Origin of the sequence: Candidatus Nitrotoga fabula, assembly GCF_905221025.1 — a bacterium.
Taxonomy (GTDB): Bacteria; Pseudomonadota; Gammaproteobacteria; order Burkholderiales; family Gallionellaceae; genus Nitrotoga; species Nitrotoga fabula.
The window spans coordinates 1-45,757 of the sequence record NZ_CAJNBL010000042.1 but is presented as its reverse complement, the minus strand read 5'-3'; the positions used below and the strand labels follow the sequence as shown (position 1 = coordinate 45,757).

Annotated in this window: 30 protein-coding genes and 1 pseudogene; 26 read left to right on the top strand and 5 right to left on the bottom strand. The window is 50.4% G+C overall.

All coding sequences use genetic code 11. The features are described 5' to 3' along the window. Nucleotides 1-780 precede the first annotated feature (780 nt). A complete protein-coding gene (locus tag KJA68_RS09850) occupies nt 781-2,385 on the top strand; it encodes a hypothetical protein (RefSeq protein WP_213036765.1) in 1,605 nt (534 codons plus the stop codon). Continuing rightward, complete coding sequence (locus KJA68_RS09845; protein WP_213036764.1) at nt 2,385-4,949, top strand: caspase family protein; 2,565 nt, start codon at nt 2,385-2,387, stop codon at nt 4,947-4,949. Before KJA68_RS09850 ends, KJA68_RS09845 begins: the two co-directional genes overlap by 1 nt. 58 nt (nt 4,950-5,007) lie before the next feature. Here KJA68_RS09845 and KJA68_RS09840 read toward each other — a convergent pair whose 3' ends face one another. Next, entirely contained in the window at nt 5,008-6,051 is a 1,044-nt protein-coding gene (locus KJA68_RS09840) for a cytochrome-c peroxidase (RefSeq protein ID WP_213036763.1), read from the bottom strand. A gap of 660 nt (nt 6,052-6,711) precedes the next feature. On the opposite strand from KJA68_RS09840, the pseudogene KJA68_RS11160 reads away from it, so the two are divergent. Further along, a pseudogene (locus tag KJA68_RS11160) lies at nt 6,712-6,825 on the top strand (integrase core domain-containing protein); the annotation flags it as partial. Between the two features lie 41 nt (nt 6,826-6,866). Then, nucleotides 6,867-7,478: a hypothetical protein gene (locus KJA68_RS09835; RefSeq protein ID WP_213036762.1), complete on the top strand. Its 612-nt coding sequence runs from the start codon at nt 6,867-6,869 to the stop codon at nt 7,476-7,478. 181 nt (nt 7,479-7,659) lie between these two features. On the opposite strand, the gene ilvD is transcribed toward KJA68_RS09835, so the two are convergent. Further along, the gene (ilvD, locus tag KJA68_RS09830) at nt 7,660-9,513 is read right to left on the bottom strand and encodes a dihydroxy-acid dehydratase (protein ID WP_213036769.1); all 1,854 of its coding nucleotides are present in this window, start codon (nt 9,511-9,513) and stop codon (nt 7,660-7,662) included. Nucleotides 9,514-9,948: 435 nt separating this feature from the next. On the opposite strand from ilvD, the gene KJA68_RS09825 reads away from it, so the two are divergent. The 10 genes from KJA68_RS09825 to KJA68_RS09775 all read left to right on the top strand — a co-directional run bounded on the left by KJA68_RS09825 (nt 9,949) and on the right by KJA68_RS09775 (nt 21,652). Continuing rightward, the gene (locus KJA68_RS09825) at nt 9,949-11,778 is read left to right on the top strand and encodes a S8 family serine peptidase (protein WP_213036761.1); all 1,830 of its coding nucleotides are present in this window, start codon (nt 9,949-9,951) and stop codon (nt 11,776-11,778) included. Nucleotides 11,779-11,866: 88 nt separating this feature from the next. Further along, a complete protein-coding gene (locus KJA68_RS09820; RefSeq protein WP_213036760.1) occupies nt 11,867-12,013 on the top strand; it encodes a hypothetical protein in 147 nt (48 codons plus the stop codon). A gap of 364 nt (nt 12,014-12,377) precedes the next feature. Further along, a complete protein-coding gene (locus KJA68_RS11045) occupies nt 12,378-13,238 on the top strand; it encodes a thermonuclease family protein (RefSeq protein WP_320412126.1) in 861 nt (286 codons plus the stop codon). A gap of 353 nt (nt 13,239-13,591) precedes the next feature. Continuing rightward, entirely contained in the window at nt 13,592-13,942 is a 351-nt protein-coding gene (locus tag KJA68_RS09805; protein WP_213036759.1) for a DUF488 domain-containing protein, read from the top strand. Between the two features lie 70 nt (nt 13,943-14,012). After that, nucleotides 14,013-15,335: a pyridoxal-dependent decarboxylase gene (locus KJA68_RS09800; protein WP_213036758.1), complete on the top strand. Its 1,323-nt coding sequence runs from the start codon at nt 14,013-14,015 to the stop codon at nt 15,333-15,335. A gap of 205 nt (nt 15,336-15,540) precedes the next feature. After that, entirely contained in the window at nt 15,541-16,233 is a 693-nt protein-coding gene (locus tag KJA68_RS09795) for an SDR family oxidoreductase (protein ID WP_213036757.1), read from the top strand. Between the two features lie 140 nt (nt 16,234-16,373). Continuing rightward, a complete protein-coding gene (locus KJA68_RS09790; protein ID WP_213036756.1) occupies nt 16,374-18,245 on the top strand; it encodes a potassium transporter Kup in 1,872 nt (623 codons plus the stop codon). Nucleotides 18,246-18,350: 105 nt separating this feature from the next. Beyond that, nucleotides 18,351-18,899, top strand: a complete 549-nt coding sequence (gene thpR, locus KJA68_RS09785) for an RNA 2',3'-cyclic phosphodiesterase (protein WP_213036755.1) — start codon at nt 18,351-18,353, stop codon at nt 18,897-18,899. A 424-nt stretch (nt 18,900-19,323) separates the two neighbouring features. Further along, nucleotides 19,324-20,523 (top strand): cation:proton antiporter, encoded by a 1,200-nt coding sequence (locus KJA68_RS09780; protein WP_213036754.1) that lies wholly within the window; start codon nt 19,324-19,326, stop codon nt 20,521-20,523. Next, entirely contained in the window at nt 20,513-21,652 is a 1,140-nt protein-coding gene (locus KJA68_RS09775; RefSeq protein ID WP_213036753.1) for a YbdK family carboxylate-amine ligase, read from the top strand. Before KJA68_RS09780 ends, KJA68_RS09775 begins: the two co-directional genes overlap by 11 nt. A gap of 131 nt (nt 21,653-21,783) precedes the next feature. Here the strand turns inward: KJA68_RS09775 and recD are convergent, their stop codons facing one another. Genes recD through recC form a run of 3 tightly spaced genes read right to left on the bottom strand, consistent with a single transcriptional unit; the run spans nt 21,784 to nt 31,129 of the window. Further along, nucleotides 21,784-23,859: an exodeoxyribonuclease V subunit alpha gene (recD, locus tag KJA68_RS09770; protein WP_213036752.1), complete on the bottom strand. Its 2,076-nt coding sequence runs from the start codon at nt 23,857-23,859 to the stop codon at nt 21,784-21,786. Then, the gene (recB, locus tag KJA68_RS09765) at nt 23,856-27,596 is read right to left on the bottom strand and encodes an exodeoxyribonuclease V subunit beta (protein ID WP_213036751.1); all 3,741 of its coding nucleotides are present in this window, start codon (nt 27,594-27,596) and stop codon (nt 23,856-23,858) included. The genes recD and recB overlap by 4 nt, the downstream gene beginning before the upstream one ends. Continuing rightward, complete coding sequence (gene recC / locus KJA68_RS09760) at nt 27,593-31,129, bottom strand: exodeoxyribonuclease V subunit gamma (RefSeq protein ID WP_213036750.1); 3,537 nt, start codon at nt 31,127-31,129, stop codon at nt 27,593-27,595. Before recC ends, recB begins: the two co-directional genes overlap by 4 nt. A gap of 534 nt (nt 31,130-31,663) precedes the next feature. On the opposite strand from recC, the gene ndk reads away from it, so the two are divergent. The 12 genes from ndk to KJA68_RS09700 all read left to right on the top strand — a co-directional run bounded on the left by ndk (nt 31,664) and on the right by KJA68_RS09700 (nt 45,608). Next, nucleotides 31,664-32,071, top strand: a complete 408-nt coding sequence (gene ndk / locus KJA68_RS09755; protein WP_213036767.1) for a nucleoside-diphosphate kinase — start codon at nt 31,664-31,666, stop codon at nt 32,069-32,071. Nucleotides 32,072-32,379: 308 nt separating this feature from the next. Next, on the top strand, nt 32,380-33,462 hold the full coding sequence (gene rlmN / locus KJA68_RS09750) for a dual-specificity RNA methyltransferase RlmN (protein ID WP_213036749.1): 1,083 nt from the start codon (nt 32,380-32,382) through the stop codon (nt 33,460-33,462). Nucleotides 33,463-33,682: 220 nt separating this feature from the next. Then, the gene (locus tag KJA68_RS09745) at nt 33,683-34,597 is read left to right on the top strand and encodes a helix-turn-helix domain-containing protein (protein WP_213036748.1); all 915 of its coding nucleotides are present in this window, start codon (nt 33,683-33,685) and stop codon (nt 34,595-34,597) included. A gap of 2 nt (nt 34,598-34,599) precedes the next feature. Beyond that, nucleotides 34,600-35,862: a flavodoxin-dependent (E)-4-hydroxy-3-methylbut-2-enyl-diphosphate synthase gene (gene ispG / locus KJA68_RS09740; protein ID WP_213036747.1), complete on the top strand. Its 1,263-nt coding sequence runs from the start codon at nt 34,600-34,602 to the stop codon at nt 35,860-35,862. Nucleotides 35,863-36,004: 142 nt separating this feature from the next. Then, the gene (gene hisS / locus KJA68_RS09735; protein ID WP_213036746.1) at nt 36,005-37,282 is read left to right on the top strand and encodes a histidine--tRNA ligase; all 1,278 of its coding nucleotides are present in this window, start codon (nt 36,005-36,007) and stop codon (nt 37,280-37,282) included. A gap of 5 nt (nt 37,283-37,287) precedes the next feature. Further along, nucleotides 37,288-37,926 (top strand): tetratricopeptide repeat protein, encoded by a 639-nt coding sequence (locus KJA68_RS09730; RefSeq protein ID WP_213036745.1) that lies wholly within the window; start codon nt 37,288-37,290, stop codon nt 37,924-37,926. After that, a complete protein-coding gene (gene bamB, locus KJA68_RS09725) occupies nt 37,923-39,065 on the top strand; it encodes an outer membrane protein assembly factor BamB (protein ID WP_213036744.1) in 1,143 nt (380 codons plus the stop codon). The genes KJA68_RS09730 and bamB overlap by 4 nt, the downstream gene beginning before the upstream one ends. 25 nt (nt 39,066-39,090) lie before the next feature. Next, a complete protein-coding gene (gene der / locus KJA68_RS09720) occupies nt 39,091-40,491 on the top strand; it encodes a ribosome biogenesis GTPase Der (protein ID WP_213036743.1) in 1,401 nt (466 codons plus the stop codon). A 527-nt stretch (nt 40,492-41,018) separates the two neighbouring features. After that, nucleotides 41,019-43,499 (top strand): TonB-dependent siderophore receptor, encoded by a 2,481-nt coding sequence (locus tag KJA68_RS09715; RefSeq protein WP_246487142.1) that lies wholly within the window; start codon nt 41,019-41,021, stop codon nt 43,497-43,499. Between the two features lie 86 nt (nt 43,500-43,585). Beyond that, entirely contained in the window at nt 43,586-44,299 is a 714-nt protein-coding gene (locus KJA68_RS09710; RefSeq protein WP_213036742.1) for a PepSY-associated TM helix domain-containing protein, read from the top strand. Between the two features lie 231 nt (nt 44,300-44,530). Continuing rightward, nucleotides 44,531-45,019: a hypothetical protein gene (locus KJA68_RS09705; protein ID WP_213036741.1), complete on the top strand. Its 489-nt coding sequence runs from the start codon at nt 44,531-44,533 to the stop codon at nt 45,017-45,019. Between the two features lie 331 nt (nt 45,020-45,350). Further along, complete coding sequence (locus tag KJA68_RS09700) at nt 45,351-45,608, top strand: PepSY domain-containing protein (RefSeq protein WP_213036740.1); 258 nt, start codon at nt 45,351-45,353, stop codon at nt 45,606-45,608. The last annotated feature ends 149 nt before the right edge of the window (nt 45,609-45,757 follow it).

The window sequence follows — 45,757 nt, the reverse complement described above, 5'->3', positions numbered from 1 at the left end:
GGCCGGACACTGGCAAGACAACGTTCGATGACAGAAACTTCATTTTTAACGATCATGCACAGGCCGATCGTACGGCGGGTACGTGTCAATGTATCATCCAGAATATCTTCCTCCTGCGGGGGCATTGATTTGAAAAGTATTTACTATTCAGTTTGATGGTAGGATGTTTGAGGGGTATAGCCTGCTTTTTATGGATCGCTTACCGTGGAATACGCACGTTAGGTTTGGTTGCTATGATATTTTAGCTCATCGGTTATGTACCTTGATGTAACCTGTTTTTTTCAATTTTAGCGGAATAATGAATGTTATTTTTTCTAAGTGTGGCAGTGGTCTGTTGGCGCCGGCTGATTTTGAGCATATAAGTCTATTTGTACCGGTTGAATTTTGACTAGGTAATCCATGTATTTTGCTTAATTTTTAAGCAGAAGCAAATAGGGGTGATTACCATGGCCATTTACGCAAAAAATCAACTGAATTGCCCCGGTTTTCGTGGAGGCTATGTGGTTTATGTTAAGCCCGCAGAATTGCTCTTTTCGGCGAGTTGTTAAACAGCGTTTGATTATTTTCACTTTTAATATTCATTTTTAAAAGATTCAAAATGCAATAGTTAAAATATACAGTCGCATAAAAAATAACACTGGAAAAGTGCAGCGCTGTTTACTGAAAAAAATTCAACGCTGATTAACATTACAATACGCTACTATCCAAAACAGGAAAATTTTGAAGGCAAAGTATCTGTGGAGCCCAGTAGAGTTTAATAGAAGAATAAAGGATAAAGACATGGACAAACTTCACTACATTCACAGCCGCGCAGGCCATATAGACGGGGGTGCGGATACTGCGCCAGGCGACATTGATGCCATTGTGGAAGCGCTTGCTCAAGATCCACGAAAGCATCTGGTGATTCATTTTCACGGCGGTTTGGTCTCAAAGAAGACAGGGCTATCTATTGCTGACCGTTTGCTCAATGAAGATAAAGTATATTCCCCAACGCCAATTACCGGAGGGTATCCTGTATTTTTCGTTTGGGAGTCAGGAGCATGGGAAACGATACGTAATAACCTTACCGAACTTGCGGATGAACCCGTATTCAAGCAATTGCTGCGCAAGCTTGTGCAATATGCGCTCGAACGACTGGGGGCGCAAGACACTTTCGGTCATGCCCGGTCGGTTGGACAGATGTCTTGTGGAGCTTTAACGAGTGAAGTAACAAATGTATTCGATACTTTTTGGACGAAACCAGAAAAATCGACCATTCCGTATCATAAATTTATTCCATTGGTGGCGACTACTCAGGCGCGTTCGGCATCTCTTGGAATCAGCGAGGATGAGATTCAGGCCGATCTGGAACAGGACCCGAAGTTTCTGGAAGCGCTTGCGTCATTACCGGATTTGCCAGCGGCAACTAGAAGTGCTTTTGCGCCACGAGGTATGTTGGAGCATCGTTCTGCGTTCTCCGAACTGGCATCAAGAGAGTTTTCGAAAACATCAGCTACGCGCGGACTGGTTGAGTTATACCAGGTGGTCAAATTTATTACTGCAACTCTTCGGGGAGTTTTACGGCGTTACGCAGATGGGCGAGATCATGGTTTTTACGCAACGTGTGTAGAAGAACTGGTGCGAAACTTTAAGGTTGCAGGTAGCGGGTTGAATGATTGGGGCAAGGCTTTAGAGTGGAACCGCATGAAGCAGGATACTGCAGATGCTTTTGGTCCGGATTCAGAAGTGCATGCCGGCACAGCTTTTCTTGCTCGCCTCAAAAAGGCTTTTTCCAATGGATTGCAGTTAGAGCGGATCACCCTGGTTGGACATAGCACTGGCGCAGTTTACATTGCGCATTGGCTTGAGCATTGTAAGAATTATTTCCCGGAAAGTCTCAAACAAGACATTATTTTTCTTGCCCCTGCGATCACGTATGATTTGTTTTCCCAGACAATTCAGACCTGCGAATCGCGTATTGGCAATTTCCGTATGTTTGCGATGAGAGACGCACTTGAGCGGGATGACCAGGTTTGGGGTCAGGATGACGAGCTGCCTGACGGACAGGACTGGCGTCGTTTCATTTACCCGTCATCCTTGCTGTATCTCGTATCCGGGATACTGGAGTCACGTCTTGATTTCAGTGGCCATTTAAAGGATGAGCCTGATATGCCGGTATTGGGAATGGAGCGGTTTCTGGTGATGAAGGATATCTATGCAGATGCCAGCTTTCCTTCGGTAAAATTTGTTCGCGATTGGTTGCAACAGGTTCCAGGTAGAATGGTCTGGTCGAAATCAACGGACCAGTCAGGTGGCTTTAACAGTGAAAGCATCGACCACGGCGCATTTGATAATGATGCCGCGACCCTGCAAAGCCTGCGTGCCATTGTTGAAACAGGGTTCTGATGTCCAAGCTAGATCATTATGCCATTCTGGTTGCGATTAATCGCTACCCCGGCCTTTCTGATTTGTCCGGTCCAGAGAATGATGCAAACGAATTTTTCAAATGGTTGATTGATCCAGCAGGGGGTGATCTCCAGGATCCAGCAGGAATTCCGCCCGAGCAAAGGCGCGTGGAGATCATTCGATCTTCTGATTATACGGTTGTTACCGACCCATATGAAGCCAATCCAACTGAAACCCATTTTAAGAAGGCCTTAAATCGATGGCTTAAGGCAGACGGAGAGTGGCGCGATCGTGTTGGTGAACGGTTGTATCTTTTTTTTGCAGGTCATGGGTTTACATCAGGGGCGTTAGAGGATCCTGCATTATTTACAGCACAGGCCCAGAACGGGGATACGGCGCATATTGCAGGTTTTCGTTATGCATCCAAGATTCGGAATAGCGGCTTCTTTGATGAAATCGTTCTGATCATGGATTGCTGTCAAGATGTGCTCAAGGCTTCGCCGGTCAGTGACCCTACGTGGAATCCGCCAGATCGGCAGCGATCGAGCCAGGTGAAGTTCATGCAGGCCTATGGCGCTCCGCGCGGGCGCAAAGCCTTTGAGATTGCCAATGCATCGGGAGAAGTGCACGGGTATTTCTCTGCGGTGTTTCTGGATGCAGTGAAGAATGCACAGGCTGACTCAAATAATAACGTATCGGCACGTGCGATAGAGGACAAATTTTGTGAACTATGGGAAGAACGGGGTTACTTGAAATTAATGGGTTATCAACCGCCGTTTAGTGGTACAGGCAAATGGACGTTTTATCATCGCAACCTCATGCCGATTCCAGTTACAGTTGAATGTACGGACGTAGTTCCTGATAAATTATTGGACATGGATGAATTGATGACGGACATGATTAGCTCCAAGCAAATATCGCTGTCTTTGGAATCCAATGGTGTGCCGTCCCGTGTCTTTTCTTTAAGGAAGTATCCGAAGAAGCTCGGGATTCCAGGAATAAACCCGGGCGTTGACCGGTTAATTGAAAAAGCCCTTGAACCGCATTCTCATGAGGGTCGGTTGGTCAAAATAACGGTTGAATTGCATTCCCGTGATCCGGGTGTACGGATTTCTGTAATCGACGCACAAAAAAAATTGATTGTGGAAGATTTGGAGTACGTCAAAACGGCTTTATCTCCGGGGCAATACACTGCCCGGTTTCGATTAGGCGATGCAGTGGCAGAACAAAAATTCAGGTTAAAGGAGAATAGAAAATCGCCACTCAAAATTGTGCAGCCCGATCTCCAGTTTTCCTCCCCCATGCCAATGGAAGGAACGTCAACCAACCATGAATATCATTCCTGTCCGGCTAGAGATATCCTGTCTTACGCTGCTGAGCAGGCGAGCCAGATCGATTCTTCCAGTTCAGTCGCAACGCTGATGGTGTTTGCCAGGGATTCTGCGCATCAGGTGAATACAGCGTGGAGAATGAGCGAAGAGGTACGGCAAGGATTGCGTTTCCGCAGGCTGGATGATGAGACAGGCGAATTTCATTCCGTACCCTGCGAGGTTGCGGTAGATGGTAACTGTGGTTATTCATCGGTTTTGCTCAGTCGTTTGTCTCCTGGTACCTACCTGCTTGGTGTTCGAAGGCTGCAACGGGAGCTTTGGATCTGGCAGGAGATGGTATTGACGGTGGCTCCAGGGTGGCGTACAGAGGTCTATCTGGACAGCGTTGAAGACGATTTCACAGAACGACGATATGATATTGAGTCAGCCAGTGTGTATGTAACTCGTGTAACTGGCCGTAACTCGTTATATGGTTCGGATGCAAAACATACGGAGCAGGTGAGAATCGCACTCATGGAAGGCTCACTTCTGCTGGGAAAAACACATCCGGACGCTTCGTATCCTGGAGATCCCGGTTCATTCGACAGGTATTCCCCGATGTATCATCTGTACCGCGCTTACGCATTGGCTTTTTCAAAGGAACCAGACTGGTCTCATGTTCGCGCGCTTTGTGAGCATCTTCAAGCAACCTGGACAGATCGTTCAGCTGATGTGAAATTACTAGAAGGTTGGTGTGCTTCAGCAGGGGCAAAAAAGAATTTGCCCGAAAAGATAAATTTCAGACCAGACGAGGTGCCCATGATTGCCAGGGGGTGGGAAATCGCTGCAAAACTTGGGCATAGCGGAGCCTTGGCAGAACCGGTGCAGTACAATGTGGGCATGTGGCGGACGTCGAGCAGGCTCTGGACACAGACGCAAGTCCCAGTAGAGGTTGATCCTTGGCGGACGCATGAAGGTGATTCGATTGGATTGTTTTTACATCGCGTGGATGGGGGTATCCATTCAAAACGAATTTCCCCGGATTCGATCCCTTTCAGTCATAGATACAGTCCCCTTCAGCAATCCCTCCGCAGAGCGCTGATTGATGCGCATGAAATGGGTGAAGAAGGACTACTAGATGCCGCCATGGAGAAAATCGCAGTGGCATCCGGGCTTGAGCTGAATATTGTGAAGCATGCAATGAATGAGCTGATAGAGCAGTCATCGGACGGCAGCATGAACAAACCGGATTAACGATTCGCTCAACCTTGCCGCGCCCGGCGCGGGCGCGGAGATTGAAGCTCATTCTGGATCAGTTTCCTGACAGTGGGGAATTTCCCGTGGTGACGGGAAGTCGCGGCAGGGTTTGCTCTGGAAACTCACCCGTCAGCGAGTTGAGAAACGCAACAATATCCTCCACCTGGCTGTCATTCAGTTTTTTATTGAGCTGAGTGCTTGCCATTACCCGTACAGCTTCTTCCAGGGTTGGCACGGAGCCATTGTGGAAGTACGGTGCGGTCAGTGCAATGTTGCGCCAGGTCGGTACACGCCACATATGCTTGTCCTTGGCGTCTCCTGTGACATGGAAGCGACCCATGTCCTGGTCGAGTTTGTAATTTTTTATATAAGGATTGTTCGTAAACATCGGAAATTTCTGATAGAAACCCTGACCCAGCGGCAAGGATGTCGGTCCGTTAAAGTTGATACCGGTGTGACAGCTGGTGCATCCGATATCTGTAACCAGTTTCATGCCACGCTTTGCCTGCTCGGAAAGGATATTTTTTTCTCCTTTCAGGTAGCGGTCAAAGGCACTATTCGGAGTAATCAGGGTGCGCTCATAGGATGCGATCGCTTTGGCGATGTTATCGTAAGTAAGCGGATCGTTTCCGCCAAAAACGGACTTGAATTGTTCCACATAACCGGGGATGGATTTTATGCGGGCTACCGTAAATTCTGCCGATGGCATGGCCATTTCAACAGGATTTAGAATCGGGCCTTTTGCCTGATCTTTCAGAGTGGCGGCGCGACCATCCCAGAACTGGACGGAATGGAACGCCGAATTCCAGACGGTTGGCGCATTTCTTCCGCCTTTTTGCCCGGCTTCACCGATGGATACTGGGCGGTCGTCGGTCCCGCCTGTCATGACGTTGTGGCAGGAATTGCAGGATAGGGAGCCATTCAGGGACAGGCGTGGATCAAAAAACAGCTGTTTTCCCAGTGCAATTTTAGCTTCCGATTGCGGGTTATCTGCAGGTGCAGGCGCCTTGTCGGGCAAAGGTTCAAACGCATGGGCACATGGAACCAATGACAGGAAAGCAACAATAATCGTGCGGGTGAATATAAGCGGGTATCGCATGGTGGGTTCTTTACCGGGATTCTCAAGAAATTGCAGCCTTATAGGCTGTTGTTGAAAAAGTCACAATCTACCTCCCGAAACTGATAGGTAAAATTACTGGGTATCCGTGAGGGGTCTATTTAAATAAGTTGCATCCTTATTGATCAGACATCAACGAATTTGAATCAATTTACTACGAAGCTGATTCTGGTATGCAGGAAATCGGGTTTTCAACCTATAGTATCGACAACATTTGCCAATGCGCATTTTACCATGCGGGTTTTCTGAACGGATTAAGTCGTTTTGTTTGGCAGCGGCGGTAATGCACATGTAAGATGTACTTTATTTTGAATCGCCCCGGATTTTGAGGAGGCTCCAACCATTTGAGAGAATGGAGCCATGAACAAACAAAACAAATTTTCCCTCGAAGTAAAAGAACGCGCTGTACGGTTGATCCAGAAGCATCGTGGCGAGTATCCGGGTTTGAGGGGGATTCTTCTTGCGCCTTGCTTGATTGGGATTGGATTTCTAACCGGCTGCTTGCAACCTGGTACTTGTCCTTCGAAGCGATAGGCATTTCTGGCAGCATCTTGCCGGGCAGTCATTCTTCATTCTCCTGCGGGTGAGCGTTACAACAGGACAGTATGCTAGGAATGACTAGCATACTATCTGTATGACGCAATCGAAGGGGTGCAGGAATTCGCTACCCGATGGCTATGGTCATATAATCATGAACGACCCAATATGGTTATCGGTGGCATTACCTCGAAGCAGAAATTAGCCTGGATCACTTAGTTTCTACTTTTAGCTCTTCTTAAAAATGAGGGGGTTACCTAATGAGCATAAGCAGAATTCATGAGATTTGCGACCAGATATCTGAGCTTGAAAAAAAGCTGGATGCGGCTATTGAGGAACAGAGCGGGCGTCTTCCTTACCAGATTGATGGAAAACGCGTGATATTCAATGCGGATATCGAAGAGTCACATCAGCATGCCAAGATGGGATTGCTGCGCTGGTTTATGACGGTGCGTCCACAAAATTATTTAACCATGCCTTTCATATATGGCATGACGGTTCCTCTTCTGTTTCTGGATCTCTGTGTCAGTTTTTTCCAGTTACTCTGTTTTCCGGTTTACAGAATTCCAAGAATAAAACGTGCGGACTATTTTGTGATGGATCATCGGCATTTGGCTTACCTGAATATGATTGAGAAAATGCATTGCCTGTATTGTTCCTATGTGGTTGGGTTGTTGGCTTACGCAACGGAAATCACGGCACGCACGGAACAATACTTTTGTCCGATCAAGCATGCACGTAAAATTCTGGGTGCACATTCCCGCTATGAAAATTTCCTGGACTATGGCGAAGCGGAGCGTTTTCATGAAAAACTTCAGAAAATTCGCATCAAACTTGCCAATGAAGCGGAGCAGGAGCACAAGCGGAAATAAAATTCTTCCAGAAATGTAGATGATCCGACCAGATAGCCTTCGGATCAATAATGTCCATGTCGCTGGAAACAATGCTCCAGGAAGCTGCTAACAAAGGAACTTAAGGCGATTTCATGCAATTACAGGGGTTGTATGGGCTCAAGCACCTACGGGTTGCGGGTGCTTGAACGATCGGATGTTGTTACGCTTTTTCAACCTGCGACACGTCTCGGATAGCTCCTTTGGAGGCTGAAGTAGTCATGGCTGCATACGCACGCAATGCAGCGGAAACCGTCCTGTCACGATTGACCGGTTTCCATGCAGATGCACCTTTGGCATCCATTATCTTGCGGCGGCTTTGCAAGGTTTCTGCAGACACTGCCAGATGAATCGTCCGGTTGGGAATATCAATTTCAATGGTGTCACCTTCTTCTATCAGGCCGATGGCTCCGCCTTCAGCTGCTTCTGGTGAAGCGTGGCCGATGGAAAGTCCGGATGTGCCACCTGAAAAACGGCCGTCCGTTAATAAAGCGCATACTTTTCCTAAACCTTTTGACTTGAGATAGCTGGTTGGATAAAGCATTTCTTGCATGCCCGGCCCGCCTTTGGGGCCTTCATAACGAATGACAACAATGTCGCCAGCTACGATTTGGTCACTCAAAATGCCCGCAACAGCCGCATCCTGACTTTCAAAGATGCGTGCGCGACCAGTAAACTTCAGCACACTGTCATCCACCCCGGCAGTTTTGACGATGCAGCCTTCGGATGCAATGTTGCCGTACAACACCGCCAGACCGCCATCCTGCGAATAAGCATGCGCCTTGTCGCGGATACAACCGGAGGTGCGGTCATCATCCAGGGTTGGATAGCGCATGGATTGTGAAAAAGCCACGGTAGTGGAAATGCCGCCCGGTGCTGCCCGGTAGAAAGTTTTCACAGCCTCATCCTCAGTGCGCAGGATATCCCACTCATCCAGTGCCGCAGTCATGCTATCGGCATGCACGGTAGGGACTTCGCGATGGATGAGGCCTGCACGATCCAGTTCGCCCAGAATACCCATGACCCCCCCGGCGCGATGTACGTCTTCCATGTGATATTTTTGGGTGGCAGGAGCCACTTTGGATAAACAGGGTACGCGGCGGGAAATGGCATCGATATCCGCCATGCTGAAATTTACGCCGGCTTCGTTAGCTGCTGCTAAAAGGTGCAAAACCGTATTGGTGGAGCCGCCCATGGCCACATCCAGACTCATGGCATTCTGAAATGCCTGAAATGAGGCAATGCTGCGGGGAAGGACAGAGACATCGTCTTGTTCATAGTAACGTTTGGCCAGCTCTACGATGCGACGCCCCGCACGTAAAAATAACTGCTCCCTGTCGGCATGGGTGGCAAGCAGGGAACCATTTCCCGGTAACGATAAACCCAGGGCCTCGGTCAGGCAGTTCATGGAATTGGCGGTAAACATGCCCGAGCAGGAACCGCAGGTCGGGCAGGCGGAGCGCTCAATGGCAGTAACTTGCTCATCGCTGATGTGGTCATCCGCTGCTTCCACCATGGCATCGACCAAATCCAATGCGCGGGCTTGACCGTGCCAATCCACTTTGCCGGCTTCCATCGGGCCGCCAGAAACGAAGATTGCGGGGATGTTCAAGCGTAGTGCAGCCATCAGCATGCCGGGGGTGATTTTGTCGCAATTGGAGATACATACCAATGCATCTGCACAGTGGGCATTAACCATATATTCTACACTGTCGGCAATCAGGTCACGGCTGGGTAGCGAATACAGCATGCCGCTATGCCCCATTGCGATGCCGTCATCTACTGCGATGGTGTTGAATTCCTTAGCCACGCCGCCGGATTTTTCAATTTCGCCCGCTACTAATTGACCCATATCTTTTAAATGCACATGACCGGGTACAAATTGAGTGAACGAATTGGCTATCGCGATGATGGGTTTGTTGAAATCCCCTTCCTTCATGCCAGTGGCACGCCAGAGGGCTCTTGCGCCAGCCATGTTGCGGCCTTGGGTAGTGGTGCGGGAACGATATTGCGGCATGGAATACCTCGATGAAAATAGATACGGAAAGTGTACCATTTTACTTCAATTCTCCGTGAGGCTGTCCGGGAATGCGACATTTGCTCAAGCCAACTACCTGACCTGAGGCCGAAGTTGTTTTTCAGGTCATGAATGGCAAATCAGGATGAATCTGCTGGATTTTCCCTTGGCCTGGGTTGAAGCTGGTTCCGGCCTTTCTGCACTGCGGGTCCGGACATGGCAGGCTGGGGGAGAAATCGATAGATCGAAACTGATTAGATTTAGGGGAGCGTATTACGGTTATTTAACAATAGAGGAATATCGTTAATGGAGAAACTGGCAATTTTTCGGAAATAGATCTGGATATCAGCCATTTGCTCAGGTATTCTTCAATTATGAAGTTGCATTTATAAAATTTACACGAAAAGACCTATAACTTAGGAACTATAAAAAATCATGAAAAAATTAAATTGGTCCGGTTATCTTGTGGCGTTGTCAGCGTTATATTTCCTGTCTGGTACGATTGCCATGGCGGAAGAGAACGTGTCCCGTGTTTGGGTAAAGTATCATTCCGGCCAGGCGGAAAATGCCCACAATGCATTGAATCAGGCGGGTGCAAAAATCCACTTCAAGTTTCCAAACCTCAATGCGATTGCGGCTACACTTCCTACAGTGGTACTGGAGATTTTATCCAAAATGCCAGGTATCGAATTCATTGAAGAAGATGCAAAGCGCTACCCATCTGCCCAAACTGTACCTTATGGAATCAATATGGTTCAGGCTCCCAGTGTATGGGATGCAGACAATAATGGTGAAGTTGATATCGGAGCGCCTGTCGGAGCCGGGGTAAAAGTCTGCATTATCGATTCAGGACTTTATTCAGCACATGAAGACATCCCCCAAACCGATGTAACAGGTGTGAACACTACAGCAGGGAACTGGAACCAGGACGGTTGCGGACACGGGACTCATGTTGCAGGAACGATTGATGCTGTGAACAACACCATTGGAGTGGTCGGTATCTCGCCCGGGAAAATTCCTTTACATATCGTCAGGGTTTTTGGCGATAGTTGCAGCTGGGCATACAGTTCCGATCTGGTCAGTGCTGCGGATGCTTGCAAGGCTGCTGGAGCGAAAGTCATTAGCATGAGTTTGGGAGGAGGTACTCCATCTGCTACGGAGCAAACTGCGTTCCAGAATTTATGGGATCAGGGCATATTGTCGGTTGCCGCAGCGGGGAATGGTGGAAATTCTGCGAAATCCTATCCAGCTTCTTATTCATCGGTTATTTCTGTCGCCGCAGTGGACAGCACAAAGGCCAGGGCAAGCTTTTCCCAGTACAACGCGGAGGTTGACCTGGCTGCACCGGGTGTAGGCGTGTTAAGTACCGTCCCGTGGAACTCCCCAACCCTGAAGGTGGGCACGGATTCATACCTTGCCAGTTCAATAGAGAATTCTGCCGCCACTCAGGCTTCGGGAGCTTTGGTCAATGGAGGCCTATGTGGAACTACAGGCGATTGGAGTGGACAAGTCGTATTGTGTCAACGGGGTACGTATTCATTTTATGATAAGGTCAGCAATGTTCAAAACAGCGGTGGTACCGCAGCTATCATTTATAACAATGTATCCGGCAACTTTACCGGGACACTTGGAAACGGTAATTTTTCCACGATCCCTGCCATTTCCTTGAGTAAAGAAGATGGGGAAGCTGTTCTTGCAAGTTCGTTGGGCCAAGCAGCTACAGTGAACAATATCACTATACAACCTGGAAGCGGCTATGAGGCATGGGATGGCACATCAATGGCCACTCCCCATGTATCAGGAATCGCTGCCCTGATTTGGAGTGCGGATACATCCAGGACCAACAGCCAGGTGCGGGCAGCATTGGAAAATACCGCTCTGGATTTAGGCGTATCCGGTCGGGATGATAGTTTTGGTTATGGATTGGTACAAGCAGCGGGCGCTTTGCAATATTTAACAAGTAATTCGACACCGACCCCACCCAGCCCGCCGACAAACCTTTCTGCAATCGCCAATTCAAAGAGTCAGGTTACTCTTGCCTGGACTGACACGAGCAGTAATGAAACGGGTTTTAAAATCGAGCGTTGTAAAGGGTCGACCTGTACCAATTTTGCTCAGATTGCTACCGTTCCTTCCAACAGCCAACAGTATGTCAATACGGGCCTGGTTAAAAACACCACTTATCGGTACCGGATAAGATCCTATAATTCATCGGGAAATTCTGCTTATGCAGGACCTGTGTCTGTAACAACAAAATCAAGGTAATAGCCGATAAGGCCATCGCGTCATCCGTAAAATTTACGGAGGTGCAGCGTCATGCTTCACTTGTGTGTCGACCGGTAAGGTTAAATGCATGAGGCTTGTGGCATTGCGTGTTCGCACGGCGCATCGTGAGCTGGAATTCCAGAGCATCCGATGCGAGCCGGCTTTCGTGCCCAACGCTTTGAAGCAAGCCTTGCATGCCCGGCAACCGGGAGGAGATGTGGTTGTTCATCCATAATTACTGATTGGAACCTATCCTGGTATATGCCCCGCCGATAGCAGCTGGGACAAAATACGATTGGCAATTCGCCCAATCGGCAGGTGCAATTTAACTTGGCCCAAATAGCACCTGCAAAACCCGGGGTGATTCAAGCCTTTTTCTGATCAATATCTGCGCGAAGCCTTTGCATTGTTTTTAATGTCCATTGTCAATGTTCAATTTTTTCAGGTTGAATTTCTTGTCGCTCGCTGTAGGGTTGTTCATTTCATAACAGGTGCTGTGCTTGTCCGCATCGGATTTTCACAGCATGTCGCATTCCAGAAGATCGAAGATTTCACGTAGTATCATCGCAATACGATTCACCAGAAACGGAGGTTTTTCAATGATGAAGTCCTGGACGGTTAGGTTCCTGATTCTTGCATCTGTGTTGTTGCTTTCCCTGCGCTCGGAAGCGGAGATTCTCCAGGGAAGGGTCATCGGGATTTCGGATGGCGATTCGGTGACGGTTCTGGATGCTTCCAGCATGCAGGTCAAGGTACGACTGATGGGAATGGATGCCCCGGAAAGGAAACAGGCATTCAGCAAACGATCCAGGCAATCTCTTTCTGCACTGCTTTTCGACAGACAGGTGACAGTCGAATCCAGTAAAAAAGATAAATATGGCCGTACGGTCGGAAAGATTCTGATGGATGGGTTGGATGTCAATCTTGAACAGATTAAGACCGGGATGGCATGGCATTACAAACAATATCAGGATGAACAGCCAGATGGAGACAGATTGCTTTATGCGCAGGCAGAAGAGGAGGCCAGGGCAGCCAGGCACGGGTTATGGATGGAGGCAGATCCTGTTCCGCCATGGGAATGGCGCAAGGTCGTTCATCATGGTTCCGACCGTGAATTTCATGGCCATGAAAATCCGGAAATGGGCTCCCCTGTATTGCATTTGGGAAACGGACAGGATAGGGGAGAAACTCAGAATGTGCCGGAACTGCGAGTAGAGATGCTGGAGTCACAGCTGGATCTTGCGCTTCAGGAAAGGCATTCCGGTTTAACCCGGAATGTGGCAGACGTTCAGGCAGTAACGGAAATTCTGGAAGAGAAGACAGCGTTGCAACCGGACGGCAAGCCGTTCAAAAGTTGTGATGAAGCACGCAATGCTGGTGCCGCACCGGTCAGGAAGGGGGAACCTGGGTATGGCCCAAAACTGGATCGCGACGGGGACGGCATAGGCTGTGAATCATAGCGAGGGGGCAGGACGGGTGTTGTGTGTATCAGGTGCGGTCAGCATGGTGTTCACTCTGCGCTGTCAATTTTGTCAGTTATGCTGAATCCGGAAGAATTGTAGGATGGTTGCCGCATTGTCAGCGCACAGATTACGCATAGAATATTAGGTAATTAAAAGGCGTGAATCATGCTGTAACAATGCGGTTCCCTTTTTTAGGCGCTTTCGAGCGCCTTCTTTTTTGCCTTTAGGGCGGAGGGAATGAGAAAAACACCCTGGGCCATGTCCGCTGTACCGGCTCATCCGGTTCCGGATTTCGCGGTAATTACAGGCAGGGTTGGTGTATAGTCAATGAAAAATGCAGGGCAAAACACATGGAAATCAGGATTAAAAGGGTTTACGAACAGCCGGGCCCGGCGGATGGAAGGCGCATTCTCGTGGACCGGCTTTGGCCACGCGGCCTGGCGAAAAAGGAGGCAGGCATTGATTTGTGGCTTAAGGAGATCGCCCCTAGTGCGGAGCTCAGGAAGTGGTTCGGGCACAAGCCGGAAAACTGGGAGGAATTCAGGGAACGGTATTTTGCTGAACTGAAAGAGAATGACGAACCCGTCCGCCGTCTGAAGCAGGAGCTGGACAAAGGCATGGTAACGCTGTTATATGCCGCCAGAGACGAGGAGCGCAATCATGCAGTCGTGATTCGGGAATTTAGTGCATTATTTCGTTAGCGGAAAGCAAAAACACGGAATCTGGGTACTGGAGGTTGCCCTGATTTTCATTTAAGAGGAGACTTGATACATGCATATCACCCGTCGCCGTTTTCTGGCTTTTTCCGGCATCGGCATGGCCACGGCTTTTACGGGTTGTCGCCCGCTGGAAATCCGGGGGGTTTCCCCGGATTCTGCACTGGACGTCATTAATCAGCCCGGCCTGACTGGAAAAGCTTTGCTTGCCGGAAACAAGCACCGGTTTTTGGGATATCCGGTCAACATGACCACGCTTCCGGAGGAGTTTTTCAGCTGGCGCCGGCAATTGCATGCGGCCGGAATCAATCAGTTTGCCTTCAACAATGTCGGCAATCCATTCAAGGAGAGCTCGCTACCTTTTAATACTCATGATTTCGAACGGGAAGTGATCCGACATTTCGCGGGGCTATACGGCTTCCCAGTCCACGATTACTGGGGGTTCCTGTCGAATAGCGGCACCGACAGCAACATGCATGGCATGTACATGGGGCGAACCCTGCTGACTACGCGTACCGGAGTGAGACCCAAAGTATATTTTACCGGGGAGGCGCATTATTCAATCCAGATTCTTGGCGATCTGCTGGGCATGGAAATGGTACAGGTAGCCACGCTGGCCGATGGCGGGATGGACAAGGTCAGCCTTGCCGATCATCTTGCTGACAACAGGGATCATCCGGCACTGGTTGTCGCCACCGTGGGGACGACATTCAAGGGAGCCATCGATCATGTTGACGCCATTCAGAGCGTTCTGCAGGGCGTGGATAGTTATGTGCACCTGGACGCCGCTCTGTTCGGTGGTTATTTGCCCTATACCCCGTTTGTATCCCAGGTGCTGCATCAGAACGGAAATAGAAGGCGTTATGATTCCCTGGCGGTTTCGTGTCACAAGTTTTTTGGTTTTCCATCGCCTGCGGGGTTATTCATTACCCGGGATTCTCTCTACCAGGAATTCAACGAACAATTTTCGCGCATCCATAAACCCGAATACATCCATCATGTTCCCGGCACGATCACTTGCTCCAGGGATGCAGTGAAGCCAGCGGAGTTTTATTTTTTCACTACCGGCTCCGCTTCCGCCCGGCAGGCGGCTGACGCCGGCAGCATATTGCAGCTGACAGCCAGGCTTCATCAGGAAATGCAGTCTCGTATGCCCATGTTGCAGGCCACACGTGCAAACCACCTGTCGAATACGCTGTATTTCAGAAAGCCATCACCTGCGATTATAAAAAAATATTCACTGGCAACCATGAATCTGGCTACTGCAGCGGGAACGGAAGGATACGCGCATGTGGTGATCATGCCGCATGTCACGGACCGGGTGATTGATGAATTTCTCACAGATCTGGAGGTGGACAGAGGAGGAGCCGGCGTTTAATCCTTTTTTGGGAGACAGGGTTGATCACGGTTGTTCCCCGGACATTCAGCCATGCCCGGATGCATACATGACTGTGGATCATCCTGATTCATGCACAGTCCGTTATTCTGGGTGGGTCAATCAAAAGCCACCTGTCCTGGTTGTGGCTTTTTTCTTTTTAAAGCGGATAATCATTTTTGTATCCACATAGCCAGGGCATTACGTTATGAACGTTCATCAATTACTCATTACCGGCGCGAACCGGGGCATCGGTCTGGAGTTTGTCAGACAGTATGCGCAGGACGGCTGGAAGGTGCTTGCCTGCTGCCGCGACCCGCAACATGCGACAGACCTGCTGTCTCTGGCGAATACGCATTCCGGTATCCGGATACTGGAGCTGGATGCTGCGGATTTTGCGCAGATCGAAGCGTTGGCGCTACAGCTGAAGGAAGAAGAAGTCGATTTGCTGATCAACAATGCCGCCATTTATCCCACCGGCAGTCTGGGTAACACGGATACCGGCGACTGGCTGGAGGCGTTCCGGGTTAATTGCATGGCACCCATGAAAATGGCAGAGGCTTTTTTGCCGCAGATTGCGCGCAGCCGGCTCAGGAAAATGGCTACCATTTCCAGCAAAATGGGCAGCCTGGATGACAATACCAGCGGGGGCAGTTATATCTATCGCAGCACCAAAGCTGCGGTAAACATGGTGATGAAAAATCTTTCGATCGATCTGATTCCATTTGGAATTTCCGTGGTAACTCTCCACCCTGGATGGGTGCTGACCCGGATGGGGGGCGCAAATGCCCTGATTGACGCGCACAAGAGTGTTTCCGGGATGCGCAGGGTGATCGGAGACCTGCATCCGGGCAATAGCGGCCAATTTATTGCGTATGACGGCAAGGCAATAAACTGGTAGGCATTCCGTGTGCACCCACGGGAAAAAGGTGATTCCCGCCGGGATGTCAGGATGTGGGTTGTAGCGCCAGAAATTGCATTCAGCCGGATACAGGGGTAAAGTGCCGCGCCATTGTTTTATGGTACAAAGCAGAGCAGATAATGAGTGATCCGCAAGAGAAGAAAAAACTGCCCGCCATGCTCCTGGGGGCGATTGGTGTTGTGTATGGCGATATTGGCACCAGCCCTTTGTATGCTTTGAAAGAAACTTTTGCCGGTCACCATCCTCTCCCTCTGGTCGAAGCCAATGTGCTGGGGGTGCTGTCCGTCATGTTCTGGACGATCATGCTGCTGGTTTCGATCAAGTACGTGATCGTCATCATGCGCGCTGACAACCGGGGAGAGGGAGGCTCGCTTGCCCTGCTGGCCCTGGTCAGCGAAATCATCCAGGATAAACCGAAAACCAGGTGGGTGATTACCGCACTCGGGCTGTTTGCCGCGGCACTGTTTTACGGCGACAGTATGATCACGCCAGCCATTTCCGTGCTTTCGGCTGTGGAGGGATTGAATGTGGTTGCTCCCCAGTTTTCGAATTATATAATCCCGATTACGATTTTCATTCTGACGGTACTGTTTTTTGTCCAGAAACGGGGCACCGGAACTGTCGGCATGGTTTTCGGTCCCATCATGATTGCGTGGTTTTCGTGTCTTGGATTGCTTGGCCTGCTCTCCATCGTGCAAAGTCCGCATGTCATGCTGGCGCTCAATCCGGTTTATGCGTTTGATTTTGTGATGTCCTCGCCGCATACTGCTTTCCTGACCCTTGGTGCAGTCGTGCTGGCGGTAACGGGTGGCGAAGCGCTGTATACCGATATGGGGCACTTCGGCAAGTTGCCCATACGCCTGACATGGTTTGGCTTTGTGCTGCCCGCATTGGTGCTGAACTACTTTGGACAGGGCGCACTGCTTCTGGGCAATCCGCAGGCGATTGAAAGCCCGTTCTATCTGCTTGCTCCCTCTTGGGCGCTGATGCCGATGGTGCTGCTGGCTACGGCGGCGGCAGTCATTGCTTCCCAGGCTGTCATATCCGGCGCATTTTCAGTTGCAAGCCAGTCGGTGCAAATGGGGTTCCTGCCGCGCATGGAGATCCGTCAAACATCCGACAAGGCGCGGGGACAAATTTATGTCCCATTTACCAACTGGACCCTGTATCTTGCGATTATTTTCCTGATTCTCACGTTTCAGAGTTCGAGCAATCTGGCTGCCGCCTATGGTATAGCGGTGACTGGAACCATGATGATCGATACGCTGCTGATCAGTTTTATCATTATCAGTGTGTGGCGCTGGAACCTGCTGTTTGCGCTTCCCCTGATCTGTACTTTCCTGCTGGTGGATGTGGCCTATTTTCTTGCGAATGCCATGAAAATCCCGCAGGGCGGCTGGTTTCCTCTGGGTATTGCCCTGATGTCCTTTACCGTGCTGACTACCTGGAAGCTCGGGAGAAGCCTGTTGTCCGGGGAGATTGCACGGCAGTCGGTGCCGATCCAGGTCATTCTCGATAATGCAGACTCCATACCCCGGATAGAAGGAACAGCTGTTTTTCTGACCACGCTGGGCGAAGGTGCCCCGTCCGCTTTATTGCATAATCTGAAGCATAATCAGGTATTGCATGAACGGAATATTCTGCTCACCCTGATAGTCGGGGACACACCTTATGTTACCAGGGGTAACCGCTTGCAGGTAGATGATATAGGCAAAGGGTTTTACCGGGTAAGAATTTACTACGGTTTCATGCAGAACCCGGATGTGCCGGCTGCCCTTGAGTTGTGCGATAAATGGGATCTGCCTATCGATCTGATGACGACCTCGTTTTTCGTTTCACGCGCGCTGATTGTTTCCAGTCCGAATCCGGGCATGTCGAGATGGCGTGAGCAGCTGTTTCTGGCATTATCCAGAAATGCCATGAATGCGGCAGAATTCTTTAAGATTCCGGCAAATCGCGTTATTGAAATGGGGACACGTATTGAAATCTGATGCCCGGGTTGATGGGCGCGCAATAGAATGCGCATATGGGGTAATGGATATTCAGCACTTCGGCCGGTCGGCTGGTTGCAGGTCGGGCAGGGTTGGTACTCGGGTATGATTTCCACCCGACAGAAAACCCTGCGTCTGTTTTTTGCGCTGTGGCCGAGCGCAGCTGAGCGTGCCGCACTGGCGGCGTGGCAGCTGCCATTGCAGGAAAAGTGTGGCGGAAGAGCCATGCAGCTGGAAACTTTGCATGTCACACTGCTTTTCCTCGGGGCAGTGGCAGAGAGTCGTCTGGAGGCTTTGCAACTGGCTGCGCAAGAGGTGGAATTCGGGCAATTTGACCTGAAGTTGGATCAGGCGCACTATTGGAAACATAACCACCTGGTTTATGCAGCGTCCGGGGTTGTTCCGTTCCAGCTTGCAGGGCTTGTGAATAGTCTGCAGGCTGTTTTGAGCAACCATGATTTCAAATTTGACAGGCGGCCGTACAAACCCCATGTAACGCTGATCCGGAACGCGAAATGGGGTGATGATGTTTTGCCCGGGCAATTCGGGGCATGCTGGCAGATAAAAGATTTTGTGCTGGTGCAATCGCTGGGAGAGGAGGTGGGTGGTTCCCGCTATGAAGTGCTTGCATGGTTCCCGGCCCGTACCGTCTAATTTTCCTGTTCTTGCAGGGTGAAAAATCCCGGTTTCTTGATGGGCCTGGTAGGAGAACTGCCGGAAGTAACCATTCGTGCGCAGGGCTGGATATGGATGCAGCCCGTGGACGGGGTTCGTCTCAGGTCATTATTCATTGATGATATTCTGGTAGAATCCGGGAACAGATTTGTTTCACCGCCTGCCCGATCGCATCCATTTCCAGTTGCCTGATTTTCCCCACGTTTCAGGGTAACGCGACTTTTGTACTGAATTTTTCCGGACTTACATAAGCCGTTTATCCATGCAGACTGGCCGGTCGCAGGAATGAATGCAGGTGCGAGTTCTGCCTGTATGGGTGATGGCATGAAGGAATGCCTTTTGCTCCTGCATTTTGACGGCATAGGCTGTAAGGATGAAAATTCATGAAAACCAATAGATTACGATGATCGATTTAACATTGGTCCTGGCTGACATAAGGTGGCCCATTGCCATCCTGATTGCATGGTTTTTCGGCGAAATCTGGCATATGTGGACCCGGCTTCCGCGTATTTGCGCCTATGCGCTGGCCGGGTTTGTCCTGGCCCCATCGCAGTCCGGATTTTTGCCCCAGTTTCAGTCTGCCACGATGTTGCTGCTGGCAAATATTGCATTTGGCCTGATTCTGTTCGAGTGCGGGTATCGCATCAATTTGCGCTGGATGCGCGCCAATCCATGGATGATTGCGACCAGCCTTGCAGAAGCAATCTTCACATTTGCAGCGGTATATTATTTAATCAGGTGGTTTGCCCTGCCGGTATCGACGGCACTGTTATTGGCCGCATTGTCGATGGCAACTTCTCCAGCTGCCCTGATCCGCGTGGTGAATGAGCAGAACAGTTCCGGGCAGGTTACCGAGCGGGTGTTGCATCTTTCTGCCCTGAACTGTGTGCTGGCCGTGTTTGTTTACAAAATCGTCGTCGGGCTGGTTGTTTTTCGAACCTCTGGAAGCCTGTGGGAAGCAAGCTACAGCAGCTTGTTCGATCTGGCTGCCTCGGTGATGCTGGGGGTCGCTTTTGGTTTCGCTATTCCCGGATTGCTGCGATATAGTAAGCGTACAAGCCAGGACAGCACGCTTGCATTCACGGTTTCTGTCATTTGTGTGGTTGCGCTGGCGCACAGCCTGAAGCTATCCCCGGTGCTTGCTGCGCTGACTTTTGGGCTATTCGCCCGCCATCGCCGCATCGTAATGAGCTCTTCGCAGCGAGGGTTCGGGGCGCTGGGCGACCTGCTATCGGTGCTGCTGTTCGTGTTCATAGCTGCAACGCTGGAATGGAAGCAGGTGCTGGCAGGGATTGGCCTGGGGCTTGGAATCATAGCGGTACGGCAGATCGCAAAAATTGCCGGAAATCTTCTGTTTGCTCGTATCGGAGGTATTTCCTGGCGCAAGGGATTTCTGACCGGACTGGCATCCACTCCGTTTTCTGCTTTTGTGATCCTGGTGATGGAACAGACAAGGTATCTGGGTATTAGCCTGGTCGACCAGTTTGCCCCGCTGGCCGCAGTGGCACTGACACTGGAAATTTTTGCGCCGGTCCTGATTCAGCGTGCATTGATCTGGGCACATGAAGTTCCAGAATCCAGGGAGTACGAACATGCCCCTTGAACCTTTTAAAACCTCGCAGGCTTTGAGTCTTGGAGTAGAGCTGGAATTGCAGCTGGTCAGCCTGAGTGATTTCGATTTGGCTGCAGCCAGTCCGGATATGCTGGAACTGCTGGCGCGCAAGCCCTTCCCTGGCAGTGTTACCCCAGAAGTTACCGAAAGCATGATTGAAATTGCGACCGGTATTCATACCGGGTATGAAACGCTGCTGGCGCAATTGATAGAAATGCGTGATGCACTGGTGCGTGCCGGAGACCGTCTCAATCTCGGGATCTGCGGCGGGGGCACTCACCCTTTTCAGTTATGGTCGGAACGTCGTATTTTCAAAAGGCCCAGATTCAGGGAGGTATCCATGCTGTATGGATATCTGACCAAGCAGTTCACCATTTTTGGGCAACATGTCCACGTCGGTTGCACTAGCGGGGATGAAGCACTTTTTCTGTTGCACGCATTAAATCGTTATGTTCCGCATTTTATTGCGCTGTCGGCATCTTCTCCTTTTGTACAGGGTAATGATACTCTGTTCGAGTCAGCGCGCCTGAATTCGGTATTTGCCTTTCCTCTTAGCGGCCGGGCTCCATTCTTGTTGCGCTGGGAGGATTTTGAGCATCAGTATTTTTCCAAGATGGAGCATACCGGGGTCGTCAGGAGCATGAAGGATTTTTATTGGGATATCCGGCCCAAGCCAGAGTATGGGACGATCGAGTTGCGCGTTTGCGATACGCCGCTATCAGTTGAACATGCGGCTGCCCTGGCATGTTATTTTCAGTCTATTTGCAAGTATCTGCTGGAGCACAATGAACCCGATCCGGCTGAAGATGACTATCTTGTTTACAACTATAACCGCTTTCAGGCTTGCCGTTTCGGCCTGGATGGGACCGTGGTGCACCCAAAATCCTATGAGCAGATACCGTTGCGCGAAGATATCCTGACCACCCTGAGGCGGGTTCAGCCGCAGGCAGATTTTCTGCGTTGTGATGCGGCGCTTGAATGCATCCGCCAGACTGTAGAGAAAGGAAGCGATGCGGGTTATTTGCGGCGGGAGTACCAGGAACGTGGTAGCGTGGAGGGCATGGTGGATTCGGCACTGCAGTTTTTTCGCGGTGGCAAGCCTTCCTGTCCGGTTTTCTGAGCTCTGCGGTTCATCTGATTCACATGTTCATTCAATTTGGATGGTGCGCTCATTTATTTATTCTATGGGCATAGCTTTTATTGCGCAGGCAACGGATGGACCTACCCCAGGAATTTTTTCAGGGCAGCTCTTTAAAGAAACAGCCCGCCGGAACGCTGCACGGTGCGTGTAGCTGCCTCGCTCATGATTCGAGGGTTTCCGGTGCTTACGAAAGTAAACCATTTTTTTGCCCGGGTGATTCCGGTGTAGACAAGTTCACGGGTGATCACTGGGCCGACGCGGGGCGGCAGAAGAAGAACGGCGTGATCGAATTCTGATCCCTGTGATTTGTGGACAGTCATGGCATAGACGGTCTCGACAGATGACAGCCTGCCCGGAAGTACCCAGTGAGTGCCGTTTGTCCCCTCGCTTTTTGGGAACGCCACGCGTGTGACCCAACGGATTTCGCCATTGTTTTTGTCGCGCTGCGGGTAGCGAAGCGTGATGCCGATATCGCCGTTCATCAGCCCGAGCTGGTAATTATTGCGGGTTACCAGAACTGGGCGACCATGGTACCAGTTGGAGGACAGGTTGATCAGCCCGTTTCGTGCAAGCGATTCCTGGATGCGCTGGTTAAGTCCGAACACTCCATATGGCCCGTTGCGAAGTGCGCACAATATCTGAAACCGGCCGTATGCACGGGTCACCCTCCGTGCCCATTCGTCGTATTCGGAAAGATTGGCGTCCATGGCAGGGTGGCTGGTTGACATTACCTGCAGATAATGAGCGTAACCTTGCTGCTGGGCAGTGCTGCTATCTGGCTGAGCGCATCCAAGGATCAATGAATCCAGGGTTGGGTCGAGCAGCGTTTTCAGGTCATGTTTCTGCAGGTCAGGATAACCTGTATCCCAGACATGTTCGATCTGCTTTGGATCACCGGAGTTGACTGCTTCGGCAAGTCGGCCTATGCCGCTCGCGGAGGAGAACCGATGGCTGTGGCGGAGCATTACGGTACTTTGGTTCAGAGGAGTTCCTTCCGGGTCGGAAAGATGGGTGTCGATTTTTTCTCCGGTGACGTTATGCAGCCACGAAAGCGTTGCTTTCGTATAATGACCCTCGTGCGCGTGACGGCACAGTTCACCCAGCATCGAGCCAGCTTCGACGGATGCCAGTTGGTCCTTGTCGCCCAAAAGAACCAGGCGGGCATGGTCGGGCAGAGCTGACATGACTGCTGCCATCATTTCCAGGTCCATCATCGAAGCTTCATCCACGATCAGTACATCCAACGCAAGCGAATTGCGTGCATTGTGGCGGAACATGCGGCTGTCCGGGCGGCTTCCGAGTAGCCGATGCAGTGTGATGACTTTGGACGGGATGGCATCCCGAAGTTCTTGCTGTCCGAACAGGTTGGATGGCAGCTGGTGGATGGCGCTGCTGATGGATTCCCGGAGGCGTGCGGCCGCCTTGCCGGTTGGTGCGGCGAGGCAGATTCTCAGGGGGTGCGAATTGCCATTCGTTTTGGGCGTCACGCTCTGGAGGAGGGCCAGGAGACGGACGACGGTTGTGGTTTTTCCGGTACCTGGGCCGCCGGTAATCATGCTGAAGGCGTTACGCGCGGCAAGTGCACAGGCAATTTTCTGCCAGTCGGTTTTTTCTGGGCCATCGTTGCATTCCGCAGATTGTGGGAAAAGCAGGGAAAGCAATTGTTTCAATTCTTCGGTGGGCAAGCTTTTTTCAATGGCTTCCGTTTGTGCAAGGCGGCGACCGATTTCTGTCTCCAGGCTACGCTCGTATTGCCAGTAGCGTCGCAGATATAGACGTCCGCCGGAAAAGACCAGTGGGGTATTGCCTGCACTTTCCGAAACGAGGGAAGGGTGGCGTAGTTTCTTGCACCAGTGCTGCCAAGTGATGTCCGACAGAATTTCGGAAGGCGTGGTCAGGGTCTCCCATGGCAGGTTGCTATTGTTCTCCGGCGGTAGGGAAAGCGTCATATACGGGTCGTCTAGCAGCTGTTGCAGATCAATGCAGACATGGCCGCGACCGAGTTGATGGCTGGCCAGTGCAGTGCCTAGCAGCAGGAGTGGATCGGCATCAGGAGCCTCATTCCAGAAAAAGCGTGCGAGGGCCAGATCGATTTCGCGCAGCCAATTTTTCTCGACCCAGGATTCCAGCAGTTGCAGCAGATCCTCTGCTGTCAATGGCAAGCCTGAACGTAAGCAGGTGTTCATAATGATGTTCCTCGGTCCGTGACCCCGCGAAACAGCAGGTCAAGTTCGATCATCAGCTGTGCGGGTGGACGTTCGAAATGGATTCCGGCGGAGGGTGCGGAAATTCCCCGCATGAACAGGTAAATGACACCGCCTACATGGCGGTTGTAGTCATAGTCTGGCAGACGGGATTGCAGCAGGCGGTGCAGCGCGAACAAATAGAGGCTGTACTGCAGGTCATAGCGGTGGTCTCGAACCGCTTCGTCCATTGCTTCCACACTATAGGCATCGTTCCTGGTACCAAGCCAGTTTGATTTGTAGTCTGCTATGAAATATTTTCCTTCATGTTCGAACACGAGATCCATGAAGCCCTTGAGTATTCCGTTGATTTTTTCAGGCAGCAGCGCGGGCCGGTTCCGGTTGCCCAGGGTGTAGGTGGTGACTATGCGGTCCAGGTGATTCAGATCAACATTGCGGGTTTCAAACCAGAATTCCATTTCAGTCCGGTAGTTTTTCAGATCACGGAGGCGAAGGTTGCCGGAGCCATGGTGTCCTTGTCTGGTAGTGCTTTCGGGTAGGAGAGGTGTTTCCAGCAAGGCTTTCATCCATTCTTCCAGGGATTGGACCCAGGATTCCCATTTGTGCATTTTGCAGCGGCGGAGGATTGTTTCTTTGAGTGCAGCGGGATTTTCAAGAATTGCAGCGAATCCATACCCTGCCATCCACTCGAGGATTTCATGCAGAAAGGTACCCGGTCCGGCGCCCTTGAAAAATCGGTGCATGGGTTCAGTTCCAAGGATTTCCGGTGAATCTGGTAAGAGAAGATCGGAGAGTTTTTCCATCAGGTTTTCTGTCTGTGCAGAGTCGTCGCTGATCGCTGGCTGGGGATAGGTTGTCAAGGTTTTCCGGGTAATATGCAGTCCTGAATAACTGCTTATCCACCAGTTTTCCTTTGGGGAACGAACGGGTATGCGGGCGACGATGGTGTGACCTGTAGTCGGGACGGATGCAAAACGGATATTGCTGGCTTGAGGTGAAATTTCCAATGCAATGGAGGGGGTGTCCCTTGCAAGATTTTCGACTGCGGCCAGAAGCTCGGATGAGCCGGAGGGGTCGAGTCCCAGCAAGTGTCCGATGGCGCTGGAATGGAGTTGAACGACCGGGGCAAGCCCCATCCAGACGGCATGCCTGGCGCGTGTGATGGCAACATATACCTTGCGCACATCTTCAGCCAGGCGGTTGCGTTCGGCCTGCTCAAGCAATTTTGTATTCGCTTTGAGGGAAATTTGCAGATTGCCATTTTCATCATGCCATTTGAGGGGTGAGTCATCCTGTTTGATGATGCGGGTTGTGCAGATAAATGGCAGGAATACAACCGGGTATTCGAGGCCTTTTGCTTTGTGTATGGTGATGACCTGAACCAGATTGGCGTCACTTTCAAGCCGGACCTTCCTGTTTTCTGCTTCTCCTGCGGGGAAATCGCATTGATCTTCCAGAAATCGGACCAGGGTATGTTCCCCTTCCAGGGTGTGGCTTGCCTGCTGCAATAGTTCAGCCAGATGCAGCAGGTCCGTAAGGATACGCTCGCCATTGATGCCGCTCGGGCTGGTATAATTGTCCAGCAGCCGTTCATTGCAACCGAAATCAAGGAGGATGCGGCGAAGCATGGGCAGCACTCCCTGAAGCTGCCAGATTTTTCGGTAATTCATGAACTGGATGACCCGGTTTTCCCATGCGTTTTCATCCTGATTCAGTTCTTCAATATCGGCAAAAGACAGGCCTAGAGTTTCAGTGGAAAGCGCTGCGCGCAGCAGGCGGTCGTTGTCCGGTTCGGCACAGGCGCTTAACCAGCGATGGATTTCGGTAGCCTGCGGACTTTGATAGACGGAGTCCCTGTCGGAAAGATATACGCTGTGTATCCCCCGTCTTCCCAGGGACTGACGGATTGCCATGGCTTCCTTCCCGTTATTGACAAGGATTGCAATATCCCCTGGACGGAGCGGAATAAATGACCCGGATGTCCCGGAAAATCCGGCTCGGCCGGACTGGGCGAGGTTGAGCCAGTTTACAATCCGTGTGGCGCAAATTTCCGAAAAGGTATCGAGATAGGCTCCGATGGAAGACAGCTGGTTGTCAGCGGGGGAAGGAATTGCTGCGGTCAGTGCCGGGATGACCTGGTTGTTTATCAGAAACCGGTCATCACGTCCTTTTGCCCGGACTGGATGGAATGGAACAGGATTATGCTCACCATCCCGAAAGAGGAAAGCTCCGTTTCCGGTTTCCTGTGATTCGATGAATTCAAAACAGCGGTTGCTTGCGCTGACCATGTCTTTCGTGGAACGGTAATTGGTGCCCAGGCTGTAAAGGCGCTCCTGTACGCTTTTTCTTGCCTTCAGGTAAGTATGGACGTCTGCACCTCGAAAAGCGTAGATTGCCTGTTTCGGGTCCCCGATCAGAATCAGTGCGCAATCACTGCGGTTTTTCGCGATTTCATAAATCTGGTCGAATATCCGGTACTGAACCGGATCGGTATCCTGGAACTCATCGATCAGCGCGACCGGAAACTGTGTGCGGATCATTCTGGCGAGGCGTTCGCCGTTTTCACTTGCCAGTGCAGCATCCAGATCGGTCAGCAGGTCATCAAAACCCATGAGTGCGCGTTTTTTTTGTGTTGCCGAGAAGCGGGATGAAACCCAGTGTGTCGCATGGGTCAGCAGATTTTCGTATGCATCGGGAAGATTATTCAGGGCTTTCTGCAGTCTGGGTAGGTTCTCGAAAGCTGGGTGTACGGGTGGAGGGCCATCTATCCATATTTCCGCCATGCCTTCCGGGGTAAGGCGTTCCCATCCTTTGCCGATGTCCAGGGCTTTCTGTTCTGGAGAGCCGGCCCAGTCCCGAATCTTGGCCAGCCAGGGTTTGTAGTATTGCTCCCTGAATTTTTTGAGATTGATCCGTTTTTTGTCTGTGGCATTTTGAAAGAGTATTTCCAGTTCATCTGTCCAGTTATTCCAGGGTTCCTTTAAGGTTCCAAGGGTGATGGTCATGGATGTTCGCGTTTGTTGCAAAATCTGTTCCGGCGCTTCCGCCGAGGGAAGAAGGTTGACATGTTTCAGCAGGGGGAGGACTTTCTTTTCCAGTGCAGGCGGATCGGGCCAATAGGCGGTTACCTGGGCGATATCCTGGGTACTCAGTGGATAATAATGGTTGCGCCAGTAATCGCGTACCGTTTCTGCGAGAAGCTCGGCCTGATCCGTTTCCATGGATCGGGTAAACAGGCTCTGGCTGTCAAAGGCATGTTCGCGCAGCATGCGGTTGCACCAGCCATGAATGGTGGATACTGCGGATTCATCCATCCATTCGGAAGCGAGCTGCAGCTTGTATGCACAGCCTGCCCAGGAATCCGGTGAAAAGTCGGCGCGAAGGTCATGCAGAAAATCCTGACCCTTCGGGAGATTGGGGGTGTTGTCCGGATTTTTGCGGAAATATTCCGCCGCTTCGGCAAGCCGTGTGCGTATTCGGCTACGCAAATCCCGGGTTGCAGCGTCCGTGAACGTTACCACCAGAATTTCCGGCGGCGTGAGCGGTCGGGCATTTGCAAAGGTTTTTTCTACACCGCTGGCATTGCCGTGACCAAGAACGAGACGGACATACAGGGCCGTGATGGTAAATGTTTTTCCGGTGCCTGCGCTGGCTTCGATCAGATGGCTGCCTGTGAGAGGGAAAGTGAGTGGTTCCAGCGGGGTGATCAATTGAGTCATGGTGGATTTTCGCAAACGTGGATTAATCCACTCATAAGGGAATGAGACCAGCAGGTAAATTCTCCACCTGACCATAGGGTATCAAAAGTAGGATAAGCGCGCTGCAGATAAGGGTTACCCGCGGATTCCCCGGAATTGGTGCTGTTGTGTCCCTCATAAATTCTTCTGACGGTATGGATAAGTGCAGGATTTATGGATCCCGGAATGGGGCTGGAAAACTCTTCACCTTGGTTTTGTAGCCAGGCCAGAGATGTAAGTGGGGCGAACGGAAGCGGGTAGCACAGCCCGGTTGCATAAGCTTCAAGGAGTTGGGTAAAGCTTTTTCTTGCTGCGTCCGGCTTAAGGGGACGGAGCGTTATCCTGCCATTTTTGCCAATCAGCACTGTCGTCAGCGGGCGATCATCCAGATGTCCTGCCAGATGGGCAACCCATGCAGGGATGAGTTTGTCATAACGATATTTCTGATTCATGATCAGATTGCTGCTACTGAGTTGAATGCGGCAGCGGTTTTCAGATGAATTCATTCGGATATGGGTGACCCAGTCACTGAATTCTATGGTCTGGCCGGAAAAAATGTGTTTGAATTCTACGGGCTTGTTCTGTAGCGGGTTTGGCCATCTGTCAAGTTCTTTCTGATACTGGGCAAACATTTCCTCCAGGGGGGCGAGGAACCGGGTTTCCAGCAGTTCGCTAATATTTCCGGGGGGAAGGCAGCCCCTGCGCTTGATCCGACGCAGTTGTGCTTCGATCGCTTTGTCCTGGGGCAGCCCCTGGAACAGGGCATCCTCGCGTGTCCGGATCAGTTCATCCTGAATGCTCCACTCGGCAAGGGCGTCGATTGCAAACGGCTCTTGGTCTTCGCTTGTCAACTTATTCATTTCGTAATAAATGCCCAACCGGTCACGGAAGAAGGTTTTCACCGGATCCTTAAGGAAATGGATCAGTCGGGCAAGAGACACGGGCTCATCGAAAACAGGGAACGGCAGGGGGGGGTGTTCCATGGGGGAGACGGGCTTTTTCTTTTGCCAATCTGGTTCCCATTCCCTGGCGTAGGTGAACAAGGGAGAGTCTCTTTCCTGAATGCCAAAATACTCACTGCTGAATGGTTGCAGCTTGTGCTTGACCGTAAGGCAGTCGATCAGTCTTTTTACGGGGATGGCTTGCTCGTCGACTGTCCAGCAGGCTGCGATGTGGTCACGTAACTGGCTGACAAGTACGGAAGGGGGGCGTTCCGTATTATCATGGATACTATGACCGACCCAACTGATATGCAGACGGTTTCTTGCAGACAGTATGGCTTCCAGGAACAAATAGCGGTCATCCTCGCGCCGGGAGCGGTCACCCGGCCGGTAGTCCTTTGCCATCAGGTCAAAATCCATCGGAACCAGATTCCTCGGGTAGTCGACATCATTCATGCCAAGCAGGCAGACCATCCGGAAGGGTATGGCACGCATGGGCATCAGGGTTGCAAAGGTAAGCTTTCCATCGAAGAAGCGCTGGGATAGTTTTTCCTGGTCAATTTGCGCCAGCCAATGCTCACGAACAATGGACAAAGGCAGCAATTCATTGAAGCATGCGCTCTGGCATGCCTTTACCCAATTATCCAAGGTCGTTTGTAGCTGGAGTAGCAGATAGGCTTCTTCAGTGCTGGAGCAGTCAAAAAAATCGAGCAGCAGGTTTTGCATGCGATCTACCCATACGGGAGCAGTTGCTGGTTCAGAAAAAATCTGAATCAGGGATTCAATGCGGGAAATGAGGCTGACAAGAGAGCCGAGTAATTTTCCATCCAGTCCGGCAATGTCTGTGTATGGTTCGATGTGGTTCCAATCGTTTCGGGTTCGCCCTGTGGGGTCGCCGCCTGCGGCGTAGCCGAGCAGCATGCGTTTAATGCCAAATTTCCATGTATTCTGGTCATAAGCAAACTCAACGCCCAGATTCTGGCGCTGCTGTCCGTCTAACCCCCATCGGATGTTTGCATCACGTATCCATTGATGAAGTTGGGGAAGATCGGTTTCATTGATGCCAAAACGCGTGCGGACGGCAGATACTCCCAGGAAATCCATAATGTCGCTGACCCCGAGTCTGGATTCATTCAGGCCGAGCAAAAACTCCACCGCGTTCAGTAGCGGATTGTGGTGGCGTCTGCCCAGGTCAACGATCGAGAATGGAAGGTGGCGGGTGTCGGATTCCTCGATTTGCCCGAATACAGCCTGAATATGGGGTCCGAAGACATTGATGTCCGGTACCATTACGATAATATCTCTTGGCTTTAGCGAAGGGTCAGCATCGAAGGCGGCAAGCAATTGATCCTGAAGTATCTCGACTTCGCGTTGGGGGCTATGGGCAATATGAAAGAGGATGGACTGATCTTGTAAAGGGTTTACTGCGGGCCACAGTTTCCTTGTTTCAGCAGGGGAACGAAGCTGCAGGATATCGTTTTGCAGCTGATTCAAAAGAGTGGTGTTGCTATGTGGCTCGAACAGGTCGATGCGCTGGCCGGCTTCTTCAAACAGCCGACGGTAGGCACTGGTGTCATCCAGTTTGTCCAGCAGCGAAATGTAATCTTTTCCTTGCCTGCCCCAGGCAGCCAGTAAAGGATGCGCATGCAGATACAGTTCCTCATGCCTCGGTGAGGCGGGCATCCCGGGTTTTTCAGCGTGACGTTTTTTTGCGCTTTGAACCAGTTCCTGTTCGGAAATGATATTGGCCCAGTAGTGCTCACAAGGGTTATGCACAAAAAGCAAGACTTGACTCCAGCGTGAAATGGCGGAAAGCACCTCTAGCGACTGGCTGGGAAGTGAGGAAAGCCCGAAAACGATTATCCGGCGTGGAAGGCTGGCAGGCCGGTCACGCGAAATTCCGTCAGATGCGGCTGCAAGGAAGCGCTGATGAATGGCGGCGCGGCTTGTAATGCCTGACTCACCGATATCATGAATCAGCCTGCGCCATAACAAAGGCTGCCAGGCCTGTTCTTGGGAGATGATGGAAGAGTTCCCACGTTCATTGATGGTGATATTCCCTCCAGAGGCCCAAGCGGCCAGCCAGTCAGCGCGATAAACCTGATACTGGTCAAAGAGGTCGGCGATGCGCTCAGCCAGCTGATAGCGTTTCCTGCAATCCGGATCATCGCTGAGGAAACGGGCGAGCGGACCGAATTCTTTTTCTGGGATCAGTTCTGGCAGTATTCGCATCAGGCGCCAGAGAAGCAGTGGCTTATCATAGGCGGATGAATCAGGGATGCAATCCTTGCCAAGAAGAGCACGATAAGCTTTCCAGACGAAGCGAGAGGGAAGGATAGTCTCCACTGCAGCGGAAATGCCGCATCCTTCGATATTTTGACTGGAGCTGTCGGTGGCGAAGGCTAGTTTCAGCCATTGTGCGATTCCGTTGCTCTGAACAAGAATGGTTTCATTTTCCAGTGGTTCCAGGGGATATGCGCGGATCCAGCTGACAAGAAGCTGGCAAAGGAGTTCGGGTTGATTGCCATGAATGATCATGAACCCCGGCGTGAGTTGATTATTGCTCAGGTGCATTTTATACATCTTAAGTATATGTGAACCGTGTTTCAAGCGAAGGATGAAAACGTGGCAATCCCAATACTGTTGCAGAAGTGCAGTTCTGCATCTGGGCAGAGAGATACCATAAATGCCACCTGGAACGATAGCCGCGCGACCAACAGCTACGAGCCAACTCTCGGTCGATGATGTTGGCGAACTTGCTTTGTGTGTGTCCGGATTTTTTCAAGGCGTATATCTGGTATCGTTCTTTTCGGGTTAGGAATGGTAGTTCATCTTTGTAATTTCGATTGGCTGGTCAAAAAGGCTCAGATGCTACCGCATTCTGCCCACCTGACCTGCGTTGCTCAAAATTGCACTTCAAACTTGAATCTGCCGGGCGTTATTTTAATATTGAAATGTGAAATCGATGTGTTCAACGAGGCCAGAAGAAAATGAACGATCAATGCGGTTGCCTGTATGGCATTCCTATGAGGTCCGGACGAAGCGACATGTAGTGCAAAGCCTGTTAAAATGTTAAATTTAATTGTTAATTACCTCTGGAGAAGTAGCATGGCTGTTGAACGTACTTTATCAATTATCAAGCCCGATGCCGTTGCCAAAAACGTTATTGGTCAGATATACACTCGCTTTGAGAACGCTGGGTTAAAAATTATTGCAGCTCGAATGTTGCAAATGTCCCGTGCGGAAGCAGAAGGTTTTTATGCTGTACATCGCGAACGCCCTTTCTTCAAGGATCTGGTAGATTTCATGATTTCTGGTCCGGTGATGGTACAGGCATTGGAAGGTGAAGACGCAATAGCGAAGAACCGCGAACTAATGGGCGCCACCGATCCGAAAAAGGCAGACAAGGGTACGATCCGTGCAGATTTTGCTGACAGCATCGATGCCAATGCAGTTCACGGTTCAGATTCACCAGAAGCGGCTGCTGCGGAAATCAAGTTTTTTTTCTCGATTTGAACATTTAAAAATGCATCCTGTGCTGCCGGAAAGAAATTTTTACGGTGACAGGATGCACTCCTGATTGAATGATCGGTAGTTTTATAAGTCAAACGTCGGTTGTAGCTAGCCTGAAATAGATTGCTTGTTTATGCTGGACAAAAGCTTTTTCTGTCTGTTCCCGAGTTGACTCCGGCATTATGGGATGCAGGTGGATCCGTCCGGATGACAAACAATTAAATGCTATGTGGCAGTACGTGCCAGCTATCGGTGCTGGTATCATGAAATGATGATTGTACCGGGAGAATTCATATAACAGGGGCGATCTGATGTCCGAAAATTTACTGGATTTTGATGTCGAGCAACTCAACGCATGGTTTGCATCCGTAGGTGAAAAGCCGTTTCGCGCCCGCCAGATGCTACGCTGGATGTACAAGGAGGGTGAGCCGGATTTCACGGCGATGACGGATCTTCCTGTTTCGCTGCGGGAGAAGTTGCTGCAACTTGCCCATGTGGCTGCACCCCAGGTGATGCGCGATGAAATTTCGGCAGATGGCACGCGCAAATGGCTTCTTGATGTGGGTACCGGAAATGCAGTGGAAACCGTCTTTATTCCAGAGGCAGAGCGTGGCACGTTATGTATATCATCCCAGGCTGGTTGCGTGCTGAACTGTTCGTTTTGTTCAACCGGAAAACAGGGGTTTAACCGTAATCTTCGTGTTGCAGAAATTATTGGTCAATTATGGTGGGCAAATCGCCAGATTAGCAAAAATGCGGAGGGTAAGTGGCCTGTCACGAATGTGGTGATGATGGGCATGGGTGAGCCGCTTTTGAATTTTGATAATACGGTAAGCGCCCTACGCCTGATGCTGGACGACCATGTTTATGGCCTTTCCAGACGCAGGGTAACTCTTTCCACTTCCGGGATCGTGCCAGCAATGGACAGACTGCGTGACGAGTGTCCGGTAGCACTGGCGGTGTCACTGCATGCGTCCAATGACAGCCTGCGTGATGTACTTGTTCCGATCAACCAGAAATATCCGTTGCGGGAGCTTCTGGCAGCATGCCAGCGCTATTTGGAACGTGCCCCGCGCGATTTCGTCACCTTTGAATATGTGATGCTGGATGGGGTGAACGACAGCCTGCAGCAGGCGCAAGAGCTGGTTGGGCTGGTGAGGGATGTTCCTTGCAAATTCAATCTGATACCATTTAACCCTTTCCCGCAGACCCATTACCGTCGTTCCGGAACAGATGCGATAGCCAGGTTTCGCGATGTGCTGATGCAGGCAGGTATAATTACGACGATACGCAAAACACGGGGGGATGATATTGCCGCCGCATGCGGACAATTGGCCGGACAGGTTAGGGATAAAACCAAAAGAACACGCCAGCCGATGGAAGCGCAGGCATAATAAAATTATTTCATTTTTTGATTTTATGCATGCGGACACTTTGATCTGGCAAGAGGCTGATCATTTGCGTTGTCTGGGAGGATTGTGAAATTCTGCGTACTTGTTACAGTTTTCGCGTACGAAATCCGTTTCAGGTGCATCCTTCAGGCAGCTGGAAGGTATCGAAGAAAATGGTTAGACGCAGCCGTTGCGTAAAATTCCGGGTTGTACTTGAATTGAAATGAATATAGTGCAGGGAAGCGTGGATAATTTATCGGATCAGATTGAAGTCAATGACGACGGAAGCCCCGTGGACATGCCGGTTAGCGTGGGTTCCACGCTGCGCGAAGCACGTGAGCATCTCGGGTTGAGCATTGAGGATGTGGAGAATCGTCTCAAGTTCGCACCGCATCAGATAGAGGCGCTGGAGGCGGACGATTATGGCAATCTGCCGGAAATGTCCTTTGTGCGGCGATTTGTACGCAGTTATGCCAGGCTGCTGAAACTGGATCCTGAACCATTGCTGGCTTCCTTGCCAGCGATACCGGTTCAACCCTCCCTGTATGCAACCAGTATTGAGGTTGAAATGCCTTTTCAGGATAACAAGGCGGGTCACGGGCTTAAAATTGTCTGGTTGCTGACCATACCTGTCGTTATTGCAGTTGTCTGGGTAGTTTTCGTCTGGCTGAACCATCGTGAGCCGACAGTTCCGCATGAAACCATGGAGCCTGTCGATCTGTCGGTTGCCATGACTCCTGCTTCAGCAGTGAAAGCGGTTCCCCAGCAGGATTTACCGGTTGTGCCGCTTGCGGCCCAAACCGTACCTGTACCGGGATCCGTTGCAGTTGCGCCTGCCGTGGATAATGTTGCTTCTTCTGTCAAAGGAATGGAAGTGGGAGCAGGTAGTGCGGCACAACAATCTTTTTCTGTCCAGTTGCAATTCAAGGAAAAGTCATGGGTAAGGGTAAAGGATCATGATGGTAGGGTATTGCTGTCAAAAATCAATCCTGCTGGTAGCGAACAGAAATTGGAAGGTCGGTCACCATTTTCCGTTGAAATTGGCAATGCTCGTGGTGTGCGCCTGTATTACCGAGGAAAACCTGTGGATCTTGCGCCTTATCACAATGACGGTCGTGCACGCCTGACACTGGAGTAACGATGACTCAGAGTTTGATCACGCGTCGTGTGACGCAGCGGGTCATGGTAGGGAATGTCGCGATTGGCGGCGATGCCCCTGTCGTGGTGCAGTCCATGACGAATACGGATACAGAAGATGCTGCAGGAACGGCTCGCCAGGTTTTCGAACTTGCACGGGCAGGCTCCGAGATTGTTCGAATTACGGTAAATACTGCTGAGGCCGCTGCGCAGGTGCCGCATATCCGAAAGATTCTGGATCAAATGGGGTGCGATGTACCGCTGGTGGGCGATTTTCATTACAACGGACATCGCTTGCTAACCGATTTCCCGGAATGTGCCCAGATACTGGCCGGATACCGTATCAATCCTGGCAATGTCGGCCGAAACCGTAAGGGTGAGGACCAGTTTGCCATGATGATAAACGCTGCCTGTCAGTACCAGAAGCCGGTGCGTATCGGGGTGAACTGGGGAAGTCTCGAATCTGATCTGATTGTGCGCATGATGGATGAGAATGCCAGGCTGCCTGAGCCGAAGGATGCTGCCGAAGTTATGCATGAGGCGTTGATTGTGTCGGCGCTTACTAGCGCCCAGCGTGCCGAGAAGCTTGGTTTGCCTCACGACAGGATTGTTCTGTCATGTAAGGTAAGTGAGGTGCAGAGTTTAATTGCGGTATACCGTGCACTGGCAAAACGCTGCGATTATCCCCTGCACCTGGGGCTGACCGAGGCTGGAATGGGGTCCAAGGGGATAGTTGCTTCCACCGCTGCACTTGCCGTGCTGTTACAGGAGGGGATAGGGGATACCATACGGATTTCTCTTACCCCGGAACCGGGTGGAGACCGTACACAGGAAGTAGTCGTAGCACAGGAAATCCTGCAAACGATGGGGCTGCGTTCCTTCACGCCCATGGTGATCGCCTGTCCGGGATGCGGGCGTACCACCAGTACGGTCTTTCAGGAACTTGCGCAGAGCATACAGTCCTACTTGCGTGCGCAGATGCCGGTATGGCGCGAGAAATATCCAGGTGTCGAAGAAATGACCGTGGCGGTAATGGGTTGTGTGGTGAATGGACCGGGAGAAAGCAAGATGGCCAATATTGGCATTAGTTTGCCGGGAAACAATGAAAATCCTGCAGCACCGGTATATGTGGATGGCGAAAAAGTGGTCACTTTGCGCGGGGATAATATTGCCGGAGAGTTCATGCGGATTGTGAACAATTATGTGACGCGCAAATATGCGTCAGGCGATACCGTAAATCACGGGTCTGAGCCTGTTTCTGTGTAAATAGATATTAAATGTCGATTGATTGTAGAAGGCTGTTCATATCGGATGCGCATGTGGCAGGGAAAATTTATGCGCCGTGTATTGAACCGCGGAAGCTTTGTTCAGTATTTTTTATGAAGCAAATCACAAGGTTATTGGTTCTATGAGTAACCCCCTTTTGTTACAGGCTGTTCGCGGCATGAATGACATCCTGCCAGATGAGGCAGGACTTTGGCTATGGTTTGAGGATACCGTTCGTGACTGGGTGGAAAGTTATGGTTATCGCAATATTCGCATGCCCTTGCTGGAACCTACCGCACTTTTTAAACGCGCGATCGGCGAAGTGACTGATATCGTAGAGAAAGAAATGTACAGTTTTGAGGATAGTCTCAATGGTGACCATCTGACTCTGCGTCCGGAAGGGACCGCTTCCTGCGTGCGCGCCTCGCTGCAACACAGTCTGCTGTACAATGCTCCGCAGCGTTTATATTACAGTGGCGCGATGTTCCGTCATGAACGTCCGCAGAAGGGGCGTTACCGGCAGTTTCATCAGGTTGGTGTGGAGGCTTTAGGTTTTTCTGGCCCCGATATTGACGCAGAGCAGATTCTGATGTGCGCACGTCTCTGGCGTAAGCTGGGATTGCGGGATATCACTCTCCAGCTCAATACGTTGGGCGACATTGAAGCGAGGCAGCGACACCGTGTCAAACTGATCTCTTATTTCGAGCAGCACTGCGGCTTGCTGGATGCCGATGCAACCCGCCGTCTGCACAGTAACCCGTTGCGTATTCTGGACAGCAAGAATCCGGCCATGCAGGAACTGATTCTGGCTGCACCCAAGTTAATGGATGAGCTGGATGACGACGCGCTCAGACACTTTGAAGAGTTGCAGAAAATCCTGCATCGTCATGAAATTGCATATGAGATCAATCCGCGCCTGGTTCGCGGCTTGGATTATTATAACCGCACGGTGTTTGAATGGGTCGCCACGCGTCTTGGCGCTCAGGCTACAGTCTGTGCAGGTGGACGGTTTGACGGACTTATTGAACAGATAGGTGGGAAATCTGCGGCAGCTGCTGGTTTTGCCATGGGCATAGAACGGATACTGGCCTTGTTGCAGGAAGATGGTATGACCTTGCCGCCGGCACCGCTGGATGTATACGTGATTCATCAGGGAGAAATGGCATACGACATGTCGAGTCTCGTGGCGGAAAATCTGAGAGATTTCGGTCTGCGCGTTTTGCTCCATTGCAGCGGTGGCAGCTTCAAATCCCAGATGAAGAAGGCAGATGCCAGCTGTGCCAGATTTGCTGTTATTCTTGGCGATAATGAGGTGAGGTCAGGGCTGGCTACTCTCAAACCACTCCGTGGGGGGGAGCAAATACAGGTGGAATTCGATGCACTTCCTGTAAAAATAAATGAGTTAATTAAACAAGGATAAACAAGATGGCGGTTCTGGATGTGCAGGAGCAGGAGCAGGTAGAAGCGTTCAAGGCGTGGTGGAAGTCCAATGGTAAATGGCTGCTGATCGTGCTGGCGGTGTTCGCAATTGGTTTCGCAGCGACGCAGGGCTGGAAGTATTACAAAACCAATCAGCTTACAGAGGCCAGCATTTTATATGGAGAGCTGGAAAAACAGCTTGTCAGCAATGACCCGAAGCGTATCAATGACGCCGGGCAGGCAGTGATTGATAAATTCGGATCGACTGCATATGCCCCGCGGGCTGCGTTGATAATGGCACAGGTAAACATTGACAATAATGATGCGACGCGTGCGAAATCGCAACTGGAATGGGTAATCCAGCATGCAGAAGAAGGGGGGCTCCAGAATGTTGCGCGTTTAAAGATGGTCAGCATGCTGCTGGATGAAAAAAAATACTCGGAGGCGCTTAAGTTACTGGAAGAAAAGCATCCTGAATCCTTTACCGGGCTGTACGCTGATCTCAAGGGGGATGTGCTGAATGCGCAGGGTCATATTGCTGAAGCACGGGCGGCTTACCAGTTAGCATTGAACAAGATGGATGCTGAGAGCAAGTATCGCAATCTGGTGAAAATGAAGCTGGATGCGCTCGGAGACGCTAAATGATTCACCCCATTGCGGCAGCGCTGCTAATAATGATGCTGGCAGGCTGTTCCACGGTGTCGGGTTGGTTCGGTAGCGAAAAGAAGCCGAGGGAACCGGCCAAGTTGATTGAATTCAAGCAGACTGCCGCTTTTAAATTGCGCTGGCGTACCAAAATCGGCAGTGGTGGCGATTATATTTTCCAGCCTGCAATATTGCATGATGCTGTATATGCGGTAAATGCCAAGGGCGAACTATTCCGTTTGGATCCTGCATCAGGCAAACAGGTGTGGCGCATCAATACTGGCTTTACGGTTTCAGCCGGTGTAGGAGTGGGTGAGGGGCTGATTCTGGTAGGCGGTACGAAAGGTCAATTGGCCGCCTTTTCCGTGGATGGAAAACCGTTATGGAAAACAAAAGCGTCCAGTGAAGTGCTGCACGTGGCAGATGTTGCTGATGGCATCGTAGTGGTGCGGACTGCGGATGGGCGTATTTCAGGAATCGACTCTACCGATGGCAAGCGCCTGTGGCTGTACGAGCATGTTACTCCGGCGCTGATCGTGCGTAATCATGGTGGGGTAGCAATCGAAAGGGGGACTGTTTTTGCAGGTTTTGCCGGAGGTAAACTGGCTGCAATCAGTCTGGGATCAGGCCTGGTAATCTGGGAAACGGTTGTTTCTGAATCGCGTGGTAATACGGAACTGGAACGTATCCGGGATATTACTAGCCTGCCGGTCTTGGATGAAGAGCAGGTATGTGCCATTGCGTACCAGGGACGGGTAGCTTGCTATAGCCTTGCGCAGGGAAGTTTGCTATGGAGCCGTGACATTTCCAGTGACAAGGGAATGACCCTGCTTCAGAACATGCTCTATATCACGAGTGAAACAGGTGCAGTGCTGGCGCTGGATAAAAATAGCGGAAGTTCAGTTTGGAAGAATGATCAGTTATTCATGCGTCCCACCTCGGCGCTATTTGCATTTGGAGATTATCTGGTAATAGCGGATTATCAGGGATATTTGCATGCCCTCAACCGTGAAGATGGTAGTCTGGCAGGGAGATTCAAGACGGATTTCAGTCCGATTTCCGCTATACCGGTTGAGCTGGATGGAGGCCTGCTGGTGCAAACTCGCGAAGGATACCTGTATTCGGTTGCGCTCCATTAGTATTGCCCATACCTGAAAGTCTGAAATGTTACCCACATTAGTTTTAGTTGGCCGTCCGAACGTGGGAAAATCCACCTTGTTCAATCGCCTTACGCGGAGCCGTGATGCGTTGGTGGCGGATTTACCGGGTTTAACCCGTGATCGCCACTATGGCCGTGGACGTATTGGCGAGCGTCCTTTCCTGGTAGTGGATACCGGAGGCCTGGAGCCAGTTGCCAGAGAAGGGATTCTGTATGAAATGGCCCGGCAGACAAGACAGGCAGTGGATGAAGCCGATCTGGTGTTGTTTCTGGTAGATGGACGCCAGGGACTGACTCCACAGGATAAAATAATTGCAGAGCAATTGCGCAAAACCGGACGCCCCATGTTGCTCCTCGTAAACAAGACCGAGGGTATGAGGCGTAGTGCAGTGGTTAGCGAATTTTTTGAATTGGGTTTGGGCGAGCCGTTGCCGATCTCCTCGGCGCATGGGGACAATGTCAGCGAAATGGTGTCGCTTGCACTGGATGAATTACCGGTCCATTCTGAAAGTGAAGAAATTCATGTCGATCACCCAAAAATTGCAATTGTAGGCCGGCCAAATGTTGGAAAATCGACCTTGGTGAATTCGATTCTGGGCGAGGAACGGGTGATTGCCTTTGACCAGCCCGGCACGACACGGGACAGCATTTATATCGATTTTGAACGCGATGGCAGGCAATATACCATCATTGATACTGCCGGCATGCGTCGTCGGGGCAAAGTCGATGAGGCAGTTGAAAAATTTTCTGTAATAAAAACACTGCAGGCGGTAGAAGACGCAAACGTGGTAGTTCTCGTGGTTGATGCGCAGCAGAATATCACTGAACAGGATGCACATATCGCGGATTTTGTGTTGCAGGCCGGGCGTGCCTTGGTACTGGCGGTGAACAAGTGGGATGGGCTGGATGAATATCAGCGCGAGATGACCAAACGGGGTATTGACCGTAAACTGCATTTCCTCAGCTTTGCCAAATTGCATTTCATCTCAGCTCTTCTGGGTAGCGGCGTGTCTGCCATACTTAAGTCGGTAAATGAAGCATATGCCGCTGCGATGGCCAAATTGCCCACTCCGCAGCTTACGCGGGTGCTGATTGCAGCTGTCGAAAAGCAGCAGCCTCCGCGTGGTCAATTTCGCCCCAAAATGCGCTATGCCCATCAGGGAGGCAGTAACCCGCCTTTAATCGTCATACATGGTAGCGCGCTGGACAATATTCCTGACAGCTATCGGCGTTATCTTGAGCGTACTTTCTGCACGGCATTCAAGCTGCAGGGAACGCCGCTCAGACTCGAATTCAAGGCGGGGAAGAATCCATTTGCCAACAAGGCCCCAAGACCCTTGACCGAGAGTGAGGAACGAAAAGCGCATCGTGCGCGTATTCGTGGACGCAGGCTGTACGGCCGGTGATCCCGGGTTTTTGGCAGCACATCTATTCAAGAAATGCACTTTTTTGCATTTTCTATTTTTTCCTATGGTTAGCAAAACTTTTTAGTTTTCTCCTGTCTTTGTAGTTTAAATCCAAATATTGTTCAACTTTCAATAGACTTGTAGTTAGAGGCAGGGGGTAATGTTTCCGAAGCTGGGTGTTGAACCTTGCTTCAGGATTCTTGTAGTAGAGGGACAATTTTCCTCCCTGATTCCCATTGCAACTTGACTGATTACGCAAAGACATCCCAAAGCGGTCAATTGCTTACTTGGCAATATAAAAACATTAAAGTTATTGCGAGTCATTATTGCTTTGGTTATCATAACAATTGTTGCAAAGATTACTTCTACTATTCGTTGTTAAGGAATGAGATGGTTTTGATGTTGTCCTGTAGCTTTCTGGAATTCAAGCGCAAACCCGCATACAGAATGTATAAGTTTTTCGGGCAATCTGGTTTTACATGTGCAGTAGGTAAAAATATTTTTTATATTTAAAAGTAGGGGGAAAAATGATAAAAATTTTTGATACAAATCGTACATCTGTCTCGGAACGCAAACATGCAGAAAATCGACCGTGGACAAGCTGCCATCAGCCAGCGACTCTTTTCATTGCAATCAGCAGTGCATTATTCTATTTTGGGCTGAGCAGCAGTTCTTTTGCCAATGTGGCAGTAGTCGGCACGGATATTTCCGCCAGCACCGCTGCGCATTCATACAGCATTCCTGCGGGCTCGTTGGCGGCTGCACTGAATCATCTGTCAAGGGAGTCGGGAACACCGATATCTACTGATTCTGCAGAAATCGGAGAAATAACGACGCAGGGACTGGAAGGCAAGTATACCGTTCCGGACGCATTGGATCATTTGCTGGCAGGCAGCGGCATGCAGGCGGTATCCCAAGGTAATCAATATGCGATCCAGCGGCTGGCTATGGCGCCTGGGGAAACAGTGCAGGTGGAAAAGGATGGTATTCTTCCAACGGTTACCGTGCTGGCAAACAGCAGCACAGGTTATACCGTCCCCAAAATCACCACGGCAACCAAAACCAATACCCCATTGATCAATGTCCCGCAATCCGTTTCCGTGGTCACGCAGGAGGCGATCAAGGACCAGAACGTTCTGAGCATGAGTGATGCGGTACGTTATGTTCCCGGGGTTGGAATTTCACAGGGGGAAGGAAACCGGGATGCCCTGGTTTTTCGCGGCAATCGCTCCACCGCGGACTTCTTTGTAGATGGCATACGGGATGATGTGCAGTATTTTCGAGATATTTACAATATAGAAAGGGTGGAAGTTCTGAAAGGACCCAATGGCATGATTTTCGGCCGGGGTGGTTCCGGTGGGGTAATCAACCGTGTTCAGAAAGAGGCGGACTGGAATCGAGTCCGTGAAATCACAGCGCAGGTTGGTTCATGGGATGCAAAACGCGTGGCTCTGGATGTCGGCCAGGGGATAAATGACACTTCCGCGGTCCGGCTGAATGCCATGTATGAGGATTCGGGCAGCTTCCGGAATGGTGTGGATTTAAAGCGCTACGGTATTAATCCGACCGTTACCCTTGCTCCAGGTGCCCAGACCAAAGTGGTATTGAATGCCGAGTACTTCAAGGATGAGCGCACGGCCGACCGGGGGGTTCCGTCCCTTGCGAGCACCCGGCGTCCTATCGATGTGGATGTTCGTACATTTTTTGGTGATCCTGCCCGCAGCAATTCCGACACTGAGCTGAAAGCCGCCAATGCATTGGTCGAGCATAAATTTGATAACCAGGTGTTGCTTCGCAACCGAACCCGTTATGCCAGCCAGGATAAATTTTATGAGAATGTATATCCCGGCGCGGCTGTAAATCCTGCTACCGCTGAAGTGGCGATCAGCGCATACAACAATACAAGTCATCGTGATACTTTCATCAATCAGACCGATGTGCTGTTTTCCCTGAATACAGGAACCGTCAAGCACGACATGCTGGCAGGTCTCGAATTGTCCCATCAGGATTCCGACAGCAGGCGTAATACCGGTTATTTCAACGGTACCGCAGCAACAGTCAATGTCCCCATTTCCAACCCCCTTACCAGCACCCCGCTTACTTACAAGCTGTCTGCAACCGACGGTGACAATAACAGTATTACAAAAAATGCAGGAGTATATATACAAGACCAGATTACCTTGATGCCAAAATGGCAGGCCATTCTTGGGTTGCGTTATGACTTGGTTGACGTTGATTTTGTCAATAAAAACCCGGCTGCCAATCAAACCTTGAATTCCCGGGATAATTTCTGGTCTCCAAGAGCCGGACTGATTTACAAACCCGCTACCAATGTTTCTGTTTATGGAAACTACAGCCTGGCCTATGTTCCAAGAGCGGGGGAACAGCTTACTTCCCTTTCCGTAACGAATGCGGCGCTGGAACCCGAAAAATTCAAGAATCTGGAAATCGGGACCAAATGGGATATCCGTCCCGATCTGGCTTTGACCACTGCCCTGTTCCAGCTGGATCGGACGAATGTGATTGTTCCAGATCCGAATAATACGGCCAGATCCATATTGGCTGATGGCCAACGGAATAAGGGATTCGAATTGGGCCTGGCAGGCAGGATTACTTCTGCCTGGAGCATGATGGGAGGATATACCTATCAAGATGGAGAGATCACCAATACACAGTCAGCCACCATCAAAGCCGGCTCTGTTCTGGCAGAGCTTCCCAAAAACACCTTCTCACTCTGGAATCGCTATGACTTCAATTCGATGTGGGGAGTGGGCCTGGGTGTAGTCAGCCGCAGCAAAATGTATGCTTCTACGGATAATACTATTTACCTGCCGGGTTTTACCCGGGTAGATGCGGCGGTATATGCCAGAATCGATAAGACCTGGCGTGCGCAGCTGAATATTGAGAATTTGTTTGACAAGGTATATTGGGCTTCTGCGCACAACAATAATAATCTTTCTCCGGGTTCCCCCATTGCAGCCAGACTGTCACTGGTCGCCAACTTCTAATATTACCCGCCACCCAGGAATAGAAATCCAGGAATACCCCGCCGGACAGGCGGGGATGGTTTTCCGCCGTATGCGAGCATGATCAGATGAATACCGTACAAGTTAAAGCGTCACGCCATGGCTTACCCGAGAATAGCTTGGGGAATGCCACTTCCGAATCTTTGGAACATCAAGCGCGTTCCCGGCGCGCCGTTTTTTTGAAATGGTTGCGCAAGATGCATGGCTGGATCGGGCTCTGGGGGGCAGCCATCGGTTTGTTGTTCGGTGTGACAGGAGTCTTGCTGAATCATCGCGCTGTACTGAAAATTCCCGCTGCGAAGGCCCAGGAAACCATGCTGCAGGTTGCAGTGCCCAGACACCCTTTGGCGAACGCAAAAGCTATGGCAGGCTGGCTGCAGCAGGAGCTAAAGCTTGACCGCCCTGCCACGCGTCAGCGTGTTGAACCTGCAAAGTCTGTGGAATGGGGTGATCAGGCGATAGAGCAGCCGGAACGCTGGTCTGTGACATTTAGTTCTCCCCAGGTCAGTCTCCAGGCAGAGTATTGGCTCGGGAACCGGTTTGTGCACATCAAGCGCAGCGATCAGAATGTATTTGGCGCCCTGACCAATTTGCACAAGGGAAATGGAGTCGGGATACCATGGATATTGCTTGCCGACACCCTGGCAGGAAGCATAATTCTGCTTTCCTTAACCGGCGTGGTGTTATGGACGCAATTAAATCGCCGTCGAATGATTGGATTTGGAATAGGTTTAACGTCCCTTGTCTTGCTGGTTGGCTTTGCCATTAATGAATTGATATGAATAATAATTATTCGAAATGATGCAGAAGGTTACTGCTGAAAATTTTATTGTAGATGTAAATTTTGCAGACAGGGTTGCTGCGTTAGAGTTGTAGAGGGTCAGGATGGCGCAGGTTTTGGTTGTTCTGAGAAATGGAAAGGTCCAAAATACGCAGTATCGGGTCTGCGTTTCTCTGGCAGGGAATATTGTGCTATAGGCTGTTCGACAATAAGAAGTATGTGGATGAAAAAAATGAATCGTTTATTCAGTATATTTTTCTTTATTACGTGTTCTTGCCTCGCCAATGCGGCTGGTGATGCACTGGCAGATATCCATCCGGAATTATCTGATGCCAGTCAAAATTATTCTCCTGGCATGGGTGAAATCATGGCTGGAATACAGCTCCGTCACGCAAAACTCTGGTATGCAGGTACAGGAGGGAACTGGAAACTAGCCAAATACGAACTGGATGAAATACTGGAAGGATTGGAAGATGTAAAAAAATATCATCCAGATTTTGAGGGAAGGCCGCTTGCTGAAATGATCGGCCCAATTACATCCGAGCCAGCCGAGAAACTTGCAAAGGCGATTCAGGCCAGGCAGAAAGTTTTATTCATGAAATCTTTCGATGGATTGTCTCAAGCATGCAATACCTGTCATACAGCAAATGGGTTTGATTTTATTTATATCCAACGACCAGTTACACAGCCGTTCACCAATCAGCGATACAAAAAACTATAAGAAGTAATATAGCCTTTAAAGAATTAAACTCATTGAATAACAAAAACACTACTATGCAAATGTTAATTTGTTATTAGTCACATTTTATGCTTGCTTATCTGCATGTTCATTGATAGTAATTGATGATCAGTCGCATTAGTTTTAAAATATAAAAAATAATAATTAATCATTTTTTCTTGATTTTTTTTGCGGCAGGTTTGTAAAAACCTGCCATTTTTGTGTTGATACCGATTCCTACTTAAACAATCAGAACGAATATAGACAGGAGGTCCAATGCGCGCCAATTTTCAGTGGGCAGTTGATACTGCCATCAAGCTGGTATTTTCTTCCAATGCAGCTCTTTATGCGGTTCCAGGTCTGGCCAAGCAGGCTGGAGGAAAATATGTCAACATCTCCTGTCGGGACACGAATACTGAATACATTTTATCCAATTCATATCGGCGTGATCGGCGGAACACCAACCCGTATCATTCAATTGATCATTGGCATGATTCCGCTCATTCTGCTGTTCAAGGGTGGCATCATGTGGTGGAACCGGAGGAAGTTGTTACAGACTCAATTGCCACGGAAAAGCAGTGTGATCCATTGATGCACCAAAAATTATTCTGAATTTTTAGTGATTAAATTTTATATATCTTATCTCGAACCTTTATTTTGTAGATTTTATTAACGGAGCTATCTTTATATGTATATGCAGATACACTTACGAAGTGTTGTCTTGCCGGTTTTGGCGCTGAT

What these genes read in the sequence shown, in the direction of transcription:
- bamB (WP_213036744.1), top strand. Translation starts at nt 37,923, where the DNA reads ATGATTCACCCCATTGCGGCAGCGCTGCTAATAATGATGCTGGCAGGC.
- KJA68_RS09775 (WP_213036753.1), top strand. Translation starts at nt 20,513, where the DNA reads ATGCCCCTTGAACCTTTTAAAACCTCGCAGGCTTTGAGTCTTGGAGTA.
- KJA68_RS09800 (WP_213036758.1), top strand. Translation starts at nt 14,013, where the DNA reads ATGCATATCACCCGTCGCCGTTTTCTGGCTTTTTCCGGCATCGGCATG.
- KJA68_RS09845 (WP_213036764.1), top strand. Translation starts at nt 2,385, where the DNA reads ATGTCCAAGCTAGATCATTATGCCATTCTGGTTGCGATTAATCGCTAC.
- der (WP_213036743.1), top strand. Translation starts at nt 39,091, where the DNA reads ATGTTACCCACATTAGTTTTAGTTGGCCGTCCGAACGTGGGAAAATCC.
- recB (WP_213036751.1), bottom strand. Translation starts at nt 27,596, where the DNA reads ATGACTCAATTGATCACCCCGCTGGAACCACTCACTTTCCCTCTCACA.
- ndk (WP_213036767.1), top strand. Translation starts at nt 31,664, where the DNA reads ATGGCTGTTGAACGTACTTTATCAATTATCAAGCCCGATGCCGTTGCC.
- KJA68_RS09715 (WP_246487142.1), top strand. Translation starts at nt 41,019, where the DNA reads ATGATAAAAATTTTTGATACAAATCGTACATCTGTCTCGGAACGCAAA.
- KJA68_RS09745 (WP_213036748.1), top strand. Translation starts at nt 33,683, where the DNA reads ATGAATATAGTGCAGGGAAGCGTGGATAATTTATCGGATCAGATTGAA.
- KJA68_RS09850 (WP_213036765.1), top strand. Translation starts at nt 781, where the DNA reads ATGGACAAACTTCACTACATTCACAGCCGCGCAGGCCATATAGACGGG.
- KJA68_RS09710 (WP_213036742.1), top strand. Translation starts at nt 43,586, where the DNA reads ATGAATACCGTACAAGTTAAAGCGTCACGCCATGGCTTACCCGAGAAT.
- KJA68_RS09790 (WP_213036756.1), top strand. Translation starts at nt 16,374, where the DNA reads ATGAGTGATCCGCAAGAGAAGAAAAAACTGCCCGCCATGCTCCTGGGG.
- ispG (WP_213036747.1), top strand. Translation starts at nt 34,600, where the DNA reads ATGACTCAGAGTTTGATCACGCGTCGTGTGACGCAGCGGGTCATGGTA.
- thpR (WP_213036755.1), top strand. Translation starts at nt 18,351, where the DNA reads ATGATTTCCACCCGACAGAAAACCCTGCGTCTGTTTTTTGCGCTGTGG.
- KJA68_RS09825 (WP_213036761.1), top strand. Translation starts at nt 9,949, where the DNA reads ATGAAAAAATTAAATTGGTCCGGTTATCTTGTGGCGTTGTCAGCGTTA.
- KJA68_RS09835 (WP_213036762.1), top strand. Translation starts at nt 6,867, where the DNA reads ATGAGCATAAGCAGAATTCATGAGATTTGCGACCAGATATCTGAGCTT.
- hisS (WP_213036746.1), top strand. Translation starts at nt 36,005, where the DNA reads ATGAGTAACCCCCTTTTGTTACAGGCTGTTCGCGGCATGAATGACATC.
- rlmN (WP_213036749.1), top strand. Translation starts at nt 32,380, where the DNA reads ATGTCCGAAAATTTACTGGATTTTGATGTCGAGCAACTCAACGCATGG.
- ilvD (WP_213036769.1), bottom strand. Translation starts at nt 9,513, where the DNA reads ATGCCGCAATATCGTTCCCGCACCACTACCCAAGGCCGCAACATGGCT.
- KJA68_RS09780 (WP_213036754.1), top strand. Translation starts at nt 19,324, where the DNA reads ATGATCGATTTAACATTGGTCCTGGCTGACATAAGGTGGCCCATTGCC.
- KJA68_RS09730 (WP_213036745.1), top strand. Translation starts at nt 37,288, where the DNA reads ATGGCGGTTCTGGATGTGCAGGAGCAGGAGCAGGTAGAAGCGTTCAAG.
- KJA68_RS09805 (WP_213036759.1), top strand. Translation starts at nt 13,592, where the DNA reads ATGGAAATCAGGATTAAAAGGGTTTACGAACAGCCGGGCCCGGCGGAT.
- KJA68_RS09700 (WP_213036740.1), top strand. Translation starts at nt 45,351, where the DNA reads ATGCAGCTCTTTATGCGGTTCCAGGTCTGGCCAAGCAGGCTGGAGGAA.
- KJA68_RS09795 (WP_213036757.1), top strand. Translation starts at nt 15,541, where the DNA reads ATGAACGTTCATCAATTACTCATTACCGGCGCGAACCGGGGCATCGGT.
- KJA68_RS11045 (WP_320412126.1), top strand. Translation starts at nt 12,378, where the DNA reads ATGATGAAGTCCTGGACGGTTAGGTTCCTGATTCTTGCATCTGTGTTG.
- KJA68_RS09820 (WP_213036760.1), top strand. Translation starts at nt 11,867, where the DNA reads ATGAGGCTTGTGGCATTGCGTGTTCGCACGGCGCATCGTGAGCTGGAA.
- recC (WP_213036750.1), bottom strand. Translation starts at nt 31,129, where the DNA reads ATGCACCTGAGCAATAATCAACTCACGCCGGGGTTCATGATCATTCAT.
- recD (WP_213036752.1), bottom strand. Translation starts at nt 23,859, where the DNA reads ATGAACACCTGCTTACGTTCAGGCTTGCCATTGACAGCAGAGGATCTG.
- KJA68_RS09840 (WP_213036763.1), bottom strand. Translation starts at nt 6,051, where the DNA reads ATGCGATACCCGCTTATATTCACCCGCACGATTATTGTTGCTTTCCTG.
- KJA68_RS09705 (WP_213036741.1), top strand. Translation starts at nt 44,531, where the DNA reads ATGAATCGTTTATTCAGTATATTTTTCTTTATTACGTGTTCTTGCCTC.